Annotated in this window: 35 protein-coding genes and 2 pseudogenes (1 of these 37 running past the window's edge); 18 read left to right on the forward strand and 19 right to left on the reverse strand. The window is 60.2% G+C overall.

All coding sequences use genetic code 11. The features are described 5' to 3' along the window. The 4 genes and pseudogenes from CER19_RS06490 to CER19_RS06505 all read left to right on the forward strand — a co-directional run. Positions 1-84, forward strand: a pseudogene (locus CER19_RS06490) (amino acid ABC transporter ATP-binding protein); the annotation flags it as partial. A 56-nt stretch (positions 85-140) separates the two neighbouring features. Next, positions 141-2,042: an ATP-binding protein gene (locus CER19_RS06495; RefSeq protein ID WP_116665816.1), complete on the forward strand. Its 1,902-nt coding sequence runs from the start codon at positions 141-143 to the stop codon at positions 2,040-2,042. After that, entirely contained in the window at positions 2,039-3,376 is a 1,338-nt protein-coding gene (locus CER19_RS06500; protein WP_116665817.1) for a sigma-54 dependent transcriptional regulator, read from the forward strand. Before CER19_RS06495 ends, CER19_RS06500 begins: the two co-directional genes overlap by 4 nt. Further along, a complete protein-coding gene (locus tag CER19_RS06505) occupies positions 3,376-3,714 on the forward strand; it encodes a GlpM family protein (protein ID WP_116665818.1) in 339 nt (112 codons plus the stop codon). The genes CER19_RS06500 and CER19_RS06505 overlap by 1 nt, the downstream gene beginning before the upstream one ends. A 111-nt stretch (positions 3,715-3,825) precedes the next feature. Here CER19_RS06505 and CER19_RS06510 read toward each other — a convergent pair whose 3' ends face one another. The 6 genes from CER19_RS06510 to CER19_RS06535 form a co-directional block, all read right to left on the reverse strand. Then, positions 3,826-5,223, reverse strand: a complete 1,398-nt coding sequence (locus tag CER19_RS06510) for a sigma-54 dependent transcriptional regulator (RefSeq protein ID WP_116665819.1) — start codon at positions 5,221-5,223, stop codon at positions 3,826-3,828. Then, positions 5,213-6,991 carry a HAMP domain-containing sensor histidine kinase gene (locus CER19_RS06515; RefSeq protein ID WP_032893334.1) on the reverse strand — a complete coding sequence of 593 codons (1,779 nt, stop codon included), beginning with the start codon at positions 6,989-6,991 and terminating at the stop codon, positions 5,213-5,215. Before CER19_RS06515 ends, CER19_RS06510 begins: the two co-directional genes overlap by 11 nt. Continuing rightward, a complete protein-coding gene (locus CER19_RS06520) occupies positions 6,991-8,115 on the reverse strand; it encodes a GNAT family N-acetyltransferase (protein ID WP_116665820.1) in 1,125 nt (374 codons plus the stop codon). Before CER19_RS06520 ends, CER19_RS06515 begins: the two co-directional genes overlap by 1 nt. A 92-nt stretch (positions 8,116-8,207) precedes the next feature. Beyond that, positions 8,208-9,101, reverse strand: a complete 894-nt coding sequence (locus CER19_RS06525) for a carboxylesterase (RefSeq protein ID WP_116665821.1) — start codon at positions 9,099-9,101, stop codon at positions 8,208-8,210. Then, positions 9,098-10,492, reverse strand: coding sequence for an aspartate aminotransferase family protein (locus CER19_RS06530; protein ID WP_032893337.1), 1,395 nt, complete (start codon positions 10,490-10,492; stop codon positions 9,098-9,100). Before CER19_RS06530 ends, CER19_RS06525 begins: the two co-directional genes overlap by 4 nt. Then, entirely contained in the window at positions 10,485-11,189 is a 705-nt protein-coding gene (locus CER19_RS06535; protein ID WP_116665822.1) for an MtnX-like HAD-IB family phosphatase, read from the reverse strand. The genes CER19_RS06530 and CER19_RS06535 overlap by 8 nt, the downstream gene beginning before the upstream one ends. A gap of 242 nt (positions 11,190-11,431) precedes the next feature. On the opposite strand from CER19_RS06535, the gene CER19_RS06540 reads away from it, so the two are divergent. After that, positions 11,432-12,202, forward strand: a complete 771-nt coding sequence (locus CER19_RS06540) for a MipA/OmpV family protein (RefSeq protein ID WP_116665823.1) — start codon at positions 11,432-11,434, stop codon at positions 12,200-12,202. A 134-nt stretch (positions 12,203-12,336) separates the two neighbouring features. Here the strand turns inward: CER19_RS06540 and CER19_RS06545 are convergent, their stop codons facing one another. From CER19_RS06545 to CER19_RS06565, 5 genes are all read right to left on the reverse strand, one after another. Further along, on the reverse strand, positions 12,337-12,741 hold the full coding sequence (locus tag CER19_RS06545) for an EamA family transporter (RefSeq protein ID WP_014717122.1): 405 nt from the start codon (positions 12,739-12,741) through the stop codon (positions 12,337-12,339). Further along, positions 12,738-13,118: an EamA family transporter gene (locus tag CER19_RS06550; protein WP_003188930.1), complete on the reverse strand. Its 381-nt coding sequence runs from the start codon at positions 13,116-13,118 to the stop codon at positions 12,738-12,740. Before CER19_RS06550 ends, CER19_RS06545 begins: the two co-directional genes overlap by 4 nt. After that, the gene (locus tag CER19_RS06555) at positions 13,115-14,035 is read right to left on the reverse strand and encodes an arginase (protein ID WP_116665846.1); all 921 of its coding nucleotides are present in this window, start codon (positions 14,033-14,035) and stop codon (positions 13,115-13,117) included. Before CER19_RS06555 ends, CER19_RS06550 begins: the two co-directional genes overlap by 4 nt. A 219-nt stretch (positions 14,036-14,254) precedes the next feature. Beyond that, positions 14,255-14,908 carry a DsbA family oxidoreductase gene (locus CER19_RS06560; RefSeq protein WP_116665824.1) on the reverse strand — a complete coding sequence of 218 codons (654 nt, stop codon included), beginning with the start codon at positions 14,906-14,908 and terminating at the stop codon, positions 14,255-14,257. Between the two features lie 54 nt (positions 14,909-14,962). Then, on the reverse strand, positions 14,963-15,982 hold the full coding sequence (locus CER19_RS06565) for an alpha/beta fold hydrolase (protein ID WP_034126527.1): 1,020 nt from the start codon (positions 15,980-15,982) through the stop codon (positions 14,963-14,965). A gap of 182 nt (positions 15,983-16,164) precedes the next feature. On the opposite strand from CER19_RS06565, the gene metR reads away from it, so the two are divergent. Then, a complete protein-coding gene (gene metR, locus CER19_RS06570) occupies positions 16,165-17,082 on the forward strand; it encodes a transcriptional regulator MetR (protein WP_003188924.1) in 918 nt (305 codons plus the stop codon). A gap of 70 nt (positions 17,083-17,152) precedes the next feature. Here metR and CER19_RS06575 read toward each other — a convergent pair whose 3' ends face one another. The 3 genes and pseudogenes from CER19_RS06575 to CER19_RS06585 form a co-directional block, all read right to left on the reverse strand. Further along, positions 17,153-17,698, reverse strand: a complete 546-nt coding sequence (locus tag CER19_RS06575; protein WP_116665825.1) for a GNAT family N-acetyltransferase — start codon at positions 17,696-17,698, stop codon at positions 17,153-17,155. Between the two features lie 7 nt (positions 17,699-17,705). Beyond that, a complete protein-coding gene (locus CER19_RS06580) occupies positions 17,706-18,119 on the reverse strand; it encodes an NUDIX domain-containing protein (RefSeq protein ID WP_116665826.1) in 414 nt (137 codons plus the stop codon). Further along, a pseudogene (locus CER19_RS06585) lies at positions 18,116-19,428 on the reverse strand (HD domain-containing phosphohydrolase). The gene CER19_RS06580 and the pseudogene CER19_RS06585 overlap by 4 nt, the downstream one beginning before the upstream one ends. Positions 19,429-19,627: 199 nt before the next feature. Between CER19_RS06585 and CER19_RS06590 the strand changes: the two are divergent. From CER19_RS06590 to CER19_RS06605, 4 genes are read left to right on the forward strand one after another with little or no spacing between them, the layout of a single operon-like run. Beyond that, entirely contained in the window at positions 19,628-21,502 is a 1,875-nt protein-coding gene (locus CER19_RS06590) for a bifunctional diguanylate cyclase/phosphodiesterase (RefSeq protein WP_116665827.1), read from the forward strand. A gap of 34 nt (positions 21,503-21,536) precedes the next feature. Beyond that, a complete protein-coding gene (locus CER19_RS06595) occupies positions 21,537-22,502 on the forward strand; it encodes a cytochrome-c peroxidase (protein ID WP_116665828.1) in 966 nt (321 codons plus the stop codon). Beyond that, the gene (locus tag CER19_RS06600; RefSeq protein WP_116665829.1) at positions 22,499-24,316 is read left to right on the forward strand and encodes a DAHL domain-containing protein; all 1,818 of its coding nucleotides are present in this window, start codon (positions 22,499-22,501) and stop codon (positions 24,314-24,316) included. Before CER19_RS06595 ends, CER19_RS06600 begins: the two co-directional genes overlap by 4 nt. Continuing rightward, positions 24,313-25,692, forward strand: coding sequence for an ATP-binding protein (locus CER19_RS06605; RefSeq protein ID WP_116665830.1), 1,380 nt, complete (start codon positions 24,313-24,315; stop codon positions 25,690-25,692). Before CER19_RS06600 ends, CER19_RS06605 begins: the two co-directional genes overlap by 4 nt. A gap of 20 nt (positions 25,693-25,712) precedes the next feature. Here CER19_RS06605 and CER19_RS06610 read toward each other — a convergent pair whose 3' ends face one another. Next, the gene (locus tag CER19_RS06610) at positions 25,713-25,985 is read right to left on the reverse strand and encodes a type B 50S ribosomal protein L31 (protein WP_116665831.1); all 273 of its coding nucleotides are present in this window, start codon (positions 25,983-25,985) and stop codon (positions 25,713-25,715) included. A 302-nt stretch (positions 25,986-26,287) separates the two neighbouring features. Here CER19_RS06610 and CER19_RS06615 point away from each other — a divergent pair, with 302 nt between their 5' ends. From CER19_RS06615 to CER19_RS06630, 4 genes are all read left to right on the forward strand, one after another. Then, entirely contained in the window at positions 26,288-27,907 is a 1,620-nt protein-coding gene (locus CER19_RS06615) for an FMN-binding glutamate synthase family protein (RefSeq protein WP_116665832.1), read from the forward strand. Between the two features lie 12 nt (positions 27,908-27,919). Further along, a complete protein-coding gene (locus CER19_RS06620) occupies positions 27,920-28,204 on the forward strand; it encodes a putative quinol monooxygenase (RefSeq protein WP_116665833.1) in 285 nt (94 codons plus the stop codon). Positions 28,205-28,264: 60 nt separating this feature from the next. Then, complete coding sequence (locus tag CER19_RS06625; protein ID WP_116665834.1) at positions 28,265-28,561, forward strand: cupin domain-containing protein; 297 nt, start codon at positions 28,265-28,267, stop codon at positions 28,559-28,561. A 132-nt stretch (positions 28,562-28,693) separates the two neighbouring features. After that, entirely contained in the window at positions 28,694-29,833 is a 1,140-nt protein-coding gene (locus CER19_RS06630) for an OpgC domain-containing protein (protein ID WP_116665835.1), read from the forward strand. A gap of 53 nt (positions 29,834-29,886) precedes the next feature. Here CER19_RS06630 and CER19_RS06635 read toward each other — a convergent pair whose 3' ends face one another. From CER19_RS06635 to CER19_RS06645, 3 genes are all read right to left on the reverse strand, one after another. After that, positions 29,887-35,061 (reverse strand): dermonecrotic toxin domain-containing protein, encoded by a 5,175-nt coding sequence (locus tag CER19_RS06635; RefSeq protein ID WP_116665836.1) that lies wholly within the window; start codon positions 35,059-35,061, stop codon positions 29,887-29,889. A gap of 85 nt (positions 35,062-35,146) precedes the next feature. Next, positions 35,147-37,171 carry a M3 family metallopeptidase gene (locus CER19_RS06640; protein WP_165861609.1) on the reverse strand — a complete coding sequence of 675 codons (2,025 nt, stop codon included), beginning with the start codon at positions 37,169-37,171 and terminating at the stop codon, positions 35,147-35,149. A gap of 140 nt (positions 37,172-37,311) precedes the next feature. Further along, complete coding sequence (locus tag CER19_RS06645; RefSeq protein WP_116665838.1) at positions 37,312-38,733, reverse strand: amino acid permease; 1,422 nt, start codon at positions 38,731-38,733, stop codon at positions 37,312-37,314. Positions 38,734-39,192: 459 nt separating this feature from the next. Here CER19_RS06645 and CER19_RS06650 point away from each other — a divergent pair, with 459 nt between their 5' ends. Further along, positions 39,193-44,223 (forward strand): hypothetical protein, encoded by a 5,031-nt coding sequence (locus CER19_RS06650; protein ID WP_116665839.1) that lies wholly within the window; start codon positions 39,193-39,195, stop codon positions 44,221-44,223. Positions 44,224-44,303: 80 nt separating this feature from the next. Further along, positions 44,304-47,396: a transglycosylase domain-containing protein gene (locus CER19_RS06655; protein ID WP_116665840.1), complete on the forward strand. Its 3,093-nt coding sequence runs from the start codon at positions 44,304-44,306 to the stop codon at positions 47,394-47,396. Here CER19_RS06655 and CER19_RS06660 read toward each other — a convergent pair. Next, positions 47,383-52,020, reverse strand: coding sequence for a hypothetical protein (locus CER19_RS06660; RefSeq protein ID WP_116665841.1), 4,638 nt, complete (start codon positions 52,018-52,020; stop codon positions 47,383-47,385). The two genes, CER19_RS06655 and CER19_RS06660, sit on opposite strands and share 14 nt — an antisense overlap. Before the next feature lie 134 nt (positions 52,021-52,154). Here CER19_RS06660 and CER19_RS28560 point away from each other — a divergent pair, with 134 nt between their 5' ends. Both CER19_RS28560 and CER19_RS06675 read left to right on the forward strand, forming a co-directional pair. Then, positions 52,155-52,853: a dermonecrotic toxin domain-containing protein gene (locus CER19_RS28560; protein WP_133298315.1), complete on the forward strand. Its 699-nt coding sequence runs from the start codon at positions 52,155-52,157 to the stop codon at positions 52,851-52,853. A gap of 339 nt (positions 52,854-53,192) precedes the next feature. Further along, positions 53,193-57,671 carry the 5' portion of a dermonecrotic toxin domain-containing protein gene (locus tag CER19_RS06675; protein WP_116665844.1) on the forward strand. It continues 375 nt past the right edge of the window, so only the first 4,479 of its 4,854 coding nucleotides appear in the window; it begins with the start codon at positions 53,193-53,195; its stop codon lies beyond the right edge, outside the window.

A 57,671-nucleotide genomic window follows, 5' to 3' on the forward strand; every position in this document is an offset into this window, starting at 1 on the left:
TGCCCGAAAGAAGAGTTCTTCGGCGACATCAGCGCACGCTCCGAACGTGCGCAGCACTTCCTCGAGAAAATCCTGCAGCACTAAAAGCAACTCGCTCCTACAGTTGGCAGGCGAGAAGTAGCTGACCCAAGGCATCTGTGATGAAATGCGACCCCAATCAATATCGCGCCGCGCCGCCATCACTTGCCGTGAAGCCTCGTCTGATACGCCAACTGTTCCTGCCGCCGTTGATCATCGCCCTGATGGTCGGCCTGGGTTATATCGGCTTCTGGGTCAGTGACTACTACGGCATCCGCACCCTCAGCGACAATGGCGAACGCCAGTTGGAGCTGCACGCCCGCACCGTCGAAAGCGAACTGAGCAAGTACACCTACCTGCCCAGCCTGCTGGAACTGGAGTCCAGTGTTTCCCAACTGCTCGCCGACCCGACCCAGGAAACCCGCAAGACGGTCAACGACTACCTCGAAGGCCTGAACCGCCGCAGTCGCAGCCGCGCCATCTATGTGATGGACACCACCGGCCGCGTGCTGGCCACCAGTAACTGGCGCGATGCCGACAGTTACCAGGGTGAGGACCTGTCTTTTCGCGCCTATTTCCAGAACGCCGTACGCGGCCAACCCGGCCGCTTTTACGGCATCGGCAGCACCAACGGCGAACCCGGCTATTACCTGGCTCATGGCCTGGAAGAGCACGGCAAGATCATCGGCGTCGCCGTGGTCAAGGTGCGCCTCGAAGCCCTGGAAGAACGCTGGCAGCGCGCCCGTCTCGAGGCGTTCGTGAGCGACGAAAACGGCATCATCATTCTGTCCAGTGACCCGGCGCGTCGCCTCAAGGCTGTACGCCCGCTGAGCGATGACACCAAGGATCGCCTGGCCCACAGCCTGCAATATTACTGGGCAACGCTCAATGAACTGCAACCCCTGGCCCGCGAGCGTCTGAACGAAGGCACGGAGAAACTGACCTTCCCGGCCAACTCGGAAGTAGTCAATGACCAGCACGCCGTCAGCTACCTGGCGCAAACCCGACCGCTCAACGACACACCGTGGAATTTCACCCTGCTCACCCCGCTCAATGACCTGCGCCGTGCCGCGATAAACCAGGGCATTCTGGTGGCCGTCGCCTTTGGCCTGGTCGCCTTCCTGCTGATCGCCTGGAACGAACGGCGCAAGGTCATCGCCACCCGTCTCGCCGCACGGGAAGCCTTGCAGGAAGCCAACAGCCAGCTTGAGCGTCGGATTGCCGAACGCACCGCCGACCTGCGCGCCAGCAACGAACGGCTCAAGGGCCAGATTCGCGAACGACGCCAGGCCGAAGAAACCCTGCGCCACGCCCAGGACGAATTGGTGCAGGCCGGCAAACTCGCAGCCATTGGCCAGATGTCCACCAGCATCGCCCACGAACTGAACCAGCCGCTGGCGGCCTTGCGCACGCTGTCGGGCAACACCGTACGCTTCCTTGAGCGCGGCGCCCTAGACACCGCCAGCACCAACCTCAAGACCACCAACGAACTGATCGATCGCATGGGCCGCATCACCGCCAGCCTGCGTTCCTTTGCCCGGCGCGGCGACGACCAGGGCGAAGCCAGCCTCGGCAAAGCCGTGGACGCCGCGTTCCAAGTACTCGGTGCGCGCCTGGACAGCCTGCCGTTGACCGTGCACCGTGACTTTACCAACGCCCAATTGCAGATCGACCAGACCCGCCTGGAGCAGATCCTGGTCAACCTGATCGGTAACGCCCTCGATGCGATGCAGGCCCAAGCGGCGCCGCAACTGTGGCTGGAAGGCCAGAGCGGCGATGGCAAATACCGCCTGTTGGTGCGTGATAATGGCCACGGCATCGACCCCGAGGCGCGCAAGCATTTGTTCGAACCCTTTTTTACCACCAAGCCCGGCGAACAAGGCCTGGGCCTGGGCCTGACCCTTTCCGCGCGCCTCGCGGCCGCCACCGGCGGTAGCCTTGCCGTGGAACATCCGGCCAATGGTGGTACCGCCTTTGTCCTGAACCTGCCATTGGTGGGCGCTCAACGAGCTGAGTCGACATGAATACTGAAGCCCAAGACCTCACCGTCCTGATCGTCGAAGACGACCCCCATGTACTGCTCGGTTGCCAGCAAGCTTTGGCGCTCGAAGACATCACCAGCGTCGGCGTGGGCAGTGCCGAAGAAGCGCTCAAGCGCATCGGCGAGAACTTCGCAGGCATTGTCATCAGTGATATTCGCCTGCCGGGCATCGATGGCCTGGAACTGCTGACCCGCCTCAAGGCCCTGGATAAAAGCCTGCCGGTGGTGTTGATCACCGGGCATGGCGATATCTCCATGGCGGTTGGGGCCATGCGTAACGGTGCCTACGACTTCATGGAAAAACCCTTCTCGCCCGAACGTCTGGTGGACGTGGCACGCCGCGCCCTGGAACAACGCGGCCTGGCGCGGGAAGTCTGGTCGCTGCGCCGGCAACTGGCCGAGCGCGACTCGCTGGAGGGCCGCATCATCGGCCGCTCGCCGGCGATGCAAAACCTGCGTGAACTGATCGCCAACGTCGCCGACACTTCGGCCAACGTGCTAATCGAAGGCGAAACCGGCACCGGCAAGGAACTGGTCGCACGTTGCCTGCATGATTTTAGCCGGCGCCATACCCACCAGTTCGTCGCGCTCAACTGCGGTGGCCTGCCGGAGAACCTGTTCGAAAGCGAGATTTTCGGCCACGAGGCCAACGCCTTCACCGGCGCCGGCAAACGTCGCATCGGCAAGATCGAGCATGCCCATCAAGGCACGCTGTTCCTCGATGAAGTAGAGAGCATGCCGATCAACCTGCAGATCAAATTGCTGCGGGTGCTGCAAGAACGCACGTTGGAACGCCTGGGTTCGAACCAGAGCGTGGCGGTGGATTGCCGGGTAATCGCTGCCACCAAGTCCGACCTCGACGAGTTGAGCCGCGCCAGCCAGTTTCGCAGCGACCTGTACTACCGCCTCAATGTCGTCACCCTGGAACTGCCGCCCCTGCGCGAGCGGCGTGAAGACATCCTGCAACTGTTCGAACACTTCCTGCAGCAATCGTCGCTACGCTTCGACCGGGCGGTGCCGGAGCTGGATAACCAGACCCTGTCCAGCCTGATGAGCCACGACTGGCCAGGTAACGTGCGTGAGTTGCGCAACGTCGCCGAACGTTTCGCCCTCGGCCTGCCCGCCTTCAAGAAAAGCGGCGCCGGTAGCGGCAGCCAAGGGGTTGCCTTTACCGAGGCGGTGGAAGCCTTTGAGCGCAACCTGCTCAACGATGCCCTGCAACGCAGCGGTGGCAACCTGACACAGGCCAGCCAGGAACTGGGGATGGCCAAGACCACCCTGTTCGACAAGGTCAAGAAATACGGGTTGAGTCACTGATGGATCTGTTCTTGAAGGCTGCACTTGGCGCCGCAGTGGTGCTGATCCTGGCGGCGCTGGCCAAGACCAAAAACTATTACATCGCAGGCTTGGTGCCGCTGTTTCCCACTTTTGCGCTGATCGCCCATTACATCGTCGGCAAAGGCCGAACGGTTGCGGACTTGAAGACCACGATCCTGTTCGGGATGTGGTCGATCATTCCGTACTTTGTGTATTTGGCGACGCTGTATGTGATGGTCGATCGGCTGCGGTTGGAGGCATCGCTGGCAGTCGCCGCCGTGACTTGGTTGATGGCCGCGACGGTGTTGGTCAGCGTGTGGGTACGCCTGCACACCTGACACAACGCGATTAAACAGGTGGGAGCTGGCTTGCCTGCGATAGCGGTGTGTCAGGCAAACATCCGGCACAGGCAGACCGCAATCGCAGGCAAGCCAGCTCCCACACTCAGATCAGCGCACGATCTTATCGACCTGAATCCCCAGCTTCTTCAGGCGATACCAGAAGCTCCTCTCGGAAATCCCGATCCGCTGCGCCGCCGCAGCCTGCACCCCATTGCTCTCCTGCAACGCCGCAAGAATATAGGCTTTCTCCACTTCGGCCAGCGCCGCATCCAGATCCCGCGGCACGCCTGGGCCGTCGCTGAGGATCGTGGTCACATCGCCCTCGCTCGGTTTGGAAGCAAACAGATACCCCGGCAAATCAATATCCTCGATCACCGATGAAGCCGCCACGATGGTTGCGCGTTCCACGCAGTTTTGCAGCTCGCGGATGTTGCCCGGCCAGTGGTACGCCGCCATGGCCTGCAACGCCTCGGGGCTGAAACCGGTGATGCGTTTGCCGGTGGTCGCGCTCAGGGTGTGGGCGAAGTGGCGCGCCAGGGGCGCGATGTCTTCCACGCGTTCGCGCAAGGACGGCAACGGAATCGGGAAGACATTGAGGCGGTAATACAGGTCTTCGCGAAACTCCTTGGCCGCCACCGCATCCAGCAGGTTTTTGTTGGTGGCGGCAATCACCCGTACATCTACCTTGCGCTCGCGGGGGTCGCCTACCGGCTCGATAACCCGCTCCTGCAAGGCGCGCAGAATCTTGGCCTGCAACGCCAAGGGCATATCACCGACTTCATCCAGAAACAGCGTGCCCTTGTCGGCCTGCATGAAGCGCCCTACCCGGTCAGCCACGGCGCCGGTGAACGCGCCTTTGCGATGGCCGAACATTTCGCTTTCCAGCAAGCCTTCAGGGATGGCCGCGCAATTGACCGCCACGAAGGGTTGGTCGGCACGGCTGCCATGCTTGTGGATGGCACGGGCGACCATTTCCTTGCCAGTGCCGCTTTCGCCGGTCAGCAGGATGGTGGCGTTGCTGTCACGCACCGAATCCACCGCCTGGAGCACCTGGCGAAACGCCGGGCTGTCGCCCACCAGGCTGTCGAACTGCGCATGCTCGTCCAACTCGGCGCGCATGCGCGCGTTGTCACGCATGATGTCGCGAAATTGCAGGGCCTTGGCCACGGTGATGTCCAGCTCGTCGATGTCGAACGGCTTGGCAATGTAGTCATAGGCACCGTTACGCATCGACTGCACGGCGTTTTTCACCGTGCTATAGGCCGTCATCACGATTACCGGCAAGGTCGGATAACGTACCTTGATTTCGGCCAGCAACGCCGGCCCGTCCATGCCCGGCATGCGCCAGTCGCTGATGACCAGGTCGATGTCCTCCTCCCCCAGCACCTTGAGCGCATGCAGGCCGTTGCCCGCGCTGAACACTTGGATGCCGTTCTGGCTCAAGGCCTGGGTCAGCAAATCACAGAGCTTGGGCTCGTCGTCGACCACCAATACGTTATGCGTCATGCCCGTCCTCATCTTCACCGTCGTCTTCACCGTCAGCCGGAATGTACAGGCTGAAGGTCGCGCCGGCATCTTTCTCACTGGCGCATTCGATGCTGCCGTCGTGACTTTCCATGATCGAATAGACTTTGGCCAGGCCCAGGCCTGTGCCCGAGGCCTTGGTAGTGACGAATGGCGTAAAGATACGCTCCACCATATCCGCGGGGATGCCCTCGCCGGTATCGGCGATGCTGATCACGGTGTTGTCGCCCACGCTACGAATGCCCAGGGTCAGGCGCCCGCCGTCGGGCATCGCGTCGATGGCGTTGAGAATCAGGTTGAGACAGGCCTGCTTGAGCTGCTTGGCATCGGCGTAGATCGTCGCGCCAGGCGCCTGGTCGTCGATCTGCGCGTCAATGCGATGGCTACTCAGCTCCGGGCCGCAGAAACCGAGGATTTCTTCCACCAGGGCGCGTGCCGGTTGCTGCACGCGTATCGGCGGGTTGGGCTTGGCGAAATCGAGGAACTCGGTAATCAGCTCGTTGATGCGGCTGACTTCGCTGATGACATATTCCAGGTGACGCTTGTCGGTTTCTGCCAGGTCGGCGCGCCGATGCAGCAGTTGAGTGGCAGTCTTGATAATGCCCAATGGGTTGCGAATTTCGTGAGCCAGGCCCATGGCGACTTCACCCAGAGCATGCAAGCGGTCACGCCGGCGCAGTTGGGCTTCCAGATGATGCAACTCGCCCAGGCGTTCGGTCATGTGGTTGAAGGTGCTGCTCAATTGCGCCAGTTCGTCACCGCCACTGACCACCACACGGTGCGCATAACTGCCCGAGATCACCGCATCCACGCCCTGGGACAAATCGCGCAGGGGCTTGGTCAGGCGCCGCGACACCAACAACCCGGCCGCCAGGGACAGCGCCGAGCTGACCAGGAAGATCAGCACGAACAGGTTGCTCTGGTTCACCAACCCCACCAGGCTGGTGTGGCGTAGCAGGCCGCTGAAGATCACGCCTTGCAACTCGCCGGCGTCATTGAAAATCGGCCAGTACAAACCGCTGTATTGGTTAGTGAACTGTTCGCTGGGCTGCTTGGTGCTGCGCAGGTAGGCCTCGACATTCTTGGGGATGCGCGAGGGGTGATTGGCGAAGCGCTGGGTGGAAAATATTTCGGAAAACCCTGCAGGGTTGGCCAGGTACAAACGCAGGTCGAGGGAATGCACATCGGCCACGCTGGTGAGGAAACTGCTGTCCAGGTAAGTGGCGACCAGCAACAGGTAATCAACACCGTCACGGCTGGTTTCGAAGGTGGACACCACCAGGCCCGTGCTCACACCGGCGACTTGCACGGTTTGCAGCACCGCGTTGCTGGTGAGGTTGATCTGCCTGACGATGTCATCGGCGGCCGTGCTGAACATCACTTTACGGTCGCTGGTGCGAATCAGCGCGACCACGTCGATATCGGTGGCATCGGCAATGTCGGCGGTGAGCCGGTCATGCTTCTCGGCATTTTTGGACGACGGCGGGCTGGTATAGCGCAGGAACAGCTTGGCCATGCGCGCGTTGTCGTGAAGGATGTCGCCGATTTCGTCCTTGACGATCTTGGTCGACTCTTGCAGCCAGATGCGCACGTTGCTGTCGAAAATCTGCGACAGCGTGGTGGCGGCCAGTTCAGCCGCGATCATGGTGGGAATCACGCTGACCAGCCAGAACGCCAGCACCAGCTTGCGCTGGACGCTCCAACGCGAGATGGCAAAGGGGCGGGCTTTCTGGCGGGTCTTGGTAATCATCAGGTTTCGCTTATCGCAGCAGCCATGGCAGGGTCGGAACGATCCGGTCGAATAAACAGTTTTACAAGCTTGAGCAGGCCGTTGACCAGCCGGTTACGGTGGCGGAAGAACAGGCTGTTGCCCTCGAACTCGCACCCCAGGCGCAGTTTACTGGCATACCCGGCCTGGCCGCACTCGTACACCGGAATACGGTGTTCAATACAGTAGTCGACATTGGTCAACCAGCTACGGAAGTACAGGTTGTACTCGCGGCTGAACTCAAGGTCATGACCAAAGAACTTGTCCACCAGCCGATGCTCATCCAGCAGGATCAGGTTGAACGCCACCAGGCGCTCATCCACCCAGTACAGAACACAGACCGCCCGCTCGTGAAGGTGTTCGAGCACGCCCGTGAAGTAACCGGCGGGCAGGCGCTCGAACTGCAAGTCTGCGCGCGCGAGCGTGGCCTCATACAGGCGCATGACCTCGGGCAGCACGTCATCGATATTGCGCCGCCACTCGACCCGCGGCCCTGGTGCGCGCAGTTTGCGGCGCAGGTCCTTGCGCGTGGATTTGCCCAGCGAACCCAGGTAGGCATCCACCGAGCCATAAGGCAGCGGCAACACCCCCGTGGGCAAGCTGGGCATGCTTTGAAAACCTGCAGCAAGGCAGCTCTGGGCCCAATGCGGGTCGTTGGTGGGCGCATCCTTGACCGCCAGCAAGCCGATACCGAGCGCATCGGCGTCGCTACGCCCGGCCGCCAATAACTGCTGCAACAGCAACGGGCGCCGGGATTCGGACACATGGCTGGCGACACCGGCATCACAACGCTCCGCCACCGGCGACCCGATGGCGTACAACGCCAGTTGCAAAGCCCCCGGCCACAACCGATCCAGGCGCTCGGTCAAGCGCTTGCCGGCCCCCGACACCGTGGTGTCGAGGCGATAATGGGTGATGAACGCGGCGGCTACGGCCACCAGCGTGTCATCCTCAAAGACCGCCAGGTAACGCCACTGAAAGTCATCGATCGCGGCGTTTTCCACGGCCAGGTAATAGTCCCAATCCTCCAGGGCACCGGGAAAACAGTCGTTCCAGACATCGCGCTGGATAGCCCGGATGGTCGGGTAGGCTTGGGTGGTTATCACAGATTGCCCTTATTTCTATGGCGAACGCCGGTCCAATGTGGGAGCTGGCTTGTCGGATCGCCGCATCGCTGCGATGCAGGCGCCTCGGTACGTCAGGCAGACCGCAGTGATGCCATCGCAGGCGAGCCCGCTCCCACATTGATCCGCGTTGACTTGAAGACTGTGTGCTGCTCGACAAACCTGGCACTCAACTCGATCACCCGCCGGTACTGCAAATCGACCGTGATCATGTGGTAGCAGTTGTCCAACAGGATCTTGGTCACCGGCCCGCCGAGGTGGCGCTCCACGTAATCGGCGTTCCAACGGCTGGTGATGTCGTCCTCGATGGAATGCAGCACCAGCGCCGGCACCTTGATCTGGGGCATGCGCTTCTTGACCACGGCGTTCATGCGGTGCAGCTCGCGCACGGTGATGCCTTCCATGGTCAGCAAACCCGCCTCGCTGCTCTCGCCTTCCTTCATCTGCCGCTCGACGATGGCCCGCAGGCGCTCGTTCTTGATGCCGTAGGGCGGCTTCTCTTCGAAGCTGCAAATGTGCACGCCGAATGGGATCTTCATCAGCAAGGGCGTAAGAAATGCCAGCTTGTTGATGCTCCAGCCGTCGTACTTCAAGGTGGTGGAATACATCAGCAACCCGGCGACTTGTCCTGGATGTTCGGACGCCACATACATCGACATCACCGCGCCCATGGACAAGCCACCGACAAATACCTGCGCGTGGCGTTGTTTGACCTGTACGAAGGTCTTGCGCACGCCTTCGTACCAGTCCTGCCAGCCAGTGGCCTGCAAGTCGCTGTTGTCGCCGCAGTGCCCGGCCAGCGTGGGCACATACACCGTGCAGTTGCCCGCCTTGGCCAGGCCCTTGGCGACCTGGCGCAACTCGGTCGGTGTGCCGGTCAGGCCGTGGATCAACAGGATCCCGACCGGACCATCACCGAGAACGAAACCGGCAGTGCCTTCACCGAGGTCGATCCCTTGAGCATTCACCGCGTGGTCGCTCGCACCAGCAGTTGCTCCAGCAACTTCAGGCCCAGGTCGATTTCCGGGTAGCTGATTTCCAGGGACGGCGCCAGGGTGATCACGTTCTTGTAGTAACCGCCCACGTCGAGGATCAGCCCCAGTTTCTGGCCGTCTACCACCATATCGCCTTTCATGCCTTCTTCGACCATATAGTCCAGGGTCGCCTTATCCGGGGTGAAGCCATCCGGGCCGCAGATTTCGCAGCGCAGCGCCAGGCCCAGACCGTCCACATCGCCGATAATGGGGAAGCGTTTTTGCAAGTCTTGCAGGCCTTCCAGGAAGTATTTGCCCTTGGCCATGACCATGGCGCCGTAGTCGACTTCGCTGGTCATCTTGAACATTTCCAGGCCCACCGCGGTACCCAACGGGTTGGAGGCGAAGGTGGAGTGAGTCGAACCTGGCGGGAACACCTTCGGGTTGATCAACTCTTCACGGGCCCAGATACCGCCCAATGGGTTGAGACCATTGGTCAGCGCCTTGCCGAACACGATCACGTCCGGTTGTACGTCGAAGTGCTCGATTGACCAGAGTTTGCCGGTGCGATAGAAGCCCATCTGGATTTCGTCGGACACCATCAGGATGCCGTGCTGGTCCAGGACGTGCTTGAGCTCGCGGTAGAAATTCATCGGCGGGATCACGTAGCCACCGGTGCCCTGGATCGGCTCGACATAGAAAGCTGCGTATTCGCACTGGTTGGTTTTAGGGTCCCAGACACCGTTGTATTCGGTCTCGAACAAGCGGGCGAACTGCTGCACGCAATGGCTGCCGTACTCTTCCTTGGTCATGCCCTTCGGGCCACGGAAGTGGTAAGGGAATGGGATGAAATTGGCGCGTTCGCCAAAGTGGCCGTAGCGACGACGATAGCGGAAGCTGGAGGTGATCGACGAGGCGCCGAGGGTGCGCCCGTGGTAGCCGCCTTCGAAGGCGAACATCAGGCTTTTACCGTTGCTGGCGTTGCGCACCACCTTCAGGGAATCTTCGATGGACTGCGAACCGCCGACGTTGAAGTGCACACGGCCGTCGAGGCCGAACTTGTTCTTGGCATCGACCGCGATCATTTCCGACAGCTCGATCTTGCCTTTGTGCAGGTACTGGCTGGCGATTTGCGGCAGGGTGTCGATCTGCTTTTTCAGCGCGTTGTTCAGGCGCGGGTTGGCATAGCCGAAGTTGACGGCCGAGTACCACATCTGCAGGTCGAGGTAGGCCTGGTCTTCGGTGTCCCACACATAGGAGCCTTCGCAGCGACTGAAAATACGCGGCGGCTCGATGTAGTGAACGGTGTCGCCGTAGGAGCAATACTTGGCTTCTTTATCCAGAAGCACCTGGTCTTCGGCGGTAGCGATACGGATATCAGACATGATGGAAGAGTTCCTGTTTGTCAGAAGAGGTGTTGAAGGTGGTGGCGTTGGCGGCGAGGCCTTGTGGCAACTTGGCCAGCAACGCCGGCACTTGCGCAAAGGTGTCGAAGCGCGCATGAGGGATCTGGTGGGCGACGCAGTACTCGGCGAGGCTGCCCTTGGCGAACACGAAGTCTGCAGTGGAGGCCACGCACATGTCGGACTTGCCGTCGCCGATCACCAGCACGCGCTTGTTGCGCGGCGTGGATTTGCACTTGCAGTTGCCGGAAGCGGCGCGGCAGGCATCGCTGGCATACGGGAAGTCGATGCGCCAGCTGTCCTGGTCGACCTGGCGCAGGCGGTTGGCGAGGATCGGCAACAGGGTCACGTAGTTGCGCGAAAGGATGCGGGCAATGCCCTGCTCGATGCCGTCGCTGACCACTTCGATGGAGGCACCCAGGCCCATGACGTGATCGACGAAATCCGGGAAGTCCGGGTCGATCTCGACGCTGTCGAAGTACGCCAGCAGTTCAGCCGGGGTGGCCTTGATCAGCGCCAGTTGGCGGCTCAGGCATTCGCGTGAACCGATATGCCCATCCAGCCATTCCTGCTCAATGGTTTCCCACTCGGGGCCGGCGAAGCGTTGGAGGACGTTGTCGATGACATCGGTGGGGGTAATGGTCCCGTCGAAGTCACACACGATATGCCAGTTGATCATCTGCCTTTCCTTTAGGTAAAGGGCCTTGGAGGAGCGCGCTGTATGCGCTTGCCAAGGGATAGAGCAGGGACTGTGCCAACTGGTCGAAACCCCGCAGGGCTGGGGGGCTGGGGCGAAATGCGCAGCGATAGGTGTCGCAGGAGCTACAATTTTTGTAGCTTGCTACAAACAACATGAGTGCTTGCGCAGGCGCGCCGGTTTGCGCGTTCATGCGCGCCTGCCTACCTTCAGGAAACGTCCCCATGTCCAAGCTCGCTGCTGCTGTATTCACCGGTTTACTTGGAGGGTGGGGCCTTTGCAGTGCCGCGTGGGCAGCGGGCATCACGGGCGACGTGGGCGCTGGCCTCAGCTATCAGCCCCACGACCCCAGCGGCAGCCGCTACGAAACCCGGCCTGTACCGTACCTGGACCTGGATTGGGGTGACGTCAGTCTGAGCACCGATGACGGCCTCACCTGGAGCGCCCTGGATACCCACGGCCTTACCGCTGGCCCCTATATCAACTACCTCTCGGGGCGCACCTCCAACGGCGAGTTGCAAGGCCTGCGTAACGTGTCGGACATGGCAGAGGTGGGCGGTTTCGTCCAATACGCCCCGGCCGATTTCTGGCGGGTCTACGCGCAATTGGGCCAGGCCGTGGGCGGCGGGCATTCCCAGAGCGGCGCCTTGGGTAAAATCGGCGGCGAGCTGGGTTACCCCGTGGGCGGCGGGATTATCGGCAGCAATGGCCTGGTTGCGCGTTTTGCCGATGCACGCCAGGCCAATACCTTCTTCGGCGTGGACAACAACGAAGCCGTCGCTTCAGGCTTGCGGCCCTACAACGCGAGCGGGGGTTTCCAGAATGTGACGCTGAGCCAAAGCTTCGCCTTTCCCCTGGCGCCCCATTGGTCGCTGCTGACCAGCGCCAGCTGGGTACGCCTGGTGGGGTCAGCGGCCAAGAGCAGCATCGTCAAGGAGGCTGGCCATGTGAATCAGGGCCAGGTGCAGACGGCGATCAGCTATACCTTCGACTGAATTACACGGCAGCAAAATTGTGGGAGCGGGCTTGCTCGCGAATGCGGTGGGTCAGTTAAGTATCGGGTGACTGACCCACCGCATTCGCGAGCAAGCCCGCTCCCACATTGAGCCTGTGTTTCATAGCACTATTTTCAGTGTTCTTCGCCTTCAGCCAATAGGGCGATACCCCCGATAATCACCACCACGCCCACCCAATGCAACACGCTGATGTGCTCCCCCAGCCCCAGCCAAGAGCCCAGCAGTACCGCCACAAACACCAGCGAACTCAGCGGAAACGCCAGGGACAAACTGCTACGCCGCAGAATCAGCATCCATACAAAAAACGCTCCCAGATAGCTGGCAATCGCCGCCAGAATTCCCGGGTTGCGCGCCACGTCAGCCAGCCATTGCCAACTGAAGTCCATCGGCCCCAATTGATCGCCGGCCACCTTGGTGAACAACTGCCCGGCGCTTTCGGTGGCAATCAGCAGTGCCCATAGCACCAGGGTGCCAAGACGCCCATGCAGCCAGCCAGTATTGATTGTTTGCGTTGTCATGCCTGGTTCCCCGCTATCGCTACCAACATCACGCCCAAAGTGATCACCAACGTGCCCAGCCAACGACGCCGGCTGACGGTTTCCTTGAGCACCACCCTGCCCGCCAGTACCACCAGGCAATAGGCCAACGCCGCCAGCGGAAACAGCAGACTCAAGGGCGCACGGGACAGCGCTTCGAGCCAGACAAAAAACTCAATCACATAGGCGCCGACGCCGGCCCACAACAGCGGCGCATTGAACACCTGGCCCCAGAACGCACGCAGGCGAAAACCGCCATCGAGTTGCGGCAAACGGTCCACGCCCAATTTGAAACACAGCTGGCCAATCACATCTAGGACGATGGAAAACGCCAGTAACAACACCACGGTCAGGGTCACGGGAACAGCTCCTCAAACAGGTCGATCAAGGCTTCATTGGTTGCAGCATTACGCTGCAAGTCTTGCGGGCTCCAGCGCTCCGGTGGCGGCTGATCAGACTTGGCTTCCCAGCGCTTGAACGCGTTGCTGAACGCCGGCGTGGCGAACTCACCGCAGACGTCGATGCCAATGATGCGTTTACCCGCCGCCAACGCCCGCAGGGCCTGGAGCAAATGGGTCAGGCGCATGCCACCCTGGTCCCAGTTGGTGGCGGCGTCTTCACTGGCCAGCACATCTTTGTCGATGGTGATCCAGATCGCTTCGGTGGGCAGGCTGGCAATCATCTGGTCGAGGAAAGCCGCCCAATCCAGGTCCGCCAGGTTGCGCCAATGCAGGTGGTTTTCCTGTTGCTGGTGGCCGGCGCCGTCCCCCACCCGGCCCCAGACCTTGGACGGCGGATGCTGCCAGGGAAACAACTGCAAACGCCCGCGCTTGAGGGCGCCAAGATTGCCGCCGCGCAGTTGCGGGTTATGCAGGTCATCGCTGCACGGGCCGAGGGTGACGATGCGTTGGATCGCCGGCATCTTCAGCGCCCGGTTGACCCACGAACCGCAGTGCCGCTTGGGCGCAAAGCGCACCCAGTCGGGGTGGTTGTCAAAGTGGATCAGGCTGATGGGCTCTTTGAGGTCGGCCAAAAAGGCCGGCGTGAGGTGGTGATAATCACCGGAGCCGACAAACAGGATTTCCGGGAGCGCGTCACGGGGCCGTGGCCGTTGGGCCAGGCGCTCGACGAAACGCTTCCAGGTTTTTTCGGTGGACCACAAACGCAATTTCGGGCCCAGGTCCAGCAGGTCCAGGCGCGTGGCCCGACCGCTGGCCAACCGCCGGGCAATCGGTGCCTGGCCGGTGAGGCTGTGGTCAAGGTCAAGAATGTTCAAGGTAAGTTTCACCCCTAATGGCAGCGCCCAACCGCAGGCCGGTTGGGCTTTAGGGGGGTAATGCAAGGGATGGGCCAGCGCTTGGATGAGCGCCATTTTTGCAAACAATGAGTATCAAGTGTGGGAGCTGGCTTGCCTGCAATATCGGTGTGTCAGCCAGCCCATTTGCAACTGACAGTCCGCTATCGCAGGCAAGCCAGCTCCCACATTGAAGCGGCGTCAGGATCGCGCCTCGGCAATGATCTGGCGAATCGCGCCGACGAAGGCTTCAGCCGGTTGCCCACCGCTCACCGCATATTGGTCATTGAAGACAATGGTCGGCACCGAACTCACCCCACGGGAAACCCACAGCTGTTCCTGCTCACGGACTTCGGCGGCGTATTCATCGCTGGCAAGAATCTCGGCGGCGCGCGCAATGTCCAGCCCTACGCTCTCGGCGATGATCGCCAGGGTCGCGTGATCGGAAGGGTCCTGGCCATCGCTGAAATACGCCTTGAACAGCGCTTCCTTGAGGTTGTACTGCAGACCCTCCAGCCCCGCCCAATGCAATAGGCGGTGCGCGTCGAAGGTGTTGTAGATACGGCTCTGGCCGTCGGTGCGGAACGCAAAGCCCAATGCGGCGCCCATGTCGCGGATGCGCGCACGATTAGCCTGGGACTCTTGCGCCGTGGAACCGTACTTTTCGGTAATGTGCTCGACGATGTTCTGCCCCTCGGCGGGCATGTTCGGGTTCAGTTCGAACGGCTGGAAATGGATCTCGGCCTGCACTTCGCTGCCGAGCTGGTCGAGGGCTTCGGTCAGGCCACGCAGGCCGATGATGCACCAGGGGCAGGATACGTCGCTGACGAAATCGATTTTCAGGGGAGTACTCATGATGGGCAACCTCGCGGGCATTGATGCGCAGAAAGCTTGCACGATACACCACCTTCACAGCACCTTCGAAGGCTCGCTCAAATCGATCTGCGCCCAGTGCGCGGCATCCTGGCGATGGGCTTGCAGGTAGGGCAGCACCGCCGCCAACAAGGGTGCCTTGAACGCTTCCTGAAAACGGTGGGCCAGGCCGGGAATCAATTTCAACTGGCTGCCCTGGATATGCGCGGCGAGGTGCACGCCGTGCATCACCGGCAGCAACGGGTCGGCGGTGCCATGTACCACCAGGGCAGGCACGCGCAGTTGGTTGAGCAAAGGCACACGGCTTGGCTCGGCCAGAATCGCCATGATCTGGCGCTTCACGCCTTCGGGGTTGAAGGCGCGGTCATAGGACAGCGCCGCCTGGTGCAGCAACGCCTGGCGATCGTCCTTGATATCCGGGCTGCCCAACGCCGCGAGCAAATCCGCCTGTTGCTCCAGCGCCACCTCACGGTTGGGTGCGCTGCGTCGCGACAGCAATTGCACCAGCGCTGCGTTCGGTGCGGGCAGGCCCTCGGCGCCGGAGCTGGTCATGATCAGGGTCAGGCTTTCCACGCGCTGTGGCGCCATGGCCGCCAGGTGTTGAGCGATCATGCCGCCCATGCTCGCGCCGAGTACGTGAAATTGCTGCACCTGCAGCGCATCCATCAACCCCAGCGCGTCGTCGGCCATATCAGTCAAGGTATAAGGCGCGGCCACCGGCAGGCCGAGTTTGTAGCGCAGCACTTCGAAAGTCAGGTTGGCGCTCGCCGGCGCCTGCCGCCAAGTGGACAGGCCCACGTCGCGGTTGTCGTAGCGAATCACCCGGAAACCTTGTTCACACAGGGCCACCACCACTTCATCCGGCCAGTGAATCAACTGCCCGCCCAGGCCCATCACCAACAGCAACGCAGGGTCGGACGCACGGCCGATACTTTGATAGGCGATGCTCACCTGAGCCAGGTCGACCGTTTGGGTCGGGACATTGACATCACATCGAGAAGCCGCAAAAGACGGCAGGCCGAACAGTAGAGCGGCCACTAAAAACAACGCACGCATGAAAAACACCAGAACGCAGAACCCCAGTAGAGCGCGAGTCTGATGAAGTTTGTTCAAGCGCGCCGCCACAGTTCGATGACAGTTTGATGAAGAGTGCCCAGTGGTCATGGTCGACACGCCCCACAACATGAGACAAAATCACGTAATCCGTTTTTGTCGCAAATTTTCTTCATGGAGCGCCTGTGCTCGAAATCCGTCACTTGAAAACCCTGCACGCCTTGCGCGAAGCCGACAGCCTGGTGGAAGCCGCCGAACGCCTGCACTTGACCCAGTCCGCCCTCTCCCATCAGTTCAAAGAGCTGGAAGAGCGCCTGGGCATGCCGCTGTTCGTGCGCAAGACCAAACCGGTGCGCTTCACCAGCGCTGGCCTGCGCCTGCTGCAATTGGCCGACGCCACCCTGCCGTTGTTGCGCGGTGCCGAGCGCGATATTGCGCGGCTGGCCGGGGGCACTGCCGGGCGCTTGCATATGGCGATCGAATGCCACAGTTGTTTCCAGTGGCTGATGCCGACCATCGACCAATTCCGCGATGCCTGGCCGGAAGTCGAGTTGGACCTGGCCTCGGGCTTTGCCTTCGCGCCGCTGCCGGCCCTGGCCCGCGGCGACCTGGACCTGGTGGTGACCTCCGACCCGCTGGAACTGCCGGGCATCACCTACGTGCCGCTGTTCACCTACGAAGCCATGCTGGCGGTGGCCAACCAGCACGCGCTGGCGAACAAGTCCTACATCGTGCCGGAAGACCTGCTGACAGAAACCCTGATCACCTACCCGGTGGAACGTGACCGCCTGGACATCTTCACCCGCTTCCTGGAACCGGCCGACGTTGAACCGGCCCAGGTGCGGACCTCGGAGCTGACCGTGATGATGATGCAACTGGTGGCCAGTGGTCGTGGTGTGTGCGGCATGCCCCACTGGGCGCTGCATGAATACAGCTCGCGCGGGTATGTGAAGGCCAAGCGTTTGGGTGAGAAGGGTTTGTTCGCCACCTTGTATGCGGGCATTCGTGCCGACATGCTCGATGCGCCTTATATGCGCGACTTCTTGCTGACGGCCAAGGACACCTCGTTTTCCACGCTGGATGGCGTCAGCGCGGTGCGTTGAACGGGCACTAGGCGTGCGGGCCAGTGTGGGAGCTGGGCTTGCCCGCGATGCTTGCACCGCGGTGTTTCAGTTACACCGTGGTGATGCTATCGCAAGCAAGCCAGCTCCCACAGTCACCCTGCAGTTCACGCCACATGTGGATCTTGTCGAAGTATTCGACGCCTCCCCGCACCGCCAGTGGCTCCAGGCCGTACTGAATGAAACCGCAGCGCTGGTAGAGCGCAAAGGCGGCGTCATTGCCGGCGGTGACCGTCAGTTGGATCAGCTTCAGGCGCGGGTGGCGGCGGGCTTCTTCCAGTGCGGCTTGCACCAGTTGCCGCCCAAGCCCCTGCTGTTGATAAGCCTCGGTCACGTACATGCCGAACAAGGTCACTTTGTGCCGGGCCTTTTCCCGTGGCTCGAACGCAAGGCCGACAATGCCCGCCAACTGATCGCCGTCGAAGGCGCCAAACAGGCGGTCCAGCGGGCTGCCGAGGCGCTTTTCCCACCAGCTCAAGGGCATCAAGGCACGTTCGGCCACGCTGGAGGTGAACGCCTGGGGATAAGCGCCATACGCCTGTAGCATCAACGCCCGGTAAGCAGGCGCGTCGGGAGCGTCCAGCGGGCGAATGATCATGCTTCGATCATGCGTCGATCAGCGACGCGCGGTAGAGCGGCAGGATCGTATCGCGGGTCAGCGGCGCCAATTGCAGGCCGCCATCGCCCGTGGGGTCGATCCAGCGGATTTCTTCAATTTCCGCCGCTGGCATCACCGCAACGTCGATCTGCACCTGGAACAGCTCGGCCTGCACGGTGAAGCCCGGTTCGTTGGCGGCAGGCGCCGAGAATTGGCCGAGGTACGTGGCGTCCTCTACCTTGATGTGCAGGTTCAGCTCTTCATACAGCTCACGGGCCAACGCCTGGACGGGTTGTTCGCCTGCGTCGATCTTGCCGCCAGGTTGCATGAACGCCTGGGTGCCGCGCTTGCGCACCAGCAGGGTCTGGCCGGCTTGGTCAATGAGGATGGCGGCGGCGATGCGGATGGTTGAATCATTCATGAAAGAATCGAGGTCTCTTCGGGCTGTTTGATAAATACGCTGTACTTGGCGCCTTCCATCGCTTCGAACGCGATCAATTTGTCCACCAGCGGCAAGTTAAGCACCTTGCCGGCATTGAGCAGCAGCATGCCGTTATCGGCATTGAGGTTACGGGCCAACACCATGCCGGCCTCAAGCTCACGGGTGGTGAGGACTTTGACCGTGGGGTCGCCCAGGGTCACGTCGCTGAGGAAGGTGGCGCAGGCCTGCACAAAATCTTCCACCAACGCCGGGTCATACAGGCGCCCGGCGTACTTGCGGATATACAACAGCGCTTCGTCGCTGTTGAGGTGTCGCTCCAGGATCAAGCCTTTCTGCAATTCGATAAAGTCCACCGCCAGCTTCAGCAGCCGTGAACCGGGCGGGATGGTATCGCCCTTGAGGTGGTCGGGAAACCCCGTGCCGTCCCAACGTTCCTGGTGATGACGAATGATCCGCGCCGCATCCTTCATCGGCTCCAGGGTCATCAGCAGCGACTCGCTCTGTCCTGGATACTCACGGTACAAGCCGCGGTCGGTGCTATGCAGTTTGTCTGACGGTGCACCATCATGCTGTCGGTCCAGCTCAACTTGCCGATGTTGTACAACGCGGCGGCCATGGTCAGGTCACGGGTGCTGGATTCGTCCATGGACTGGGCGGCGCAATACACGCGGATCAACTCGATCAACGCACGGTTGGTCTGTTTGTCCTTGGGCAAGCGCAGGTTGGCCAGCAGCGAGAATACTTCGGTGCCGGTCACATAGCTGCGCTTGAGCTCGTCGTAGGCCAGGTCGAGCATGTCGGCGGTTTGTTGCAACTCGGCGGTACGCGCCGCCACGCGTTTTTCCAGGGTGGCGTTGAGCAGCTTGAGCTGTTCGGTCTGGTCTCGGGCCAGGCGTTCAAGCCGTTGATGCTCGAGGGTTTGCTGCAACACCAGCTGCAACTCCTCGTCGTTCCAGGGTTTGCTGATGTAGCGGTGGATCTGCCCGTCGTTGATCGCCTTGATGATGGTGGTGAGGTCGGCGTAGCCGGTGAGCAGGATGCGGCCGGTGGCGGGATACAGGCGGTGGACCTCGGCCAGCAGCGTGGCGCCGTCCATGCCGGGCATGCGCGCATCGCTCATCACCAGATCGATAGGCCGGGTCGCCATGATCTCCAGCGCCTGGGCGCCGCTGGTAGCCAATACCACGTCATAGGGCTGGCCGCGCAACAGGCGGCGCAGGCTGTTAAGGATCGACTCTTCATCGTCGACCAGCAAAACAGCGGACTTCGTAGCGAGTTGTTCATCCATGGCGACTCTGCCTTCAAATTAAACGAAGTTAAGCTAAATTGAATCCGCACAATACAAAGCGCGATTGATTTGACGCCAACTGGCCGTCGATATCAAGGGAACTCAACTATGCTGCACTGCATGCTCGCGCCCCGTTCAGTTGTAGAACCAGGGAAGGAATTGTCATGCCATCAAGCCTTTTGCACGTGCCGAGTGCGCCATGAGGACGGAATCGGGCCGGGCCAACCGGCGCATCCTGATCGTGGATGACACGGCTTCGATCCACCAGGATTTTCGCAAGATCCTCTGTGCCGACGAGCATGGCGAGCCCTCCCTCGATACCCTGGAGTCCGCCCTGTTCGGCACCACCGCACCGGTGCGCCAGGCGTTTGACCTGGACTCCGCCTACCAGGGCCAGGAAGCCTTGGCACTGGTCAAGAAAGCCCTCGACGCCCACTCGCCCTACGCCATGGTGTTTATCGACATGCGCATGCCCCCTGGCTGGGACGGCCTGCACACCATCGAACAGCTGTGGGAGGTGGACCCCAACCTGCAAATCGCGCTTTGCACGGCCTATTCCGACTATTCCTTTGAGGCCATCGAAGCGCGCCTGAAATACAACGATCAACTGCTGATCCTGAAAAAGCCCTTCGACCACCTGGAAATCCGCCAGATGGCCAGCGCCCTGACCTGGAAATGGCAACTGGCCCAGGACGCGGCCCTGAAGGTGATCAGCCTGGAGCGCACCATCGAGGAACGCGTGCAGGAGCTGCTCAAGGTCTCGCACTTATTGCAATACGACGCCCTGACGGAGTTGCCCAACAGCACGTTGCTGGGCGACCGCCTGACCCAGGCGATCGCCTTGGGCCGCAGGCACGACACGCAACTGGCGGTGATGTTTCTGGGGCTCGACCGCTTCAAGCGCATCAACAACGCCCTGGGCTATCCGGCAGGCGACGAGGTGCTTGCGCAGGTCAGCCTGAGCCTGGTGGCGGCGGTGCGGGCGTCGGATTCGGTGTTTCGTTACGGCTCCGACGAGTTCGTGGTGCTGCTCAACGATATCCAGCATCCCCAGCAAACCCAGCACATTGCGCAAAAGGTACTCAATGCCGTCAGCGCGACTCGCCATGTCGCGGGGCATGACCTGAGTGTGAGCGCCAGCCTGGGCATCAGTATTTACCCCGATGACAGCGACAATGCCGTGGGCTTGCTCAAGCATGCTGAAACCGCGATGCGTACCAGCAAAGAGCGCGGCTCGGGGGATTTCAGCTTTTACACCGAAGACATGAACCTGCGCGCCCAGCACCAGCAAAACCTGGAAAGCGCGATCCGCCAGGCGCTGGACCGCGATGAATTTGTGCTGCATTACCAGCCCAAGCTGGCGCTGGAGTCCGGGCGCATTGTCGGTGCGGAAGCGCTGACACGCTGGTTTCGACCGCAGTCGGGTTGGGTCAGCCCGGCGGAGTTCATTCCGGTCGCCGAAGACAGCGGCCTGATCGTACGCCTGACTCAGTGGGTACTGCGCCAAGCCTGCGCACAAGCCCAAGCCTGGCGCGAGATGGGCCTGGCCCCCCTGCGCATGTCGGTGAACATCTCGGCGATCGACTTTCGCCAACGGGACTTCGTCGACAACCTGGCCGCCATCCTCAAAGAAACCGGCCTGCCGCCCGCCCAACTGGAACTGGAAATCACCGAAAGCGTGCTGATGCAGAACGTCGACGAAACCGTGGAGACCCTGCAAAAGATCAAGGCCATGGGCATCCGCCTGGCCCTGGACGATTTCGGCACTGGCTACTCCAGCCTCAGCTACCTGCGGCGATTTCCCATCGACGTGCTGAAGATCGACCAATCCTTCGTGCGCGGCCTGCGCATCAATAGCCAGGACGAACAGCTGATCAGCGCTATCATCGGCATGGGCAAAAGCCTGGAACTGAACATCATCGCCGAAGGTGTGGAAACCCTCGACCAACTGAATTTCCTCAAAGCCCAGCAGTGTGAGGAGGGCCAGGGCTTTCTATTCAGCAAGGCGCTGCCTTCGAAAGATTTTGTGCAGTTGCTGCAAACGGATAGCGCGACACTGATGCCGGATCAATAAAATAAATAGCCCTGGGCCTGCAAGGAGTGCTCGCTTGAGCAACGTCGTAAACCACCGTTCTGGCCTGATGTTCGCGTTATGCCTGGGCACCGCATCGCTGTCAGCCGCGCCGCTGGACGAAGCGCTCAAGCCCTTGCCGGCGGCTCCAGTACTGGACCCGGCCAAGGTTGAGTTGGGTCGCCAACTGTTCAACGAGCCGCGTTTGTCGGTCAACAACACCTTGTCCTGCGCGAGCTGTCATCAACTGACCAGCGGCGGCGCCGACAACAAGCCACTCTCCATTGGCTTTGACGGCAAACCGGTGCAGATCAATACCCCTTCCGTATTCAATGCCAGCCTGAACTTCAAACAGTTCTGGAACGGTCGGGTGGACACGCTGGAGGCCCAGGTCGAGCAGGTGGTGATCAGCCCGGTGGAAATGGGCAGCGACTGGAATACCGTGGTGCGCAACCTGTCCGCTCTGCCCGCCTACCAGAACGCGTTCAAACAGGCCTACCCCGATGGCCTCACCGCTCCCAATGTGCAGCACGCCCTGGCCACCTACGAGCGCACGCTGCTGACACCCAACTCGCGGTTTGACCAATACTTGCTGGGCGACACCGATATCCTGACCACGCAGGAAAAGTACGGTTATCAACGCTTCAAGGACTACGGCTGCATCGCCTGTCACCAGGGCGTGAACATCGGCGGCAATATGTTCCAGAAGTTCGGTGTGATGGGCGACTACTTCAAGGCCCGCGGCAACCCGCTGGAATCGGACCTGGGGCGCTACCTGCTGACCCAGGATGAAGAGGACCGCCATGTGTTCAAGGTGCCCAGCCTGCGCAATGTGGCCGTCACGGCGCCGTACTTCCACGACGCCTCGGCCAAGACCCTTGAAGAGGCGGTTGACGTGATGTTCAAGTACCAGTTGGGGCGCAACCCGTCCCAGGAAGACAAGGACCTGATTATCCAGTTTCTCAAGACCCTGACCGGCGAATGGGCGGGCAAGCCGTTATGAGACGCTTGTCACGCCGACGCACCAGCCAAATCCTGCTAGGCCTCATTACCCTGCTCCTGGCCTCTACCCTGGTGTTTTTGTACCTCAAGTCTTCACGCGACCAGACGGCCACTTATACCCAGTCGCGCGACTTGATCCGCCAACTCCAGCAGCTCAATGCCCAGTGGGACAGCGAAGTACTCAAGGCCAGGATCGCGATCACCCACAACTACGACCCACTGGTCACACCGCTGACCGAAATGACCCGCATCGGGGCTGAACTGGAGAGCCGCGACACCTACCACAGCGCAGCCGACCTGCCCGGTTGGCAAGCCAGCCATGCGGCGTATCTGACGGCCATCGAGGAAAAAGCCCGGTTGGTCGACCAGTTCAAATCCCACAACGCAGTGCTGCGTAACTCATTGGCTTTTTTGCCGACGGCCGAAGACGACATCCAGGCCCAATTCAACAGCATGACCGACGAAGGCCGGCTGCAACTGCAAAACGTGGCCACCGACACTTACGACCTGCTGCTCAGCAGCCTGGAGTTTGCCCAGGTCACCAGCGACGAACGTGCCGCCGATATCCTGGTGGGCCTGGGCAAACTGGCCATCAACCAACAGAGCCTGCCCAGCGAGTTCCAGGCACCGGTGGAGATCCTCAGCAATCATATTTCGCTGATCCTGCGCGAACAGCCACTGGTCAACAGCCTGCTCGAGCGGATTGCCGCCGTGCCGGTGGCCGAACACCTCGATGACTTGACCACCCACCTCAATCAGGACCAGCAAGCCACAGACCTCATCGACCATCAATACCATCGCTACCTGCTGATCTTCTCGACCTTGCTGGTGGTGCTGCTGCTCTACCTGGCGGTGCGCCTGTTGCGCAGCTTCGCCGAGATAAACCGCGTCAACCGCGCGTTGCAGGCCGCCAACGAAACCCTGGAGCAACGGGTGGAACGGCGCACGCAACAGCTCAAGGATGCCCAGAGCGAGCTGATGGACAGCGCCCGCCAGGCCGGCATGGCCGAGATCGCCACCAACGTGCTGCACAACGTCGGTAACGTGCTCAACAGTGTGAATATCTCCGCCGATCTGGTCAGCCGCAAGCTGCGCGCCAGCAAGGCGCTCGGCCTGGGCAAGGCCATGCAGTTGATTAACGCCCATCAGGGCGACCTGGGCACCTTCCTTACCGAGGATGAAAAGGGCAAGTTGCTGCCGGGCTATCTGAACCAGTTGGTCGAAGCGATTGCTGTCGAACAGCAAGGCATGAGCGATGAGCTGGCGCAGTTGAGCAAAAGTGTGGACCACATCAAGGACATCGTCTCGACCCAGCAATCCTATGCGGGTGCGTCTACCTTGCTGGAGCCGGTCAATATCAGCGCCTTGATGGACGACGCCCTGCGCATGAACGCCGGCGCGCTGAGCCGTCACCATGTCACTGTTGTGAAGGCGTACGCCCCGGTGCCGGAGATTTTGGCGGACAAGCACCGGTTACTGCTGATCATGGTCAACCTGATCAGCAACGCCAAATACGCTATGGACAAACTGTCTGAGCGGCCACGGCAAATCACCCTGGCGGTGGAATCGGTAGGCGACGAGACCCTGAAGATCAGTGTGAAGGACGATGGCGAAGGCATACCGCCCGAGAACATGGCACGCATCTTCACCCACGGTTTTACCACCCGCAAGGAAGGCCACGGCTTCGGTCTGCACAGCTGCGCCCTGGCCGCCGTAGAAATGAACGGCCAGCTCAGCGCGCACAGCGACGGCCCGGGCCTTGGCGCCGTCTTCACCTTGACCATCCCCCTGACCCTTGCCGGAAGCCACTCATGAACCAACCTCCCAACCGGCGCATCCTGCTGATCGATGACACACCGTCCATTCATGAGGATTTTCGCAAGATCCTGATGCCCGACGAAGCCTCAACCGAAGCGCTGGATGAGATGGAGTCGGCACTGTTTGGCGACGCGGCCAAACCTCAAGCCCAGGCATTCGAGCTGCACTGCGCGTATGGCGGCGAGGAAGGCCTGGGCTTGCTGACCAGCGCCATGGCGCAAGAACGCCCCTACGCCTTGGCCTTCGTTGACATGCGTATGCCCCAGGGTTGGGACGGCGCCAAGACCATTGAAGAACTGTGGAAAGTCGCCCCCGACTTGCAAGTGGTGGTGTGTACCGCCTACTCGGACTATTCCTGGGATGACCTGTTGTTTCGCCTGCGCGCCCACGACCGCCTGCTGATCCTGAAAAAGCCGTTCGACAACATTGAAGTCCAGCAAATGGCAAACACCCTGGCCAACAAGTGGGACATGGCCCGCCGCGCCTCCCTGCAAACCTCGCAGCTGGAGCGGTTGGTGGAAGAACGCACCCAAGCGCTGCAACTGGAAATTGAAGAGCGCAAGCATCTGGAAAGCCAACTGGTGCAGTCGGAAAAGCTCGCCTCACTGGGGCAACTCGCGGCCGGCGTCGCCCATGAGATCAACAACCCGGTGGGTTTTATTTCCTCCAACCTCAGCACCCTCGACAGCTACTTCAAGCAGCTGCAACAGATGCTCGATGCCTACCAGCGCAGCGAAGCGCACATCGAGGCGCCAGAACATCGCGAACCGCTCACGGCCTTGCGCAACGAGCTGGACCTGGATTTTCTCAAGGATGACATTCCGATCCTGATCCGCGAGTCCAAGGACGGCATCGGCCGTGTGGTGCAGATCGTCAAGGACCTGAAGAACTTTTCACGGGTGGATAACGACCAGACCTGGCAATTCGCCAACCTGCAGCAAGGCATCGATTCGACGCTGAACATCGTCGCCAGCGAACTCAAGTACAAGGCCGATGTGGTCAAGCACTACGCGCCGCTGCCGGAAATCGAATGCCTGGCCTCCCAACTCAATCAGGTGGTGATGAACCTGGTGATCAACGCCGCACAAGCCATGGGCCCTGAGCGCGGCACCATTACCATCAGCAACGGAGTGGAAGGCGAAAACGTGTGGCTGGAAGTCGCAGACAACGGCTGTGGGATTGCCCCCGACACCGTGCAGAAGATTTTCGACCCGTTCTTCACCACCAAGCCGGTGGGCGAAGGTACCGGGCTGGGTTTGTCGTTGTCCTACGGGATCGTCAAGAAACACCGTGGCAATATCAGCGTCAGCAGCGAGCTGGGCAAGGGTACGAAGTTTCGGGTGGTACTGCCGATTCGGCAGACGGCGGCGTAGGACACGCCGCCGGATCATGCTCATGCGTCAGCTTTTTTCGGGCTCGACCCAAACGATGCAAAACGCTTATTGAACCCGGCAATCCGGCCTTCGGCCTGGGTCTTGCGCTGCTGGCCGGTGTAGACCGGGTGCGAGGCGCTGGAGACGTCCAGCGGGATGTAGGGATAGGTGTTGCCGTCGCTGTGTGTATGGGTGCGATCACTGTCGGCGGTGGAGCCGATGAGGAAGAACACGTCGGCGGCAGTGTCGTGGAACAGCACGGTGCGGTAGTCGGGGTGGATACCAGCTTTCATGAGGCCTCCGGGGCGTTTGGGTGCGGTTGATTTGTTATACAGTAACACAAAGAAAAGCATCCAAACGAGAACCTTTTGCAATAAGGTCAGGCTTGATGGGTCTCGTAAGCCGGTGCCGAGAGCAGCTCGAAACTATCAATTCTGCCAAGGGCTGAACCGAATCAAGCGCCGACAGGTGTCTATTCCAGGCCAGTCTGTCCCACCCGCGTTGCCAAACTGAATATTCCCACAGGTTGTCTATGGTTTCCTGACAGGCGCAGAATGGCGGATCGACCTGAAGAGTCCGAACCCAAGGAAACCGTATGAGCCTGTCCTTGTTAAGCCGCTACGCCTTCTTTGCTGTGTGCGTCATTTTCACCCTCGCCAGCCTCCCCTTTATCGAACATGAATGGCTGTGGCCTATCACGATAGTCACCGGTGTACTCAGCCTGATCGGCATTGTCGACCTGCTGCAAAGCCCCCATGCGGTGCGCCGCAACTATCCGATCCTGGGCAATATCCGCTACCTGGTAGAAACCATCCGCCCGGAAATCCGCCAGTACCTGCTGGAGTCCGACAGCGACGCCCTGCCCTTCTCCCGCGCCCAGCGCTCGCTGGTGTATTCGCGTGCCAAGAACGAAACAGCGGACAAACCCTTCGGCACCCTGATTGACGTGTACCAGTCAGGCTTCGAATTTATCGGCCACTCCATGCGCCCTGCGCCACTGAGCGACCCCAGCAGTTTTCGCGTGATGGTCGGCGGCCCGCAGTGCACACAGCCGTACTCGGCGTCGGTGTTCAATATCTCGGCGATGAGCTTTGGCTCGTTGAGCGCCAATGCGATCCGCGCGCTCAACCACGGCGCCAAGCTCGGCAACTTTGCCCACGACACCGGCGAAGGCAGCATCAGCCCCTATCACCGAGAAAACGGCGGCGACCTCACCTGGGAACTGGGCAGCGGTTACTTCGGCTGCCGCACCAGCGACGGCCGTTTCGACCCCGAACGCTTCGCCGTGCAGGCCCAGAACCCGCAAGTGCGCATGATCGAAATCAAGATGAGCCAAGGCGCCAAGCCCGGCCATGGCGGGATTCTGCCCAAGCACAAGGTCACCCAGGAAATCGCCGACACCCGCGGCATCATGATGGGTGAAGATTGCATCTCGCCGTCGCGCCACAGCGCGTTTTCCACGCCGATCGAGCTGATGCAGTTCATCGCTCAGTTGCGTGAACTGTCCGGCGGCAAACCGGTGGGCTTCAAGTTCTGCTTAGGCCACCCGTGGGAATTCATGGGCATTGCCAAGGCCATGCTCGAAACCGGCATCCTTCCGGACTTTATCGTGGTGGACGGCAAGGAAGGCGGCACCGGCGCCGCACCTGTGGAGTTCACCGACCATATCGGCGTGCCGCTGCGTGAGGGTTTGCTGTTCGTGCACAACACCCTGGTGGGCCTGAACCTGCGCGACAAAATCAAACTCGGCGCCAGCGGCAAGATCGTCAGCGCGTTCGATATCGCCAGCGTCCTGGCCATTGGTGCCGACTGGGCCAACTCGGCACGTGGCTTCATGTTCGCCATTGGCTGCATCCAGTCGCAGTCATGCCACACCAACAAATGCCCGACTGGCGTGGCCACGCAAGACCCACTACGCCAACGAGCCTTGGTCGTGCCGGACAAGGCCCAGCGTGTGTTCAACTTCCACCGCAACACGCTGCACGCCCTAGCCGAAATGCTCGCCGCCGCTGGGCTCGACCACCCGTCGCAGTTGTCGGCCAAGCACTTGGTGCGACGCATGTCGGCAACCGAGATCAAGCTGTTTTCGCAGTTGCATGTGTTCTTGAAGCCCGGCGAGTTGCTCACGGGAGACGTGAATGGCGAGTTCTATTCGCGCATGTGGCAGATGGCGCGGGCTGACAGTTTCGAGCCCCATGAAACCGTTGCAGCCTGAGGGACGCCTGCCATGCTGAAAGTCATCGCTGAAGACTTCATCAAGCCCGAACACCTGGAAACCGTGCGCCCCTGGTACGCTGAACTGGTGGAAAAAACCCGCCAGGAACCGCTGTGCATCGCCTACGACTTGTTTGTCGATCAAAAAGACCCCGGGCACTTCGTCTTTATCGAACAGTGGCCCGATCAGGCTGCGCTGGATGCGCATTGCCAGACCGAGCACTTCAAACGGTTGGTGCCGCAGATCAATGCGTATCAGGCCAAGCCGTGCAGGGTCTTGCTGATGGACGCTTTCTGACAAGACCCTCCGCCTGCTGAACCGGACCACCGACGGCATCGTTGAAACAAGGAGACTCACATGCCGTTACTGGACTTCGCCGTAATCTGCGCGCAACTGCCTGACAGTTGGACATCCACACGTCTGGGCCAGGTTGGCCCGGCGCGGATCAAAGTACTGCGCATGGATGAACAGGCGTACGAGGAAGAAACCCACGACTACAACGAAGGGTTGTTGGTGATCAGTGGGCACTTGCACCTGCGCATCGGTGGTCAAGCCATCAGGGTGGACGCCGGCCAGATGTACCTCGTGGAAGCCGGCACTCCCCACGGTGTGCTCACCGGCAGCCAGGGCATCCTGGTGATCATTGATCTCTAGAGACATTCAGCAATACCCAGCCTTTGCAATTGCTTACAAATACCGCCAACCTGCGCCCGCTCGACGTGCGGCGTACGACAACGCGCGCGCTCATCTATCGTCATTCAACTACTTGTTCAAGAGCCCGCTGCCATGCTGAACGGACGCGACCCACGCATCGATTTTTTTCGGGGCCTGGCGTTGATCTTCATTTTCTGGGATCACGTCCCCCACAACCCCCTCGGCCTGATCACTCTGCGCAACTTCGGCTTCAGCGACGCGGCGGAGGTCTTCGTGTTTCTCGCCGGGTTCGCCTCGGTGCTGGCCTACGGCAAGGTCATGCAGCGCGAAGGCTATTGGATGGCCTGCCTGAAAATCCTGCGCCGCACCTGGGTGTTGTATGTGGTGCATATTTTCTTGCTGGCCATGCTGATGGGTATCGTGTTCTTCGCCAACAACCATGTAGAAACCCGCGACCTGGTGGCGGAGATGGGCCTGACGCACTTCGTCACCCACCCGCAACAGGCACTGACCGACGAACTGCTGTTGCGCTTCAAGCCCAACCTGATGGATCCGTTGCCGTTGTATATCGTCTTGCTGGCTGGTTTGTCCGTGGTGCTGCCGCTGATGGTGCGCGCGCCCTGGGCCGTGGTGAGTGTCTCGCTGGTGGTATACCTGATGGCGCCGTGGATGGGTTGGAACCTGCGGGCCATTGCCGATGGCGTATGGTATTTCAACCCTGTCACCTGGCAATTGCTGTTTGTGCTGGGGGGCGCCGCCGCGATTTACAGCCAGAGGCCCAGCGCGCCCGAGACACGCCCCTTACAGCGCCAGCCGCTGTTTGTCGCGGCGGCGCTGTATGTGGTGGTGGCCGGCGTGATCACGCTGTCGTGGCTCTGGCCTGAAATCCATGATGCGGTGATGCCCACCACGCTCAGCAACCTGCTGTACCCCATCAGCAAGACCAACCTGTCGCCGGCGCGTCTCGTGCACTTCCTGGCGCTGGCCTATGTCACCGCCAAGCTGTTACCAAACCCGCAATGGACGCAAAACCGTCTGGCTGAACGAATTTGCCAGATGGGCCGTTATTCCCTGGAAGTGTTCTGCCTGGGCGTGGTGCTGGCGCCACTGGCGGACATGCTCAATGCCCAGGCGAATGACGCCGTGGTCATGCAACTACTCACCGCCTTGCTCGGTGTGGTGCTGATGTCGGCCCTCGCGGCCTGGATGGAGTTCAACAAACACCTCAACCAGACGCCACGCCCCTTAAAGCGAGACAAGCCTAATAGTTGATGCCCGCCTCGCTGCGCAGGAGCAAACGCCCGGGCGATGACCTGACGTTGTAGTCATAAGCCAACAGGTATCTCTTTTCGACGCCCCAATTGTGCAATCAGGTAGGCGACGGAGTCGGCGTTGTTAAGTACCGTAAGGATGCGTTTAAGCGGATCGGTACGGAAAACTCGCCGCGCATCGGCGAGGGTCTGGGTGCCTGTGACGCTGAGCAGCCTGTCGAGCACATGCTGTGTTGACGTGCCTTGGGTAGGGTCTGATTTGAAGCCGGTTGCAACATCGACAACCTGGAACAACTCATGGGTCGGAGTATTGAGCGACAGTCTTGAAAGATGGCGCTTTTCCAGGGCTGCTTTAGTGTTACTGCCCTCAGGGGTTTGCGGATCAATCAGGTCATCAAAGGGATGGCCTGAATGCACGTAAGCCAAGTCCAACGTCGCACAGACATGATGAGTGATTTCGTGAATGAGGGTGGTCGCACGGGCGTGGGCGCTGACATAAAACGGTTTTGTCAACAAATGACTGTATTTCAGACCCGGGTTGAAAAACGTCTCGGTCAAGTACACCAGTTGAAGGGGGTCGGGGATAATCGTAAAGGCCATCAACGTGTGTCCGCCCTGAATAGCCGGCAACCGCGAACGGCCTATGACAAATCGCGTTGAGTCCGAGGAGGTCAGTGAGGGCTCCATCAACGCGCTGCAGACCTTGTCGACGATCTCCTGAATTTTTTCAAGGTGTTCGACCTCGAGCGTCGGCAAGCCGAAAAACGCTTTGATCTGTTTGACGAGCTCAGGTGCAGCAAGGGGTGTTTGCGCGATCAGGCGCAAATTTTCCTGGGCGTTCTTTGCATAAAACGTCGCCAAGGCAAGTGCATCGGTGATAACCCAGGATTCCCGAGCGTAAAGCGCTCGTATCTCGCGCATCCCGATGGCCACTACATTCAAACTGGGGCGCGCAACTGGCTCGGAGTAGAAGCGATTAAGCAATCGTGCAATTGCCCGTCGCCCCGTCACCACTGGGCCAGCGCTACTGAGCATCCACTGTTGCCTAGGGTTGCGCTGTACCTCAGGACCGACTTCGCCATCACCGATGATGCGCCAGCCCTGGCCATGCTTGATGACTTCGAACACTTTTCCTGCCACCGCCGCGTAGTAATGGTTGGAGGTCGATCGGTAAAGGTTGAGTGAGGTGTCTTTGATCAGGTTGGCCAAGCTCGGCTCAAGGACTTCGAAACGCTGGAGCCGGGTGCGGGAAGCAGCGGTAATGTCCAGCGCGGGCCAGGACACCACAGAGGTCGCAGGTGTGGAAGGCGGCGGGATCGGCTCGGGTGCCGGGGGCATGCCGCCCTCTGATACGGGAGGCATGGAATCGCGCAAACCGACCAGCAAGGCGACCCCGCCAATGAAATGCCCCAGTGCCTCATGCCATTGGTGGCTTTGCAGCCCTTCGGCAGAAGCCTTGAACAGCTTGAAGCTCTGCCAGACCACCAAGGGGTAAGCCAGTTTTCCAGCAAAAAACACGATGGCCTGCTTCACACCCTCAGAGAACACGGCCTTGGCCGTCTCCCAGGCGGTGCCTGCACTGGCCGTTTTTTGGCAGCCCAGTAGCGTCGTCAGCAGCTCGATATTGTCGGTATACAACTGTTTGAACAAAGGCGCGGTGATGGGGTTGGATGCCAGTTGGAGGGTGGTGTTGGCTTGGGGTTGCTCCAGTGCGCTGGTCAGTGCCGCGTGGTCAACGGCCGGGACCACCTGCCGAACCCAACGCTGTAATGCGCCGGAGGCTGTCAATTCAGCACATAGTGCAGCCTCAACGGTATATTCCTTGAGGGTGTAGCCTGGGCTATAGGGGGCATAAAGGACTTGAGGCCCCTCGTCACCGGAGGCGGAGCCGATCAAATAAGCCCCGGGAATCTTGATGGTTTTCTTCCCGTCATCGACCGACAGTTCCAGAGGGCGAATCATGGCGTTGGCATCCACCACTGTCGCACGGGCGATCGCATCGGGCATGTCCATGATCTGCTGAATGAGCCCGAAGGCCGCCGGTGAAAGTTGGTCTTGCAACCTCATGCCGTGAGCGTATTGCATCAATTGCCACGGCAGTTGCTTGGCGAATCGCGTAGAGCGTTGCTCAAAGTCCGGGCTGGCAGGGCCCAGGAAGGATTTGATGTACGTTTGGTAAGCCGCGTTGATGTTCAACGCCTGTATCCGCGTTTTCAGCGTCTGCGCATCCAGGGTGGATGGCAACGGCGTTGTCCCGGTGCTGGCGAAGAAGGGTACCTCATCCTTCCAGTACGACTGATGGCTCAAGGCATAGTCCAGCAGCGACTGATTGCGGGCAGGTGTACTGCCCTGCCCCGGTAGCCCGACTTCGACGTCATCAGGTGTGACGCTGTCCTGAACGGCAAGCTCCTTGAGTAAAGTGCTGAGCTTATTGCGCGTGAACTGAGCCAGGGAGTCGATCCCGTGCAGGTAGTCCTGATTGTCGGTGACATTGTTTCGATACTGCTCCAACAACTCGACATAGAGCTGTTGATCGACAGCACTGGCTTTGCCCAACCATTGCAAACCCTGTTGCAGGATCATCGCCTGAACCATCTCCATGGCACGCTGCACGTTGGTGGGCGCCAGGCTTTGTGTGGCTTGAACCTGCCACAGCTTACGCAACTGATCGACCGACAGCTGCATGGACAGGATTTGGGCCAGTTCACAGTCTTTTTGTTGAGCGTAGGTTCGTTGCAAGTGCTCGACGAGGTTGTCTTCGATCAGTTCAAGGGAACTGAATGCATAGCTCGGTTGTGCATCCCAGTCCGGTGGCGCCAGGTTCGCCAGGAACGCCTGTCGCTCGTTCGGGATTGCCAGGCGTCGATCCATCTCTGCTTTGAAGTCATTCAATGAGGAGAAACTTTCCAGGCCCAACACGGGCGTCCACAGCAGCGTGCGGCCGCAATATTGAGGATCAAGCCCGCCGCGCTCGGTCAGCACGAAACAGTTATTGAGTACCAGCGGGGTATTCTGCCCAGTTGGTACGACTTGCAAAGAAAACGCATCAGGGCGGAACCCATTGACGCCAGGGCGTAAGTCTCTGGCGTAAATACCTAACACGGTCAAAAGCACTTCGTAGTCGAGGGGCAATAAAGCGTTGTTCCAAAGCCTGACTTGCACTTCCCCTGTCAAGCCCATCTCCATTGCCTTTCTCAGCAAGGGCTGCATGTTGGGGGACACGGTGTGGGTTCTACGCAGGTACTGTTTAAACCCACCGACTGCACTGTTGATCAGCGTATTGAAGGCAGTGGCATCCATACTTGAGACCTTGGTGGCGGGTTTGCCAGGAGCGGTTGAGTAGACGTGGGTGTTAAGCGGATCGATGAGTGGACCCACTTCGCCACATAAGCGCGCCAGAAAATAGTCGACCATACTGCTCGATGAGAGCAGTTGAGGTTTGTCAGTGCCATTCGAAGGGTTGCTGTATTGGCGTACCGAGAGGCACGCAGCCTGCAAGTGTTGCTGCTTGATAGCGTACAGTTTGGTATTGAGACAGGTGATAACGGAACGCTCCAGCGAGGGGCGAAACGATAGGTGTTGTTCGATTTCGGCGGTGACGTTTTCGAGTAAATGCACAGTTGTACGCATTGCAGCAAGCGTTGGTGGAACCCTGGGTTCAGTCACCGTCGCCGTCCAGGTCTGTGCCAACTGGGTACTCCAACGCCCCATGGGTTCGAAGGTCAGTAATGTGGGGTCAATCATGCCACGCACATCCAGCACATGATCAACCAGGGCGTCGAGGTCCATCGTGCCCTGGCTAAGGCGATACTGATCAAGGGCGTATTCAAGGTTGCGACCTTGTTTTTCAACAATGCCCTCCATGATGCTTTGGAAAATAACCCCGGTGATGGGGCCTTTGGTGACGTCGCAAGCCAGCAGGTCTACTTCGTCATAGCGTTCCGGCCTGGATAGATGCGCTCTCCAGGCATCAGCATGCTGCCGGGGGTTGAGCCCCTCAAGAAGGTGGGTTTTGAGTGCTCCCAGCTCGGTAAACGATTGCAGGCCCTGATGGGGGGTATAGAGCAGCCAGGGCGTGCCATCGTCGCTTTTGTTACTGCTGATGATGAGTGTGCCTGCCAGCTCGGCCGGGGCCTGTTCAGGCCCACTCAGCAGTGCCTTTTCAACATCGATCGCAGGCGCAAGCGTTGTCGCGGGTAGCGCAGCCTTGAGCGGCAAGGCCTGTAGTTGCAGACGCTGCTCAACCGTCATCGTAGTTTGCTGTTGTTGCTCCAGCGCCACCGTGAAAAAGGCATTGGCCATAGCATGGGTAAAAAGTTGTAGTCGTGAGAACTCCGCGGCGGCCGGCAGCGCCCAAAATATCTTGGGCTGTTGCTTCATATAGGCTTTCAAGCCCCGGGCCAATCCTTGGACTGATACGTCCCAACGCAACTGATCATCAGCTTCCTGAGTAGGCTGCTGGGAGTTGTAATAGCGCCGGGTCTCCCCGGCAGGCCAGCCATTGGCGACGAAATACCTGAGCACGGTTTCGCTCAAGGAGCGGGTGGTCGTATGTCGGGGCGTTGGCGTATCAGAGTTGCCTGATTTGCGGGATGCATCGATGACATAACTCTGCACTTGGATGTGGTGCTGATCGCCCCCCGTAAAAGACTGCGCCAATTCAGTGCAAATGTATTCATCCAGCAGCGAAGTGAAACTGGGCAGTTTGAGCAGCTCCTCGCGCATCAAACGGGCATTGTCGAGCAGGTTGTTGGAGAGGGTCGTATGTTGTGCTTCGAAGACAGCGCCGGCCACGGTATGTGTGGTAATCGTCAGGGTCGCAGTGGGCGTCAGGGTTACTTGCTGGGCAATGGAAAGGTAATCAAGCAACGCTTGGCGCTGCGACGCATCTTTGAGCCACGACGCCAGTTGCGTCTTGAGTGCTTCATGGCTTGCCAGCTTTTCCAGACCACGAGCTGGCGTATAGAGAATAACCCCACCTTCCGGGGCGGGGCTCATGACGAATGCCCCCGCCAATTCAATAGCCGGTTGACCGAGCACGTTCAGTTGCAGGGTCTGGACGTGCATCGGTGCTTTTTGTGCCTGGCGCAAAGCATCGGTGGCCAGGTAAACGGAATCGAACCAGTCAAGGTCCTTGAGGGTAAAGTTGCGGGCGCGTTGGCGCTCGCTCAGTTGCGTACGATCAGTTTGGGTTTCGCTGAAAAAATACGGTGGGGTGTCGGTGCTCATTGAATGCTCTCCATGCCGGACTGGCTACTGAAGATCACTCTGGCGTTCCACCTTTCAGCTCAGGGGCTACATATGCACCCGCGCTTCATGCCCCGGTGGAATGCCCGACACATCCCGCGCCGTCCCCCCGGAAAAGCCCAAGTGAGCTCAACAGCGTACGGGTATCCCCCTCAGTGATAAACGCGTCACGGAAGGCTTTGCCGGTCTCGGGGTTGAACACGCCATCACGCTCAAACCGTTCAAAAGCCTGGCGGGCCAGGACACCGGACCACTTGTAGGAATACATTCTGGCCCCATAGCTGCCCATCGGTTGTTCGAAGCGGTTGATCGGGCGGGCACCATCCGGCCACTGCAAATGCCCGACTTCAACGTTGGCATGGGTGAAAACCTCATGAGGTGTACGCCCGTCGCCGTAGGTACGGTGCAATTCGAAGTCGACGAGGCCCGTGAGCAAAACACTGGCGGTCTCCTGGCTGGTCTGGATGCGAACAAATCGGCTCATTTGATTGGCCATATCGTCAGGCAAGGAGTCTCCCGTCTGGAAATGGCCGGATAGCCAGGTCAGGAACGACGGAGTAAAGCAGAACTGCTCCAGCACTTGGCCAAAGAATTCCGCCGCGTCATGGCTCAATTGGTCCATACCGGAAATCGCCCGGTAGGGGGCGGCGGTCAACAGGTGCTGCAGGCAGTGACCGAACTCATGCAATAAGACCCTCAATTGCAGATGGTCCAGCAAGCAAGGCTGGGGCGCTGTAGGTCGTGGCAACTTGCTGCGTAGCACTGCGATGGGCCGTTGTGGACGCCCCTCGGCGGTCATCCGGTGATTGCGCAAGCCCATGGCGACGCCGATCGCGCCGCCCGCCAGGCGGCGATAAGGGTCAATAAACAAATGTCCGATCGGCTCCGCGTACTCCCTGAGTTCAAATACCCGCACATCGGGGTGCCAGGTATCGACTGTGGTTTGTTCGATCAACTCAACGCCGAACAGGGTTTGGGTGAACGTGCACAAGCGTTGCAACACTGTTTCCAAGGGGAAGTAGTTGCGCAGCGCGTCCTGGGAAACGCCAGCCATGTCCTGGCGAATTTTTTCCGCGAAATAGCGGTGATCCCAGGCTTCCAGAGCATTGACCCCCCGTTGCGCGGCATAGCGTTGCAGTTGTTGCGTCTCATGGGCAAATGTCGTGCGTGCCTGATCAATCTGTTGATGCAGAAATGCAGTGACCTCATCGCTCGTCTCCGCCATTTGCTCCACAAGCGCCAGTTCGGCGAAGTTGGCATAGCCCAGCAGTTGTGCTTTCTGGTGACGACTGTCGAGCAACACTGTCAGAACCAGCTCATTGTCGATGGCAATGGCGTCAGGGCCGGACTCCACGGCACGAGTGTAGTACGCCACCATCATTTCCTGGCGCAGGGCCCGATGGTCGGCGTAGCTCATCACATCGTCAAAGGATTGCTCGGAAAGGGTTAATAACCAGCCATCCAGGCCTGCGTCCCGAGCCGCGACCTCCATGCGTGCCAGAGCTGCGTCAGGCAATCCGCTGAGCAGCGCCTTGTCTTGAATGGGCTTACGCCATGCGTCGCTGGAGTCTCTCACTCGGCGCAGGAACTCCTGACTGAGTTGATCGATTTGCAGGTTCAACGCTTTCAGCCGTAGCTGCTTCTCAGGAGAAAGATCAAGGCCAGCCAAATGGTACTTGCGCAATATTTTACGCAGCGCGCTTTGGCGTTGTTCATTGAAAAGGGCCGCGATCGGGCTGTTGGCAAGTTGTCGGTGGAGCTGATACAGGTCGTTGTTCGTGGCTAACTCAGCTTTGTACTGCATTACCAGCTCATAACTGCGGTGTGATGCCAGCGTCCATGTCGGCCCTTGGGGGTGGGAGTCAAGCAGCACAATAATGTTGAGAACGCCATCCAGGCGAGTCTCCAACTCTTCCACTGCTTGCACCAGATCGTCCCAGGTGGGGAATGGCGCCTGGCTCGCAATGATCGTAGCGGTGGTGTTGCGGCTTTCGGTGATGATCTGCTCAATGGCGGGTACCAGGTGTTCTGCACGAATGACTGAGAACGGTGGCAAGTCGTAGGGCAGTAGAAGTGGGTTGTTTTCGGGCATGAGGTCACTCTGCAAAGGTAGCTGTCGAAGCAGCCAGCCTAGGGAATGAATCATCGTTGGCGGGATAGATAGGTATGGGCAAAGCGATAACGCGGAGAATCGGATACCCCGCGTTATGCTCAAGCGCGTCGCGCAGCGAGTCACATCCCTTTAAATGGCGCAACTTCGCCGGCGTTGCTCGGTTGCAACTTGAACACGTAGAACAACACCGTCAACACCACCAGGAACACGGGGCCCACATACAGCGCCACACGGGTATCGGGGAAGTACGCCATCAGCCCCACCACCAGCACCAGGAACGCCAGCGCCAGGTAGGAACTGACTGGGTACAACCACATGCGGTATTTGAGACCCGCCACCTCAGCCTGGCTCAGGCTTTTGCGGAACTTGAGCTGGGCCAGCAGGATCATCAGCCAGGTCCAGATCGCGCCGAACGTGGCAATGGACGTGACCCACACAAAGACTTTTTCCGGGACCATGTAATTGAGCAGCACACCCAGCAACAGTACGAAGATCGACAACAGCAACGCCTTGCGCGGTACACCGTTGCTCGACGTGGTGCCGAAGGTGGCAGGTGCCTGGCCGTTCTGCGCCAGGCTGTAGAGCATACGCCCGGTGCTGAAAATGCCGCCGTTGCACGACGATAGCGCCGCAGTGATCACCACGAAGTTGATGATGCCCGCGGCGGTCTTGATGCCCAGACGCTCAAAGGTCATTACGAACGGGCTGCCCTGGGTGCCGATTTCATTCCACGGGTAGATCGACAAAATCACAAACAAGGCGCCCACGTAGAACAGCAGGATGCGCCAGAACACCGAGCCAATGGCACTGGGAATGGTCTTCTGCGGGTTCTTCGCTTCACCGGCGGTCAGGCCGATCATCTCCACGCCCAGGTAGGCGAACATCACCATCTGCAACGACATCAACACGCCCGTGATGCCATTGGGCATAAAGCCGCCATGGGCCCACAGGTTGGAAATGCCCAGCGCCACGCCGTCATTGCCAAAACCAAACGCGATGATACCGACGCCACCGATGACCATGGCAATGATCGTGACGATCTTGATCAGGGCGAACCAGAATTCGAATTCACCGAAGGCCTTGACCGCGATCAGGTTGATGGTGCCCATGCTGATCAACGCGGCCAGGGCCCAGATCCAGCGCGGGGTGTCGGGGAACCAGACGCCCATGTACACGGCCACGGCGGTGATTTCCGCCACACAGGTCACCAGCCACAGGAACCAATAGTTCCAGCCGGTGAGAAAACCCGCCAAGGGGCCGAGATAGTCTTGGGCGTAACGGCTGAACGAGCCGGCGACAGGGTTGTGCACCGCCATTTCGCCGAGGGCACGCATGATCACCAGGATCGCCAGGCCGCCAATGATGTACGAGAGCATGATCGCCGGGCCGGCCATTTCAATGGCCTTGGCCGAACCAAGGAACAGGCCGACACCGATACAGGCGCCAAGGGCCATCAGGCGAATATGCCGTTCACCGAGTTCGCGTTTGAGCGGGCCGCCTTGAGCGGTCTCGCCATGGGGCAGTGGGTTGCCGACTGGCATAGGGTACAACCTCATCTTGTTATTGGATAAACCGCCTAGTCTCACACAGACACGCCGATAAGCCTGGCAGCGGAGTAAGTCCGACGCTGTCTCATGGAGAGACTCGCGCCGTAGGACAAAACCTACAAGACCGGCGGGGCGTGCAGTATAAAAACCTCAGCGCAGGGTCTTTCACTATAAAAACCCAAAATTCCAGCGGTAACTCTCGGAAAAAACCGGGTTTATGGAGGGGCATTACCTGATTTATCCCTGAAAGCCGCTGCCCGAAACGGCGGCGAGTATTGCACAGCCTTGGCGCATCGTCATGCCCCTGCCATCGCCTGATTGCCAGTGCCGAAGGCTCTGAAACAGGGCTTTCAGGCCATAGCGACACAACCCATGGAAAAAGGCGAAAGGTCCCGGTGAAGACGGCGCCCGCAACCGGCACGCTCTGTCATTACCTTCAACGAGACTTCATGGATGACTGAATTGACCACCCGGCATGAGCAGCCGACTCCATCCCAGCGCCAGGACGGCGATCGGCAAATGCTGAACACCCTGATCGCACACCTCAAGACCCAACCCTACGCCCCCGCAGACTTACTCCCGGTGCCAGCCCACTGCGCCCTCGGCTGCTGGCTTGTGCTCTATCGCCAAGCGCTCGGCCACCCCTCTTTCGTGGCCTGGGCCGGGCAGCGGCGTTTCAACCCGATGCAAGTGAACGTGCGCAACGGCACTCTGTATGCCAACGGTGCCACCTTCACCGATGAGGATGCCAGCGGCTGGCAGCAGCTCGCGCCGCCCATCCGGGCCATCGCCCAGATCATCGACCCTGATGCCATCGGCTTGGCCTATCCTGCCGCTGACCTATCACTGAGCGCCCGCCAGGTGCTGCGGTTCCAGGGCTGCCCCCAACCGACAACGCTTGCCCAGCGCGGCGTGCTGATTGACGCACTGGGTAGGACCGAACCTGCACTCGCGGACGCGTTCGAGCGACTGAATCAGGATCTGCACGCAACGGCCAATGCACTGCACGCACAGATCGTCGAAGACGACCTGAACGAACAAACATTCAACCTCTTGAGTGTGTATCGCTGCCGATTCCGGCTGGCTTGCGGCTCATTCTGGGGCGTGACCATGAACACCGCCGCAACGTTACTCGGGGAAATCACTGAGCACCCGCAGTTTCTCGCCTTGACTCGCCCCGATTCACTGACCCCCGGCCTGTACGAATTTGACCACCTGCAACACTCGATCAGAGGCGCCGGCCCCTGGGGTCAACGGGTAGACATCAGCCATGAGCAACTGTCGCCGCTACCCCTGGGCGATCGCCTTGAACGCTTGCAGGCCTGCGCTGCGGCCATGAACCTGTTAGTGCATCAGGACGGCCAGTTCAGCCTCGCACAGTTGCTCAGTTTGCACGACCTGCCGTTGCCGGATAATCGCGAGGCGGCCTGGGAGCTGATGGAGCAACTGCGGCGCAGCGAACCGGTGCCGGTGCCGCCCGTGAGCGATCTGGTGCACTCCGACGTCGCCTTGTTGCAGTATCGACAACGCCTCGAAACCACCCGGCTCGCTAGCCCCCAATTGGGTAGTTACTGGGAAGCCCTGGGTATGCCACTGCCGGGTGCACTGACCCTTTCAACCGAACAACGCGCCAAGGTGATCCACATCAGTGCCACGTTCGTCGCACAACCCAGCCCCGGTTTGTTCAACCTGCTGGCCGCCGATCTGCCGCCAGGGCCACCGGATGAACAACTGCAACAACTGCTTGCAGCTCCCCGTGCGCAGAAGCTGGCCGACTTGCTGCTCGGTACCATGGGCTGGTTCGGCCACGCCCCCGGTGAAGCGACCAGCAACACCAGTCGAGACGCATTGGTCCTCGCCGCGCTGATCCTTAGCCTCGACCCACAGGCCGCACAAGCGCGATACACCGTCGCCGGCCTGAACCTGAACCACAGCGATTTCCACGGCCATCGCTATGCAGACCTGCGCCGCTCACTTGAGCTGCACCTGATTGAGGTCGGTGTTGCTACTCCTCAAACCACAGCGTTGGCCGCGCACCTGTTACTGGCCGGTATCGCACCGGAATTTTTGGTGCAAGGCATCCCAGATTCGCTGTACTTCATGACCTCCCACGCCTGGATGCTGTTCAAACAAGGTGTGATGTTGGCAGAAGAGCTCGCGTGCGGGTCAACACGACAACTGGCGTTCAGCGATATCATAGCCCTCGCCACCCAGGAGCCTGCCACGGACCAGGAGCGCTTGTGGCGCGAGTATTACGCCACCGCCACCCTGATCGACTGGGCAATCTGCCAAGGCGAACTGCAACCGGCGCAGGCCTATCGAACCGAAGAAATCGACGCCGTCAAAGAGCGCCTGAAAGCCCGTATTAAGACTTTGCACGACGCAGCCGAAACCTTGCGCAGCAAGCTCATCACACGCCGCCGCCTGGCCTTGGAGGACCTTAAACGCGTCTTCCCCAACCACCGCTGGCTGAAGAAAAAATGCCTGCAAGAAGGGCAAGACTTCCCCCGGCTCCCTTCCCTCAGATCGACTACGGGTGTAAAGCTTCAATCGTTGGTGGACCTGCACATGGGCGGCCACCTGCACCCCATTGACGATAAGTGGCGCTCAACCGACCCCGAACTCGACCTCTCCACGCTGAAAAAAAGTTTTGGTCAACTGCGCGATATCAACGCGCTGTTCATTGAGGCGGCGGGTGCTTACACCCAACAACTCAAAGAGGCCTACACCCGGGCCATCAGCTACCTGCTGTCGCAGTTACCTCTGGCCGACCGCAAGCGCTTGCACGAGGGTGCGGTGCAACTGCTGGTGGTGAGGCAAGCCGCCAGCAAGCCGCAGATTGAAGAAGGGCCCGGAGAGAAAATAGCCCGTACCGGCCGGTTCGGCTTCATCCTGCGGTGTACGGCAGGCGATACCCGCCATGACTACGAACTGTTTCCCCTGCTCAATCAAGTGCAAAAAAACACCCGCCTTCCCGCCACCCTGGAACTGGGTGGCCGCCCTCTTAAAGTCGCCACCGGCGCCCCCCACAGCACACGACCCATCGCCTATTTGCATGAGGGCAGTCGCTTGGCCATTGATGAGGACGCCTACTTCAAAGGCAGCCCACCCACACCGGGCAAGTATTGCAACGTGATTGTGGATCGACTCTGGCATGTCGCCGGGCTCCCGACCACGGCCCGGCCGCTGGTACTCGACTCGCCAAGAAACCTCACGTTGGCGAGCAACATCGTCAGTCAACACTTTTTCATTGATATCGATACCTGGGTAGCCCAGGCCAAAGGCTTGACCACCCTTGAACAGCGAAAAAAAAACAGCGAGCAGCTGTTAGAGGCGCTACTGGGTTTCATCCCCTTCTGGACCTGTGGTCACGACCTCGCATCAGGAGAAATCAAGCGTGTACTCGATGGCACCCTCGGCTGTTTCTTCGACATGCTTGGCTTGATCATGCCGACCAAAGGCCTTATTACCAACGTCGGGAGTCGCCTGGGCAAGACCGCACCGGCCTACGTGAAACTGCTGCAACTGGCCAAACTCAGTACCGCCTATCTCAATGAGTTGATCAACCCACTGGATGCAGTGCCGGGGTTGGTACGCCTGACAGCCCAAGGCCTGGCCCAGTTGAACCACTCCGGCCGGCGAGCACTGACAGGCGCATTGCGTCATGCCCAACAACGGCTGGCCCACGGGACGATTGATTACGCCCGACTGATCAACCGCGCCGACATCGAGCCAGGTGTTTTGACACACGCTGAAGGTCTAGTCCACCTGTTGGCGATCAGGCGCACCGACGCCTGGTATGCCTTCGACCTCTTCAGTGCAAGGCCGTACGGTCCCGCGCTGGAAGGTTTGCAACTGGATACCGCCATGGCCGTCACCCCGGTCAGCCTCGCCGACGGCTACAAGGCGCTCGTTGCAGAACCCTTTTTCGACACGACTCCCTTGCTCATTCAACGCGCCGACGCCACCGACCTGTTGGACCAAGGCCGCGTCTGGCGTTTGCAGCATGCCCACCCCAGCCATCTGGACGAACTCACTTCAGCGGCCCACGCCTACCTCACCGAGCCCTTCGAGAATACCTGCGCCGCCGGCAGAACCAAGCGCAGCCCGGTGCCCCTCATCTGCTTCACCAAACGTCTGTACGCCTTCAAAGACTCGATTCATAAACGTCGAGTCCAGGCGCTCGACCATATTCGTATCGAGCCGGCACCGATGATAGATGGAGGCAGACGCAAGCTGGTGCATAACCGAAGCGTACATGAGGTCACCCCGCACTACGACGGCTTCGAACTGCCCCGCCAACGCCAACATCCGGCGTTGATCTACCAACCGCAAGTCCGTGGCAGGCGTATCGACAACGAGCCGCAGTTTGGCTTACCCGAAGACGATCTGGACCCCCTGCTTGCACGTCAAACCCAGGTGGTGGAAATCAACGGCATTGCCAGCACCATAAACGACCGTAGAACCCTGCGCGCACTGGAAATAACCCTGCCCGGCACGACAACGTCTTACTGGGTGGCCGAGGCCGATATCGGAGCGTTTTACCGGACCCATACAAGCCGCAGCGGAGACGACAGCCTGCTGTTTGAGCAACTGAATTTCGGCCGGATAAACGACGACACGAATTTGATCAGGGCCTTTTGCGCCAAGAAAAGAGAGTTTTTTCGCCTCGGCGAGATGATTCCCGACCAACCACTGGTGACACTACCGACCCTGGAAGTCCTGTACCGACAGCTGGGCAAGCGCGGGTTTTCGCCGGAAAGAATCGAGAGCATCCGTAAAAAGGCCGGCCCCCTGAGGGTCATCAAGCAGCGGGAACTGCTGCTTAACGCCTCGGACGAGGGTCGGCGCCTGGATATCCATGTGGTCTCACGCCCCGTGCAACTGGCCATCTGGCCACCAAGACCGGCCACGGGTGGCCAGATCAATAGATACCTCGCCGAACAAGCCAACGCCAGCACCCAGGCCGTGGTGGAAAGAACTGGCCTGAGATCCGCCAACGTCGTCGGGAGTACCCGGGGTGAAAACCTGCGGCTGCAAGAAGCAGAGCCCGTAGTGATGTGGGAGTACAGCAAGATTGGCCACCCGAACTACACCGAAGTCATCCTCAAGACCGGCGCCGGCAATTGCGACCAGATGGCCCATGTGGCGTGTGAAATGATCCGAACCAATGGCGGAGTCGCTCATATATGGAGCTGCCGGGGCCATACCTTTGTGGTGGTGGGTACGATCCCCGCCGGTCTGACCCAGACCCTGGATTTCCAGGGCGCCGACTGGGCGAACCTGTATATCTGCGACCCCTGGACGTCCATTACGTGTCCGGCGCAGGACTATATGCGGCAACTGAGGATAAAAATGACCGTCTGGTACCTGGAGGACAAGATGGTGTTTTTCCATGATGGCGCGAACTATCGCTGGGCATTGGCCAATCACCCGATCTGGCTGAACATCCTGGAGACCAGTATTAAATTTGCGCAGCCATGACCACAATTTTTTCCCGGCAGGCTACCAGCGACTAAGCTTCAGGCAAGTCCGATCAATCTGCGTGCAGGGATCAATCGACTATGGGCGCACTGTGGCAAACCGAATCGAGCAAAGCTGCGAAACGACAGGGCAGTTCGGACCCGGTGCCTTTACCCGAACATAAACCTCGGCCCCGCTATGTGCGGCGCCTGTTCTGGTTAATCGTGCTGATGGCGCTGATAGCCCTGGGGTTTGCCGCCGTCAAAGAGATGCGCACCTCACGCCTGCAGGCCCAGGAACTCAGCCGCCTGGCCCGCAGCCTCACCTACCAGGTCGAGACCGGCCCCAGTGCTGCCATCGTCTATCCTGGCGCCGGCCCATTCGACCGGCGCCTGGGTTACAGCGACCTCGGCACCTTCCTGCCGCGCTTGATCAAGCGCGGTTATGTGATCGAGGCCCAGGCGCGTTTTTCTCCCGCACTGATGGACTACAGCGCCAAGGGTCTGTTTGTGCCCTACGCGGAAAAAATCCAGGCCGGGTTGTCCATCACCGACTGCCGTGCGGTGCCGCTCTACCAGTACAACTACCCGCAACAGCTGTACGAAAGCTTCACCACGATTCCTCCCCTAGTGGTCAACAGCCTGCTGTTTGTTGAAAACCGCGACCTGCTCGACCCCACTCAACCCCAGGCCAACCCTGCCGTGGACTGGCCACGCTTTGCCAACGCCGCGTGGTCACAAGTGGCCAAGGTGCTGCACCTGCCGGGGCAGAGTGCCGGCGGCAGCACCTTGGCCACGCAGTTGGAAAAATACCGCCACTCTCCGGATGGCCTGACCGTATCGGGCACAGAGAAACTGCGGCAGATGTTTTCCGCCGCCGTGCGTGCCTATCGCAACGGGCCGCAAACCTTACCGGCGCGGCAGAATATCTTGCGTGACTACCTCAACAGCGTGCCGCTGTCGGCCGTGCCAGGCCACGGTGAAGTGCACGGCTTGGCCGAGGGTCTGCGGGTGTGGTACGGCGCCGACTTCAAGCAGGTCAACCAGGCGTTACTTGGACCGGTGAACAGCGCACAGGGTTTGGCCTTGCGTCAGGTGCTGGCGCTCATCATCGCCCAGCGCCGCCCTTCTCACTACCTGGCCAGAGGACGCGACGAACTGGCCCGGCTCACCGACAGCCACCTGCGCCTGCTGGCCCAGAACGCGGTGATTACACCCGCGCTGTTGCAGGCAGCGCTGGCTGCCAGGCTCAACTACCGCGACTGGGTGCAACAGCCCACGGTGCAGCCCATCGAGACCAACAAAGGCATCAGCATGGCCCGCGCACGCCTGGCCGCCCTGCTCGACCGCCCGCTGTACGACCTGGACCGTCTCGACCTGTCGGCCACCAGCACCCTGCAAGCGCCGTTGCAGGCCCAGGTCAGCGATTACCTCAAACGCCTCGCCGAGCCCGAGTACGCTCGCCAGGTCGGCCTGCTCGGCGATCGCCTGCTGACCCCAACCAACACGGCACAAGTGCGTTACAGCTTCACCCTGTTCGAGCTGACACCGGACGGCGCTCGGGTACGTGTACAAACCGACAACACCGACCAGCCCTTCGATATCAACGAAGGCAGCAAACTCGAGCTGGGCTCCACGGCCAAGCTGCGAGTGCTGACCACCTACCTGCAAATCATCACCGAGCTGCACGACAAGTACGCCGCACAAGCCCCCGCCGCACTGAAGAAAGTCGACATCGCCGAACAGGACCGCCTCAGCCGCTGGGCCGTCGACTACCTGATCCAGACACCGGATAAATCCTTGGCCAACATGCTCGACGCCGCCCTCAACCGCACTTACTCGGCCAGCCCCAACGAAGGCTTTTTCACCGGCGGCGGCATGCATCACTTCCACAATTTTCGCAACGAAGACAACGGCCGCAGCCCGACCCTGCGCGATGCCCTGCGCGAGTCGATCAACCTGCCGTTCATTCGCCTGATGCGTGACCTCGTGCGTTTCAGCACCTATTCGGGCGCCAACAACAGCGCCGAGTTGCTCAAGGACGACAGTGACCCGCGCCGCCAGGAATACCTGGCCGACTTCGCCGACCGCGAGGGCACGACGTTCCTGCGCAAGTTCTGGAAGAAGTACCAGAAGAAGGACACCCAGGCCCGCCTCGACACGTTTCTCGACGGTCTGCGCCCCACGCCAATTCGCCTGGCCGCCGTGCACCGTTACTTGTTGCCCAACGCCAGCCAGGACAGCTTCGACCTGTTCCTGCGCGCCCACCTGGACGGCGTCAAAACCAGTGAGAAACTCACCGACGAACGCCTGCAAAAACTCTACAAAGCTTACGGCCCCGGTACCTATGACCTGCCCGACCAGGGCTATATCGCCAAGGTGCACCCGCTGGACCTATGGCTGGTGGGCTACCTGCTCAACCATCCCGAGGCGACCTTCAGTGAGATGGTCAAAGCCAGCCAGTTCGAGCGCCAGGAAGTCTACAGCTGGCTGTTCAAGAGCCGCCACCAGAGCGCCCGCGACAGTCGCATCCGCACCATGCTTGAGGTCCAGGCATTTCTCGATATTCATCAGCGCTGGCAGACGGTGGGCTATCCGTTCGACCACCTGGTGCCCTCCCTGGCCACGGCCATCGGCAGCTCTGGCGATCGGCCCGCAGCGCTCGCGGAGCTGATGGGGATCATCCTCAACGACGGCGTGCGTGCACGGGTGGTACGCATCGACAGCCTGCACTTTGCCGCTGATACGCCGTATGAAACCCAGGTGATCAACGACCCCGCCGAAGGCAAACGGGTGATGCCGGTCGAGGTGGCGCGAGCATTGCGCGCAGCCTTGTCTCAAGTGGTGGATGCCGGTACGGCCAAACGTGTGGCCGGCAGTTTCAAGCTCGACGACGGCACGCCGCTGGCCATGGGCGGCAAGACCGGCACCGGCGACAACCGTATCGAAGCCATCGGCGCCGGTGGTCGGGTGCTCAGTTCCAAGGCGATCAACCGCACCGCGACCTTTGTGTTCTACATCGGCAACCAGCACTTCGGCACGCTCACCGCCTTTGTGCCGGGCAGTTCGGCACAAAATTTCAAGTTCACTTCGGCACTGCCCGTGCAAGTGCTCAAAGGCATGGCGCCGATTCTGGTGCCGTACTTGACGCCAAGCAGCCAGACGCTGTGCCAGCCCGTGGCTAGTCAACACTGAAAAACAGGCGTCGAGCAAAAGGCCGCGTGATCTTCGCCCGGTCAATTTCCAAAGTCTGGCGCACGCGCCCGGTCTGGCCGGTGCGGATACGGGCGAATGCCTGGGCCTCGACCTGGGCCTGTGCCTCGCGACCAAGGCGCTCCTGCTCGGGGCTCTTGATGTGAGGGTCGCCCTCGTAATGATCATCCGGCCCCTGGGGCCTTTTGTAGTGGAAGTGGGCATAGCACAGCGCGCGTTGGGTATCCCGTGCGTCCGCGACTATATACACCTGCAGATAATCATCGGTTTTACCCTTGAGCCGCACGCGTTCGCCTTGCTTGAAAATACGCACGGCATCATGACGCAGAAGAAAGTCAACGTGCTCCTGGGTCGTGGGCCGCAGCCGGGTCGCTCTGATCCGTGCGTCCACCCCGGCCGCTTTCAACCGGGCCTCTGCCAGCCGCAGGTCGCGCGCCATCGCCAGTGCCTTGGCTTGCTGCACAGCCACCAGTCGGAAGGTTTCCATACCCTGGCGCCTGCGGTCAATCGACTCGGCGGTCCAGCGGCGGGTATTGGCCTGCGCCTCGAGCAGGTACTCCAGGGAAGACGGATCGTTGATTCGCTCAATCAGAGCGTCTACCTGTTGGATCGCTCTCCTCTCATCATCCAGCAGCTCCTGAGCCTTTTTCAGCAAGCTACCGAGCTGCGCATCAGGCTTGGGCGTCGGTCTCACAGGTTCCCAAACCCCGTCCTGGGCCTCGGTAAACGTGCCGATGAGCTCGCCGCCAGCCTCATGCAGCTCTGCGGTGACTGGCGCCAATAGCGTGGCTTCATTGATCTGCGCCACATACATATCGTGATTACGCGTACGGATAATTTTTTTACGCCGGGTGCCTTGGGGCACGGGAGCGGGTGCAGTAGGCCGTTCTGTCTGGGGTTCCGGTTGCAGGAGGCTCGCCAGTTCTTTTTCGACCTGTTGGTGCAGGCTGGCCAGCAGCTCCTGCAGTTTTTGCAGGTACACCAAGTCGAATTTTTCCGGTTCCATGGCACGCCAGAATTCAATCTGATCGTCGACCTGTACATAGACGTGATCAATATTTTTCAGCAGTTCAATGCGCTCTGCCGGCGTCGCTTGCAGCTGTTGTAAGTCCGCCAGAGAGCGGGTGGCACGGCGTGCACGCTTGATGGCTTCGCTGACAGCGTCAAAGAAATCGTCGCTGAGCTCAGGCCCCGTAACATCGATGGAAATGCCCCACAAGGTCGTCAGTTGCAAGGTTTGCAAGTCTGGTATCAAAGGGCGCCCGGTTAATGTCAGCCCCTGGGCCTTGTCCCGACCTAGTCGGGGAACACGGCTCAATTCATCCAGATAGCCGGCCTCCAGGGTTCGCCAGCGAATGGCCGTTTCCTGTACTGCCGCCAACTCACGCATGAGGGTGCTCAGTTTAGCGTGATCCTGACGGTTGATATCCGAGTCGGCCTCTTCCGGGGTTTCCTCACTCAGCCGGTCCAGCAGCGGCCTGAGCCTGGCATTGCAGTCCACAACATGTCGTCGAGACTGCGCATCCAATAACTGTGCGGTCAGAATCACTGACTCCAACACTTGGCAAAGTTCTACCTCATAGCCAAGGCGAGGGCCCAATTCCCGCAGGCGCTTGAGTAGCTGTAACTCCCGCTGTGCATGCTGGAACTTGTTGCTCATTTCCTGACCATAGCGCTCCCACGCCTGGGTGCGTTGTGGGTCAGTGATTTGGCCGGCGGGCCGGGTCGCCAACGCGTGAGCAAGGTGCATCGCGGTGTTCGCCCTGGCGCGGTCCGCCTGGGCATTTCTATAGTCAGCCTCAAGCGCGGAGAGGATAGCCGGCTGTGCTTGCCGGGCTTGCTCAATCGCCTCGTCAGCATTGCCGCCTGACAACCGCAGTCTCAAATCAAAGTCCCACCGGCCCTGGCCCAAGTGCCTGAGCCAAGGCCCAAGGGTGGCACCATCAGCGCTGACCACCCGCACCACGCCTTGATTGATTTGCACCCGGTACAGCGCCCCTCGAACCAACGCCTGCCATTGCGCAGGCGTATGAGCGGTATCGCGCAACAAGCCCTGGGTAGCACCACTGGGCTCGGCGTTATCCAGGGCAACCGGCCAGGGCGTGGGAAAGGTTTTCAGGCGCAACGGCTGGATCAACGCCCGTTGTTGCGGGGTCAGTACGTCGCGGGCATTGGCCCAGCGGGTGGGCGTGTAGAACGTCGCAGGTGCGGGAACAGGCTTGAGCGGCACCGACAGTTGTGCGGGTTCGACACGCGCCAAAGGTGCAAACACCGGGTGCTCCAGCGCCAAATGCTGGTGGGCATTCTGGGGCGTGGCCTGATGGGCCACAATCGCCATCAGGTTCGCCAGCATGTCGGTGAGGGCAGCGCTCCTCGCTTGCCCGTCGTCACTCTGCAGCCCTTGGATATCGCGCTGCGCGCTGTCGACTAACTGAGCCAGCCAGCCCCCCAGCATCAACGGCCCGTTCAGATACGGCAGCACAGTCCCCAACAGCAGCCAACCGGCCTGCTTCAAGTCGGCCCAACGCTGCTCGGCATTCGATACCGACTGGCGGTCCGCCAGGGCTACCAGTGCCTGGGCCGTGGCGTTGAACACCTGATCCGCCGGGTCGGTGGCGGCCACCTGTTTGCTCAGTTGTGCCGGTGCCGGCGCCTCATACACGCTGAACTCATCGCCCGGTAGAAAGCGGCGAATATGCGGCTCATGAAAGCCATTATTGGCATAGACCGCCTGGCGCGCAGGCGCAAGCCAGGTCAACACATTGTCCTGCAGGGTGCCCGCGGTCTTGATCGCGGTAAACAGAGCCTCCAGCGATTCATATTCCAGCAGCATCGGGCTGAACAGTGGCCGGTACAACAGGTGCGGACCGCCTTGCCCCTGTTGCGGCCCGATGATGAACATGTTGGCGACCACATCCGGTGCGGCATCCGCCGAAGTCTTGAACGCCAACTGCCACAACGCGACAGCCTGCCCACCGACCTGGCGTTCGGCGGCACTCGCCTGCAAGGCCGCGAGAACCAGCTGAAAACCGCTCCGGGTCACACCGTACTCGCCCTTGATCTTCGATTCCAGGGCCAACATCGGCAGTTGCACTCGCAGTTGCCGGCTGAACTGCTGCCGACGGCGGGTGACCTCAGCCGTGTCGTCGATCAGCTTTTTTTTCAGCAGGGCAGGATAGGTTTGCCCCACGTCCGCCTCATCCACACAGCATTTGATCAGGCTGTACGTCAGCCAGGTCGGTGCCGCTGCATCGTTGAGCGTGATGCGCTTGACGGTGTGCGGGAACCCAGCGAGGTTTTCCAGGGCCAGCTCGGTCAGCGTCACCGTGACCGGGTCCACCTCACCGGCAATGAACCCGCCCGGCACCGGCACGGCTGCCGCGATCACTCGATCAAAGGTCAGCGAAACGTCACCCGGCTGGAGGTTCGTCGCACCAGGTTGCGCCCTCAGGCACTGCTGTAACTGACGGTCGGCGTACTGGGTAATCGACTCGATGCCCTCAAGAAAATGCGCTGCCCCGCTTTCATGCTGGGCCAACACCCACTGCTGCAACAACTGGGCATAGGCGATGCTGTCCTCTGGGCCCGCCTGGGCCAGCCACCCGGGCATGACCTGACGCAAGCGTTGCTGGGGCGCGCTCAGTTCACAGATAAACCAACGCCTGGGATCAATGATGTAATCGAGCAGCGCTTGGCACGCCTGCGTCGCGCGCGGCACAGTACGCTGGATACTATCGATCTCCAACAGCTGGCGTGCCAGGTAACTTGACGCCAAGGCATCGAACGGGTCGCCCTGAGCCTCCAGGACGAACCACTGGTCAGCCGCGCCCGTCAGCACCGCACTGGTATAAGCCGGCAACATAGCGCCGATGTCGTCCAGGCTATTGAGCACGTGGATACCGCTAGCCGGGCTGAACAGCAAGGTGGTCGAGGCATGGCTGAAGACCAGCAGCGGCAATATCTGTGTTTGATCGCCCCCTTGCAGGTGCACGGTCTGCACCCGCAACGGGCCGCCATGCAGGCTCCATGCAGCGGTCGGCCGCACCGGGCGTAACAGGTTTTTGGGGAATAGCGCAGCGAAACGTTTTTCGTCCAGGCCTGGAGGTTTCGGTGAGTCGTAGAGCAACGCCAGCAGGTGGTCGGACAGATAGCCCCAACGGACCCTGTTTATCGGAATAGGCTCACGCCACCACATTTGCAAACGATTGGAAAAGAACCTCAGAAGCACCGCACCGCACTCATTGATCAGCTTCTCCAGCTCAGCCAGGGTCGGCCCACTCGACACAAACACTTCGCGAACCTGTCGGACCACAATCTGATACTGCTCGACCAACAACGTCGGCCTGGCGCCGGCCAAGCGCTGCACCAGTAATTCAGGCAAAGGCTGATAAGCGTAGGACGGCAATGCATCGGTGCTGCCAGCGGTGGGTGTGCCTATATGGATCAGGCCGGCCCTCCACTGTTGCGTCGAAAAATGTTGGTCCAGATAGGCTTGGGCAGCCTCTTGCGCCACAGTGAGCAATGACGGTGGATCACGGAACAGGGTCTCGATTTGGTCAATATGGGTTTGGCGCAGGGAAGCTGGGCCGGGCTCGGACGACGTCATGACAGGGTTTCTCGGTGTGATGGAACCATCGACGCTACAGCCTGCCCGACATCCCGTGTCGATAGACAGCTACTGCCAAGCGCGTCCCTGCGCGAGCCTAGTCTGAGCGCCCGACTCACTCCAGAAAATAAGCCATGAGCACCATTGCCCCCTCTACACACGAAGATATCCAGGCGCTGGATCATGCGTTGATCACAGGTTTGATCAAGGGCCAGCAAAACCTGATGCTCGACGGCAAGGCCGCGCACTGCCATGACCTGAGCCTGATGGACGCCACCTTGACCGGCGTCGTACTGATTTGCGCCGATCTGGAAGTCAGTCGCCAGGCATCGCCCTTGATCGCGTATATCCCGGATGACCCGCAGCACCCGCTCAAGCGCTATGCGTCAACGGTCGAGTTCATGCAGGCACTGACTGGGCAACTGCGCCAGCCCGACTATCAGCAATTCTTCAGCCGGTTTGTCGGGCACCCGTACCAGGGGCATTTTTTCAGCCAGTTGGGCGCGCGTTTGAGCCAGGTGAAATGGCATCAGCACGCGCCCGGCGATCCACAACCGAGCTGGCGCGAAACGCCACTCAACAACCCCAACCTACAGTTCAGCGTGACACGAGAATGCTTGAGCAGTACTTCTGGAGCGACTACTTGCTCAATACCCGTCCCGAGGAGTTCCGACAGATCAAATGCCAACATGAACAGGCCAGTGAAAGCATCGACGATTTGCGCCTGGCTCAAAACGCTTGGGCCGCCCATGAGCAACTGTCACCGGAGCAACAAAAACCGGCCACCAGTACCCAACTCCGGCAGCGTCTGCTCAACCTGGCAGACGCGCTGAATGTACCCCATGAGCAAGTCCTGACTGACGAGCCTATGACAGATGAACAGTACTTGAGCCTGTTTCTCAAGAGTTTCCATGACGAACAGGAGCTGGGCCGCCGCCTGACCCGCCAGGCCATGGTTACCGCCGGGTTATAACCCTCCGTCCCATTGCAGGAGCGAGCAGGAACCAGGCGGCCCCTGGTTCCTGCAAAAACCGCAGTTACACGCCGAGATAAAAGGCCCATGCAGTGGTTATGTATGGCCGCCCCTTTGCCCTGGGTTATTAGTGTAGGTGGAGTCGATTGTTCGATTCACGTGAGGTGCCCTCACCCTATTTCTACAGGAAACCCAGGTTATGCCTTCACTCCCCCTGCCCCCCACCGAAGACTTGCTGCGCCGGTTACCGGTCTGTCTCACCGCCATCGAGCATCTGCTGGATGCCCAGCCGGTCTTAGCCACGTTGATGGCCTCCGAGTTACGCCAGGCACTGGCCAACCTTGTGCCCGGTAACCCGCTTGATCCGGATGCGGTTTTTCTCAACGAGTATATGTACGCCCCCCCAGCGCAGGACGACTCGGACAGCCTCCCACGGCGGCCCCGTGTTACCCGAACGCGTAACCTGACACAGGTGCTTCAGGAGGCTATTGCCACCGGCAAAATACCGACAGCGCGTGCCAAAGTACCGCAAACCGGCGCGGTCTCGCAGGCAGTCGGCTTCTACGCACGTGCCCACGACGCTGGCCGCGACGGCGAAATAACTGCACTTGAGGTCACGGCCTTCAATCAACTGATCGACAACCTGCGCCACGACAGCCTGGCGCTGTACTCGCGCAAGCTCGAGGTGTTCTGGACGTCTGCCCAGGCAACCACCGGGGCCCTGAGCGTGTTTGAGGCCATCAGTCAAAAACAGCGCGTGGTATTTGTGCTTGAGTCGGATCTGAAAACCCACGACGCCCTGCAACAGGTGACACAGGCTGAGCAGGCCTTACAGAAAAAACCCACGGACACTCAAGCCCTGGCGGACGTTGCCGCGGCCAAGGCCCACCTGGAGGTACACACCGAGGGCCGGCAGTTGATCGACAACCTGGTGCTCCATGAGACCTCGGGCACCGCCACGCGGCCGCAAGCGGTGGGGATCACCCTATACTCGACGGGCCAGCCCGAGTGGTCGGCGGCGCTGAACGGCTGCTTCGTACTCACTGAACGATTGCACGGGAGCCGACCGACTGTCCTTTACACCCCGCAATTTGGGGTTGAGATATTCGAGCATTTCTCCACCATGGAAAACACCCTGCGCAGACGCCTGGTGGCGGGCGCCGAAAAAAGCCGGCTGCTCACCAACGTCGCACTCAGCCAGCGCAGCCTTGTCGGCGAAGGGTTACGCAGTGCACAGAACTTGCGCTACATGCCGATCACCGGCCCTGTATTCAGTGCGTGCCTGCAAGGCCAGCGTGACCAGCAAGAGGCCGATATCGACCAAGCCTTCAGCGCCCCCCAGACCACGTTCGAGGCCTTGGCGACCGAGCTGAGTGCAACCCTGGCACTGCCGCTCAAGGGCAGTCCGGGATTGAGCGCCCGCTTGTCTGCACCGGTAGACCCCATGGGCCTGCCCGCCCTCGTCCACACCCCGCCAGACCCTGAACAGCAGGCGCAACTGATACAACTTTGGAACTCACTCAACCAGCAAATCGAATACGTACTGGCCCAACACACACATCCCTCGCTGGAGGGCGTGTTGTCAGCCCTGCTCAAGGAGACCTTCCCACAGCTGCCCCCCGAGACCAAACCCTCCGGTTTGTATGTCAACCGCTACCGCACCGACAGCGCCGGCCAGCGCCATTTTGAATCCTCGCAAACCCTGTTGAAGGCGCTGTGCACCTTATTGTGCTGGGAAGATGAACCTCAGGAACAAGCGAACCACACCGAAGGCGTCTTCAGCAGCGCCACGGCCTTCAGCGCTGCCGACCAGATCCCTGATAGCGGCACACTGACGACCCTGGCTGAAACCCTGCTGGCCAGGTTGACCGCAGACATCACCACTTACTGGCAGACGCCCATAACACCTGAGTTGGCCTGCCCACAGGCCAGGCTGATTGAGGTGCACCGTCAAGCCCTGGATGTGCAGGCGCGCCTGAGCTTCGCCGACAACACCTTGAGCCCGCAGGCCAAACAGCTGATTGATCGCGCGCTGCTCTACCCGACCCTGGCCCGGCGTGAAGCCCGCTTTAGCCACGGAAACCGGCCAGGGGTGTATCAACTAACGCTGAGCACCGGTGACGCAGAGGGTGTGCGCCTGGCCGGCAGCTTCGTCCTGACCTCCCGCGACGGCTCCAGCCCGGTACTTCCCCACTGGCCCTACGGGCACAAAAACCTCAGTACCCACAGGGCTGAAGCGGGCCTGGTAGTGCTGTATACCCCAAACAAGGGCTTTGAAGAGTTTGCAACCCTGCAAACACTGCACGACACGCTGAAAGTACGCATCAATACCGGTGAGGACACGGGCAGGTTACTGATCGCCAGCTTGCCGCTGTTGGTACTGCGTGGCAAAACCGGGTTATGGGGCAGTGACCTGCGCAACACCTTTGCACCGATAGAATGTGATTTTGTCGCCGACAGTATTCAAGCGTTGCTGGACAAGCAGCAGTCTGACATCGAGGCCATCCTGGGCCTGGCCGACGGTGAACCGGATCCCCAAGGCAATGGCCGTGCGGAGCTGGTCGAGCTGTTGGACATGGCAGAGGCCTTTGTGGCGCGTAACCAACGACTGCTGGAACATTGGCGGATGGACTGGGAAAAGCGCCTGAGCCCAGCGGACCAGAAGGCACTGCTAGAGCAATCCCGCACCACAGACGAAAAACAGGACGAACTGGGCAAACAATGGAACGCGCTGATCCCTACACTGGCCGAGTATGCCAGGCAACAGGTGCTGCTGAAGATACGCGCGTTCCTGGCAGACTACCCCGCGCTGGATATTGACCCGGACCAGACGATGGTCATCCGTACCACAAGAACCCGTATCAGTGGCGGTGCCGGTTTTGGCTCAGTGCATGAAACGGTGAGGTCGAGCCACATAAGCCTGACTAACCTGCTGCTGAAAAACAACAAACCGTGGGCCAAGAGCTTATCGTGGACAGAAGACGACACGTTGGAAGCCAACCTGACCACCTCGCAAGGCAACTGGCTACTTGACGCCCAAGGCAATGCCATCACCGTGGACAAGGAACGCCTCGAACTGTGGGTCAAAGCGCTGAATATCGGCCACGAGTACACCGAGAACATCCTCAAGAAACACCTCGCGCCAGAGACCGCGACGGCCGTGAAAAAAGCCTGGATAGCGAGCCAGGCGGCCGCCCTGGACTATGCGGCCTTGTCGGCCCGCTTGAATCCGGATGCCTACAGCACAGCTGTAGCCGATGACAACCTTCAAAAGAAAGCCGCCGCCTGGGTGACTGCCGTACTCGCCGCGACAGACCCCAAGGCCCGCCAACTGGTCGACGGGCAGGCAATCATCGCCAATGCCCTGATGTTCAATCCGGCCAGCGACGCTCCCGAGGGGCGCGGCGGGCAGACCGTGAACGGCGTTTTGCTACTCTCCACCGCCGATGATGAAATGCTGGTGCTCTACGCCCCCCATGCGCCCGACGGTTTGGAGCTCAGGGAAATCGCCAGCGAAGCCGAACTGATCAAGCTGATGCGCAACTCGGCCTGGCAGGCTTACCTGCAGGCACGTTTACCGGCCAACACCCGCTTGCTCAATCATCGCCTGGTGGCCCACCCCGGCGATGTGCTGGAGGGGTTGTACCGGCAGAACTACCTGTACTTGCTGGACAAGACCGATACTGAAAGCGTGACCAACGAGGAATTGACCTACCAATCCACGTTCAACAAGGTGATGTTCGGCGTTGAAGTCGTCACCACGGTACTGGGTGGGTTCCCCTGGGCCGGGCATCTGACCTCTTGCGCCTTCAGGTGGGTAGGCCGGATGGGGCAAACCACGGTTCAGGCCCTACGCAACCTGGGGCAAAACGTTGCAGGGTTGATAGCACGTCACGCCGGAAAGGGACGTGTTCTGTTCGAGGTTGCAACGGCCACCACCACGGTCACCGGCGCTGCACGCACCGCTGGTATTGGCATCAAGCCGTTGCAGATGCTGCTCAGGTCCGCGAGAAACACGCCCAAGCCCGACCTGACTGCCTATGAAAGAGCCTTCCAACAAGCGAGCCCCAACCTGGTGGTCAAGGGTGGCATTCCGGCCGGCTCCTCGCTGTCCGAAGGCACAGGCATCTATCGCACGTCCGGCGCCCTGCGCACCTTGTTGGTCCGCAGTGCCGATGGGAAAGGCAAAGAGCAGGTGTTTCGGATTCAGGACTCGTTCAACCTCTACGACCCCCATGGGCTGGTCGCCCCCGTGCTCACGCCGAGCGGAGGGTTCACACCTTTCAAGCTGCGCAAACTGGCCAACCAACAGTGGGCATTGGACACGTTGAACCGTGTGCCCGGCGGAGGGCCAAAAGTCGACAGCCATTTCACCGCTGCTCTCAGGGATTGGAACGCGCACGTCGCTGCCAATGCCCAGTCAGCCAACCCGCTGACCACGCTAAACCCCGCAGATTTCTTTAAAAACCGAAATATCGCAGTCAAGTCATGGAACAAATATGTAAGGCAAAGCGGCGAGATAAACGCGGCAGGGATAGCCAAACTCAGCCCTGCGCCCGCGCAAGGGTACGCAAAGTTTACAGACGAGCTTTTCAAGACTTGGACAGGCCTCGGTGATGAAACCTCGGACGCTGCACAGGCCTTTGTCAGGGCCCACCGTATTAGCCCAACCGTGTGG

The organism is Pseudomonas sp. GL93, assembly GCF_003408955.1.
Taxonomy (GTDB): Bacteria; Pseudomonadota; Gammaproteobacteria; order Pseudomonadales; family Pseudomonadaceae; genus Aquipseudomonas; species Aquipseudomonas paracarnis.

Excerpts from the sequence above, each read along its gene's own strand:
- CER19_RS06495 (WP_116665816.1), top strand. The coding sequence starts at position 141 with ATGAAATGCGACCCCAATCAATATCGCGCCGCGCCGCCATCACTTGCC.
- CER19_RS06500 (WP_116665817.1), top strand. The coding sequence starts at position 2,039 with ATGAATACTGAAGCCCAAGACCTCACCGTCCTGATCGTCGAAGACGAC.
- CER19_RS06505 (WP_116665818.1), top strand. The coding sequence starts at position 3,376 with ATGGATCTGTTCTTGAAGGCTGCACTTGGCGCCGCAGTGGTGCTGATC.
- CER19_RS06510 (WP_116665819.1), bottom strand. The coding sequence starts at position 5,223 with ATGACGCATAACGTATTGGTGGTCGACGACGAGCCCAAGCTCTGTGAT.
- CER19_RS06515 (WP_032893334.1), bottom strand. The coding sequence starts at position 6,991 with ATGATTACCAAGACCCGCCAGAAAGCCCGCCCCTTTGCCATCTCGCGT.
- CER19_RS06530 (WP_032893337.1), bottom strand. The coding sequence starts at position 10,492 with ATGTCTGATATCCGTATCGCTACCGCCGAAGACCAGGTGCTTCTGGAT.
- CER19_RS06535 (WP_116665822.1), bottom strand. The coding sequence starts at position 11,189 with ATGATCAACTGGCATATCGTGTGTGACTTCGACGGGACCATTACCCCC.
- CER19_RS06540 (WP_116665823.1), top strand. The coding sequence starts at position 11,432 with ATGTCCAAGCTCGCTGCTGCTGTATTCACCGGTTTACTTGGAGGGTGG.
- CER19_RS06545 (WP_014717122.1), bottom strand. The coding sequence starts at position 12,741 with ATGACAACGCAAACAATCAATACTGGCTGGCTGCATGGGCGTCTTGGC.
- CER19_RS06560 (WP_116665824.1), bottom strand. The coding sequence starts at position 14,908 with ATGAGTACTCCCCTGAAAATCGATTTCGTCAGCGACGTATCCTGCCCC.
- CER19_RS06565 (WP_034126527.1), bottom strand. The coding sequence starts at position 15,982 with ATGCGTGCGTTGTTTTTAGTGGCCGCTCTACTGTTCGGCCTGCCGTCT.
- CER19_RS06575 (WP_116665825.1), bottom strand. The coding sequence starts at position 17,698 with ATGATCATTCGCCCGCTGGACGCTCCCGACGCGCCTGCTTACCGGGCG.
- CER19_RS06580 (WP_116665826.1), bottom strand. The coding sequence starts at position 18,119 with ATGAATGATTCAACCATCCGCATCGCCGCCGCCATCCTCATTGACCAA.
- CER19_RS06590 (WP_116665827.1), top strand. The coding sequence starts at position 19,628 with ATGAGGACGGAATCGGGCCGGGCCAACCGGCGCATCCTGATCGTGGAT.
- CER19_RS06600 (WP_116665829.1), top strand. The coding sequence starts at position 22,499 with ATGAGACGCTTGTCACGCCGACGCACCAGCCAAATCCTGCTAGGCCTC.
- CER19_RS06605 (WP_116665830.1), top strand. The coding sequence starts at position 24,313 with ATGAACCAACCTCCCAACCGGCGCATCCTGCTGATCGATGACACACCG.
- CER19_RS06610 (WP_116665831.1), bottom strand. The coding sequence starts at position 25,985 with ATGAAAGCTGGTATCCACCCCGACTACCGCACCGTGCTGTTCCACGAC.
- CER19_RS06615 (WP_116665832.1), top strand. The coding sequence starts at position 26,288 with ATGAGCCTGTCCTTGTTAAGCCGCTACGCCTTCTTTGCTGTGTGCGTC.
- CER19_RS06620 (WP_116665833.1), top strand. The coding sequence starts at position 27,920 with ATGCTGAAAGTCATCGCTGAAGACTTCATCAAGCCCGAACACCTGGAA.
- CER19_RS06625 (WP_116665834.1), top strand. The coding sequence starts at position 28,265 with ATGCCGTTACTGGACTTCGCCGTAATCTGCGCGCAACTGCCTGACAGT.
- CER19_RS06630 (WP_116665835.1), top strand. The coding sequence starts at position 28,694 with ATGCTGAACGGACGCGACCCACGCATCGATTTTTTTCGGGGCCTGGCG.
- CER19_RS06635 (WP_116665836.1), bottom strand. The coding sequence starts at position 35,061 with ATGAGCACCGACACCCCACCGTATTTTTTCAGCGAAACCCAAACTGAT.
- CER19_RS06640 (WP_165861609.1), bottom strand. The coding sequence starts at position 37,171 with ATGCCCGAAAACAACCCACTTCTACTGCCCTACGACTTGCCACCGTTC.
- CER19_RS06645 (WP_116665838.1), bottom strand. The coding sequence starts at position 38,733 with ATGCCAGTCGGCAACCCACTGCCCCATGGCGAGACCGCTCAAGGCGGC.
- CER19_RS06650 (WP_116665839.1), top strand. The coding sequence starts at position 39,193 with ATGACTGAATTGACCACCCGGCATGAGCAGCCGACTCCATCCCAGCGC.
- CER19_RS06655 (WP_116665840.1), top strand. The coding sequence starts at position 44,304 with ATGGGCGCACTGTGGCAAACCGAATCGAGCAAAGCTGCGAAACGACAG.
- CER19_RS06660 (WP_116665841.1), bottom strand. The coding sequence starts at position 52,020 with ATGACGTCGTCCGAGCCCGGCCCAGCTTCCCTGCGCCAAACCCATATT.
- CER19_RS28560 (WP_133298315.1), top strand. The coding sequence starts at position 52,155 with ATGAGCACCATTGCCCCCTCTACACACGAAGATATCCAGGCGCTGGAT.